This window comes from Agrobacterium sp. MCAB5 (assembly GCF_052114365.1).
Lineage (GTDB): Bacteria > Pseudomonadota > Alphaproteobacteria > Rhizobiales > Rhizobiaceae > Agrobacterium > Agrobacterium tumefaciens.
The window spans coordinates 1-57671 of sequence record NZ_JBFREP010000013.1 but is presented as its reverse complement, the minus strand read 5'-3'; the positions used below and the strand labels follow the sequence as shown (position 1 = coordinate 57671).

At 58.8% G+C, this 57671-nt stretch carries 49 protein-coding genes (1 of these 49 running past the window's edge); 25 read left to right on the top strand and 24 right to left on the bottom strand.

What is annotated here, in order from left to right; genetic code table 11:
• Positions 1 to 392, top strand: the end of a protein-coding gene (locus AB4Z23_RS23655; protein ID WP_441360847.1) for a glycerate kinase type-2 family protein. 880 nt of this gene lie to the left of the window's left edge; 392 of the gene's 1272 nt are visible here — the last part of the coding sequence; its start codon lies off the left edge, out of view; the stop codon is at positions 390 to 392.
• Positions 393 to 507: 115 nt separating this feature from the next.
• Positions 508 to 756 carry a hypothetical protein gene (locus AB4Z23_RS23650; protein WP_038493930.1) on the top strand — a complete coding sequence of 83 codons (249 nt, stop codon included), beginning with the start codon at positions 508 to 510 and terminating at the stop codon, positions 754 to 756.
• Between the two features lie 119 nt (positions 757 to 875).
• On the opposite strand, the gene AB4Z23_RS23645 is transcribed toward AB4Z23_RS23650, so the two are convergent.
• From AB4Z23_RS23645 to AB4Z23_RS23620, 6 genes are all read right to left on the bottom strand, one after another.
• A complete protein-coding gene (locus AB4Z23_RS23645) occupies positions 876 to 2063 on the bottom strand; it encodes a Gfo/Idh/MocA family protein (RefSeq protein ID WP_013761506.1) in 1188 nt (395 codons plus the stop codon).
• A gap of 71 nt (positions 2064 to 2134) precedes the next feature.
• A complete protein-coding gene (locus AB4Z23_RS23640) occupies positions 2135 to 3187 on the bottom strand; it encodes a sugar phosphate isomerase/epimerase family protein (RefSeq protein ID WP_441360846.1) in 1053 nt (350 codons plus the stop codon).
• A 146-nt stretch (positions 3188 to 3333) separates the two neighbouring features.
• The gene (locus AB4Z23_RS23635) at positions 3334 to 4407 is read right to left on the bottom strand and encodes an ABC transporter ATP-binding protein (RefSeq protein ID WP_441360845.1); all 1074 of its coding nucleotides are present in this window, start codon (positions 4405 to 4407) and stop codon (positions 3334 to 3336) included.
• A 17-nt stretch (positions 4408 to 4424) separates the two neighbouring features.
• Positions 4425 to 5273 carry a carbohydrate ABC transporter permease gene (locus AB4Z23_RS23630; RefSeq protein ID WP_003510727.1) on the bottom strand — a complete coding sequence of 283 codons (849 nt, stop codon included), beginning with the start codon at positions 5271 to 5273 and terminating at the stop codon, positions 4425 to 4427.
• Positions 5266 to 6204 (bottom strand): carbohydrate ABC transporter permease, encoded by a 939-nt coding sequence (locus AB4Z23_RS23625; protein ID WP_441360844.1) that lies wholly within the window; start codon positions 6202 to 6204, stop codon positions 5266 to 5268. The genes AB4Z23_RS23630 and AB4Z23_RS23625 overlap by 8 nt, the downstream gene beginning before the upstream one ends.
• 69 nt (positions 6205 to 6273) lie before the next feature.
• Positions 6274 to 7575 carry an ABC transporter substrate-binding protein gene (locus tag AB4Z23_RS23620; protein WP_112152928.1) on the bottom strand — a complete coding sequence of 434 codons (1302 nt, stop codon included), beginning with the start codon at positions 7573 to 7575 and terminating at the stop codon, positions 6274 to 6276.
• A 196-nt stretch (positions 7576 to 7771) separates the two neighbouring features.
• Here AB4Z23_RS23620 and AB4Z23_RS23615 point away from each other — a divergent pair, with 196 nt between their 5' ends.
• Genes AB4Z23_RS23615 through AB4Z23_RS23605 form a run of 3 tightly spaced genes read left to right on the top strand, consistent with a single transcriptional unit; the run spans position 7772 to position 10784 of the window.
• A complete protein-coding gene (locus tag AB4Z23_RS23615) occupies positions 7772 to 8971 on the top strand; it encodes an ROK family transcriptional regulator (protein ID WP_003510733.1) in 1200 nt (399 codons plus the stop codon).
• A 53-nt stretch (positions 8972 to 9024) separates the two neighbouring features.
• On the top strand, positions 9025 to 10125 hold the full coding sequence (locus AB4Z23_RS23610) for a Gfo/Idh/MocA family protein (protein ID WP_413373112.1): 1101 nt from the start codon (positions 9025 to 9027) through the stop codon (positions 10123 to 10125).
• Positions 10126 to 10142: 17 nt separating this feature from the next.
• The gene (locus AB4Z23_RS23605; protein ID WP_115062630.1) at positions 10143 to 10784 is read left to right on the top strand and encodes a ThuA domain-containing protein; all 642 of its coding nucleotides are present in this window, start codon (positions 10143 to 10145) and stop codon (positions 10782 to 10784) included.
• A 47-nt stretch (positions 10785 to 10831) separates the two neighbouring features.
• Here the strand turns inward: AB4Z23_RS23605 and AB4Z23_RS23600 are convergent, their stop codons facing one another.
• Positions 10832 to 12190 (bottom strand): amidase, encoded by a 1359-nt coding sequence (locus tag AB4Z23_RS23600; RefSeq protein ID WP_441360843.1) that lies wholly within the window; start codon positions 12188 to 12190, stop codon positions 10832 to 10834.
• A gap of 346 nt (positions 12191 to 12536) precedes the next feature.
• Between AB4Z23_RS23600 and AB4Z23_RS23595 the strand changes: the two genes are divergently transcribed.
• From AB4Z23_RS23595 to AB4Z23_RS23585, 3 genes are all read left to right on the top strand, one after another.
• Complete coding sequence (locus tag AB4Z23_RS23595) at positions 12537 to 14855, top strand: EAL domain-containing protein (protein ID WP_441360842.1); 2319 nt, start codon at positions 12537 to 12539, stop codon at positions 14853 to 14855.
• Between the two features lie 30 nt (positions 14856 to 14885).
• Entirely contained in the window at positions 14886 to 15779 is an 894-nt protein-coding gene (locus AB4Z23_RS23590) for an amino acid ABC transporter substrate-binding protein (RefSeq protein ID WP_441360841.1), read from the top strand.
• A gap of 67 nt (positions 15780 to 15846) precedes the next feature.
• On the top strand, positions 15847 to 16749 hold the full coding sequence (locus tag AB4Z23_RS23585; protein WP_097100189.1) for an amino acid ABC transporter substrate-binding protein: 903 nt from the start codon (positions 15847 to 15849) through the stop codon (positions 16747 to 16749).
• A gap of 45 nt (positions 16750 to 16794) precedes the next feature.
• On the opposite strand, the gene minE is transcribed toward AB4Z23_RS23585, so the two are convergent.
• The 3 genes from minE to minC are packed head-to-tail and all read right to left on the bottom strand — an operon-like array spanning position 16795 to position 18633.
• Positions 16795 to 17055 (bottom strand): cell division topological specificity factor MinE, encoded by a 261-nt coding sequence (gene minE / locus AB4Z23_RS23580; RefSeq protein WP_003510750.1) that lies wholly within the window; start codon positions 17053 to 17055, stop codon positions 16795 to 16797.
• Positions 17052 to 17867, bottom strand: coding sequence for a septum site-determining protein MinD (gene minD / locus AB4Z23_RS23575; RefSeq protein ID WP_003510752.1), 816 nt, complete (start codon positions 17865 to 17867; stop codon positions 17052 to 17054). The genes minE and minD overlap by 4 nt, the downstream gene beginning before the upstream one ends.
• Before the next feature lie 37 nt (positions 17868 to 17904).
• A complete protein-coding gene (gene minC / locus AB4Z23_RS23570; protein ID WP_003510754.1) occupies positions 17905 to 18633 on the bottom strand; it encodes a septum site-determining protein MinC in 729 nt (242 codons plus the stop codon).
• Positions 18634 to 19043: 410 nt separating this feature from the next.
• Here minC and AB4Z23_RS23565 point away from each other — a divergent pair, with 410 nt between their 5' ends.
• The 7 genes from AB4Z23_RS23565 (at position 19044) to uxuA (ending at position 26102) form a co-directional block, all read left to right on the top strand.
• Positions 19044 to 19730 carry an HAD family hydrolase gene (locus tag AB4Z23_RS23565; RefSeq protein WP_019564617.1) on the top strand — a complete coding sequence of 229 codons (687 nt, stop codon included), beginning with the start codon at positions 19044 to 19046 and terminating at the stop codon, positions 19728 to 19730.
• A gap of 230 nt (positions 19731 to 19960) precedes the next feature.
• A complete protein-coding gene (locus tag AB4Z23_RS23560; RefSeq protein ID WP_065661645.1) occupies positions 19961 to 20677 on the top strand; it encodes a FadR/GntR family transcriptional regulator in 717 nt (238 codons plus the stop codon).
• Positions 20678 to 20738: 61 nt separating this feature from the next.
• Positions 20739 to 21713 (top strand): sialic acid TRAP transporter substrate-binding protein SiaP, encoded by a 975-nt coding sequence (locus tag AB4Z23_RS23555; protein WP_013761518.1) that lies wholly within the window; start codon positions 20739 to 20741, stop codon positions 21711 to 21713.
• A gap of 61 nt (positions 21714 to 21774) precedes the next feature.
• Positions 21775 to 22347: a TRAP transporter small permease gene (locus tag AB4Z23_RS23550; protein ID WP_013761519.1), complete on the top strand. Its 573-nt coding sequence runs from the start codon at positions 21775 to 21777 to the stop codon at positions 22345 to 22347.
• 4 nt (positions 22348 to 22351) lie between these two features.
• The gene (locus AB4Z23_RS23545; protein ID WP_003510762.1) at positions 22352 to 23758 is read left to right on the top strand and encodes a TRAP transporter large permease; all 1407 of its coding nucleotides are present in this window, start codon (positions 22352 to 22354) and stop codon (positions 23756 to 23758) included.
• A 72-nt stretch (positions 23759 to 23830) separates the two neighbouring features.
• Complete coding sequence (locus AB4Z23_RS23540) at positions 23831 to 24877, top strand: L-idonate 5-dehydrogenase (RefSeq protein ID WP_441360857.1); 1047 nt, start codon at positions 23831 to 23833, stop codon at positions 24875 to 24877.
• 16 nt (positions 24878 to 24893) lie between these two features.
• The gene (uxuA, locus tag AB4Z23_RS23535; RefSeq protein WP_441360840.1) at positions 24894 to 26102 is read left to right on the top strand and encodes a mannonate dehydratase; all 1209 of its coding nucleotides are present in this window, start codon (positions 24894 to 24896) and stop codon (positions 26100 to 26102) included.
• Between the two features lie 28 nt (positions 26103 to 26130).
• On the opposite strand, the gene AB4Z23_RS23530 is transcribed toward uxuA, so the two are convergent.
• Positions 26131 to 26484, bottom strand: coding sequence for an antibiotic resistance protein VanZ (locus tag AB4Z23_RS23530; protein WP_034501960.1), 354 nt, complete (start codon positions 26482 to 26484; stop codon positions 26131 to 26133).
• A gap of 245 nt (positions 26485 to 26729) precedes the next feature.
• Here AB4Z23_RS23530 and AB4Z23_RS23525 point away from each other — a divergent pair, with 245 nt between their 5' ends.
• Entirely contained in the window at positions 26730 to 28241 is a 1512-nt protein-coding gene (locus tag AB4Z23_RS23525; RefSeq protein ID WP_013761523.1) for an aldehyde dehydrogenase (NADP(+)), read from the top strand.
• Between the two features lie 57 nt (positions 28242 to 28298).
• Here the strand turns inward: AB4Z23_RS23525 and AB4Z23_RS23520 are convergent, their stop codons facing one another.
• The 4 genes from AB4Z23_RS23520 to AB4Z23_RS23505 are packed head-to-tail and all read right to left on the bottom strand — an operon-like array spanning position 28299 to position 33168.
• Positions 28299 to 29297, bottom strand: coding sequence for a TRAP transporter substrate-binding protein (locus tag AB4Z23_RS23520; RefSeq protein ID WP_112152934.1), 999 nt, complete (start codon positions 29295 to 29297; stop codon positions 28299 to 28301).
• A gap of 16 nt (positions 29298 to 29313) precedes the next feature.
• Positions 29314 to 31146, bottom strand: coding sequence for a TRAP transporter large permease (locus AB4Z23_RS23515; RefSeq protein ID WP_441360839.1), 1833 nt, complete (start codon positions 31144 to 31146; stop codon positions 29314 to 29316).
• A 31-nt stretch (positions 31147 to 31177) separates the two neighbouring features.
• Positions 31178 to 32305 carry an LLM class flavin-dependent oxidoreductase gene (locus tag AB4Z23_RS23510; RefSeq protein WP_441360838.1) on the bottom strand — a complete coding sequence of 376 codons (1128 nt, stop codon included), beginning with the start codon at positions 32303 to 32305 and terminating at the stop codon, positions 31178 to 31180.
• The gene (locus AB4Z23_RS23505; protein WP_413373102.1) at positions 32302 to 33168 is read right to left on the bottom strand and encodes an ABC transporter substrate-binding protein; all 867 of its coding nucleotides are present in this window, start codon (positions 33166 to 33168) and stop codon (positions 32302 to 32304) included. The genes AB4Z23_RS23510 and AB4Z23_RS23505 overlap by 4 nt, the downstream gene beginning before the upstream one ends.
• A 212-nt stretch (positions 33169 to 33380) precedes the next feature.
• Between AB4Z23_RS23505 and AB4Z23_RS23500 the strand changes: the two genes are divergently transcribed.
• Together AB4Z23_RS23500 and AB4Z23_RS23495 are read left to right on the top strand one after the other, a co-directional pair.
• On the top strand, positions 33381 to 33746 hold the full coding sequence (locus AB4Z23_RS23500; protein WP_003510774.1) for an ArsR/SmtB family transcription factor: 366 nt from the start codon (positions 33381 to 33383) through the stop codon (positions 33744 to 33746).
• Between the two features lies 1 nt (position 33747).
• Positions 33748 to 34377, top strand: coding sequence for a glutathione S-transferase family protein (locus AB4Z23_RS23495; RefSeq protein WP_441360837.1), 630 nt, complete (start codon positions 33748 to 33750; stop codon positions 34375 to 34377).
• A gap of 6 nt (positions 34378 to 34383) precedes the next feature.
• On the opposite strand, the gene AB4Z23_RS23490 is transcribed toward AB4Z23_RS23495, so the two are convergent.
• Together AB4Z23_RS23490 and AB4Z23_RS23485 are read right to left on the bottom strand one after the other, a co-directional pair.
• Positions 34384 to 36219 carry an ABC transporter ATP-binding protein gene (locus tag AB4Z23_RS23490; RefSeq protein WP_441360836.1) on the bottom strand — a complete coding sequence of 612 codons (1836 nt, stop codon included), beginning with the start codon at positions 36217 to 36219 and terminating at the stop codon, positions 34384 to 34386.
• Between the two features lie 48 nt (positions 36220 to 36267).
• On the bottom strand, positions 36268 to 37464 hold the full coding sequence (locus AB4Z23_RS23485) for an aminotransferase class V-fold PLP-dependent enzyme (protein ID WP_441360835.1): 1197 nt from the start codon (positions 37462 to 37464) through the stop codon (positions 36268 to 36270).
• A gap of 89 nt (positions 37465 to 37553) precedes the next feature.
• Between AB4Z23_RS23485 and AB4Z23_RS23480 the strand changes: the two genes are divergently transcribed.
• Positions 37554 to 38390: an IclR family transcriptional regulator gene (locus tag AB4Z23_RS23480; RefSeq protein WP_441360834.1), complete on the top strand. Its 837-nt coding sequence runs from the start codon at positions 37554 to 37556 to the stop codon at positions 38388 to 38390.
• A gap of 6 nt (positions 38391 to 38396) precedes the next feature.
• Here the strand turns inward: AB4Z23_RS23480 and AB4Z23_RS23475 are convergent, their stop codons facing one another.
• From AB4Z23_RS23475 to AB4Z23_RS23455, 5 genes are all read right to left on the bottom strand, one after another.
• Positions 38397 to 38891 (bottom strand): RidA family protein, encoded by a 495-nt coding sequence (locus AB4Z23_RS23475; protein ID WP_019564632.1) that lies wholly within the window; start codon positions 38889 to 38891, stop codon positions 38397 to 38399.
• An 82-nt stretch (positions 38892 to 38973) separates the two neighbouring features.
• The gene (locus tag AB4Z23_RS23470) at positions 38974 to 40197 is read right to left on the bottom strand and encodes an amidohydrolase/deacetylase family metallohydrolase (protein WP_113291554.1); all 1224 of its coding nucleotides are present in this window, start codon (positions 40195 to 40197) and stop codon (positions 38974 to 38976) included.
• Between the two features lies 1 nt (position 40198).
• Positions 40199 to 41074 (bottom strand): ABC transporter permease, encoded by an 876-nt coding sequence (locus AB4Z23_RS23465; protein WP_019564634.1) that lies wholly within the window; start codon positions 41072 to 41074, stop codon positions 40199 to 40201.
• On the bottom strand, positions 41074 to 42015 hold the full coding sequence (locus tag AB4Z23_RS23460; protein WP_441360833.1) for an ABC transporter permease: 942 nt from the start codon (positions 42013 to 42015) through the stop codon (positions 41074 to 41076). The genes AB4Z23_RS23465 and AB4Z23_RS23460 overlap by 1 nt, the downstream gene beginning before the upstream one ends.
• 237 nt (positions 42016 to 42252) lie before the next feature.
• Positions 42253 to 43779, bottom strand: a complete 1527-nt coding sequence (locus AB4Z23_RS23455) for an ABC transporter substrate-binding protein (RefSeq protein ID WP_013761535.1) — start codon at positions 43777 to 43779, stop codon at positions 42253 to 42255.
• Positions 43780 to 44294: 515 nt separating this feature from the next.
• Between AB4Z23_RS23455 and AB4Z23_RS23450 the strand changes: the two genes are divergently transcribed.
• From AB4Z23_RS23450 to AB4Z23_RS23425, 6 genes are all read left to right on the top strand, one after another.
• Positions 44295 to 45419: a glycosyltransferase family 4 protein gene (locus tag AB4Z23_RS23450; RefSeq protein WP_003510798.1), complete on the top strand. Its 1125-nt coding sequence runs from the start codon at positions 44295 to 44297 to the stop codon at positions 45417 to 45419.
• A gap of 281 nt (positions 45420 to 45700) precedes the next feature.
• Complete coding sequence (locus AB4Z23_RS23445; protein ID WP_065661635.1) at positions 45701 to 46219, top strand: helix-turn-helix domain-containing protein; 519 nt, start codon at positions 45701 to 45703, stop codon at positions 46217 to 46219.
• A gap of 173 nt (positions 46220 to 46392) precedes the next feature.
• Entirely contained in the window at positions 46393 to 47415 is a 1023-nt protein-coding gene (locus AB4Z23_RS23440; RefSeq protein WP_441360832.1) for an acyltransferase family protein, read from the top strand.
• Between the two features lie 412 nt (positions 47416 to 47827).
• Positions 47828 to 49024, top strand: a complete 1197-nt coding sequence (locus AB4Z23_RS23435) for a polysaccharide biosynthesis/export family protein (protein ID WP_013761539.1) — start codon at positions 47828 to 47830, stop codon at positions 49022 to 49024.
• A 294-nt stretch (positions 49025 to 49318) separates the two neighbouring features.
• Positions 49319 to 50620 (top strand): efflux RND transporter periplasmic adaptor subunit, encoded by a 1302-nt coding sequence (locus AB4Z23_RS23430; RefSeq protein WP_025595710.1) that lies wholly within the window; start codon positions 49319 to 49321, stop codon positions 50618 to 50620.
• The gene (locus AB4Z23_RS23425) at positions 50617 to 53760 is read left to right on the top strand and encodes an efflux RND transporter permease subunit (protein WP_112674627.1); all 3144 of its coding nucleotides are present in this window, start codon (positions 50617 to 50619) and stop codon (positions 53758 to 53760) included. The genes AB4Z23_RS23430 and AB4Z23_RS23425 overlap by 4 nt, the downstream gene beginning before the upstream one ends.
• Positions 53761 to 53816: 56 nt before the next feature.
• Here the strand turns inward: AB4Z23_RS23425 and AB4Z23_RS23420 are convergent, their stop codons facing one another.
• Both AB4Z23_RS23420 and AB4Z23_RS23415 read right to left on the bottom strand, forming a co-directional pair.
• A complete protein-coding gene (locus AB4Z23_RS23420; protein WP_441360831.1) occupies positions 53817 to 54401 on the bottom strand; it encodes an invasion associated locus B family protein in 585 nt (194 codons plus the stop codon).
• Positions 54401 to 57671, bottom strand: a 3271-nt coding sequence (locus tag AB4Z23_RS23415; RefSeq protein ID WP_441360830.1) for an autotransporter domain-containing protein, incomplete at its 5' end; no start/stop codon positions are given. The genes AB4Z23_RS23415 and AB4Z23_RS23420, both read right to left, overlap by 1 nt.

Here is a 57671-nt window from a genome sequence, read left to right as displayed (position 1 = left end):
TCGCCCTCTCCGCCAGCCGCAAGGGCCTGCCAGTCAAAGGCCCGGCCGTGCTGCTTTCCGGCGGAGAAACCACGGTGACGATCGGCAAAGGGCTGGCCGGCAAGGGTGGGCGCAACACGGAATTTCTGCTGAGCCTTGCGCTGACGCTGAAGGGTGCAGGCGGTATCTGGGCCATTGCCGGCGATAGCGACGGCATAGACGGCGTTGAGGATGCGGCAGGCGCACTGGTGACGCCCGATACGCTTGCGCGTATGCGCAACGCCGGTGCCGATCCGCGCCAGTCGCTGGTGGGACACGACAGCTACACCGCCTTCAAGGCGGTTGGCGACCTTGTCGTGACCGGTCCGACGCTGACGAATGTGAATGATATCAGGGCGATTTTGATCGGGTGAAAGCAGGAGAGTTCGAGCCTGTTATGGCCTTGCGGTGCGCATCGTTGAACGTGGCTGTTTTGACTATACCGTCGGACAGGTATAATCTGGTGGCCTGTCTTTTGGAGCCTCAGCCATGCGTTTTGGAGTGCTCGTAATTGGTCTAGCCCTGGCCCTGATCCCCACCTTGGCGGACGCCCACAATTGCAAATGCCGAAATCGCGGTGTCATGTTCGAACTCGGCCAGACATCCTGCCTCAGGGTCGATGGCGGCTCCTATCTCGCGCGCTGCGAAATGAAACTTAACGTCTCATCCTGGACGAGAATACAGGACGGTTGCCCCGTGACTGAACGAATGCAGCAGCAGATGACACGCGCAAATTGATCACGTCTTCAGGTGGGTCGTGAGGGGAAAGCAGGCAGAGATATGCCGAGAGCTTGCCCCCTCATCCGGCCCTCCCCCCCCCGCAGGGAGAAGAAATACGCCGCGACGCCATATCGATCTTACAGCTTCACCCAGCCGCCATTCTTTTTACCGGATTCGATGCAGGCGGTGACAAAAGCAACGCCTTTGACACCGTCATCGACGGTCGGATAGGTGACCGCCTTGTCGAGCTCCGAACCGGTGCGGCGGGCTTCGATGGCRTGGGCCGCTTCGGTATAGATGGTCGCGAAGGCTTCGAGATATCCTTCCGGATGGCCCGAGGGAATGCGCGTGACRCGYGCGGCSGCRGCACCGGCGCCAGCACCGCCGCGGGTGATGAGCTGTTTCGGCTCGCCAAGCTTCGTGAACCAGAGATAGTTCGGATCAGCCTGCGTCCACTCGATGCCTGCCTTGTCGCCGTAAACGCGGACCTTCAGTCCGTTTTCATGCCCGACAGCCACCTGGCTGCACCAAAGCAGGCCCTTGGCTGGTTGCTTGCCGTCCTTTGGCTTGAAGCGCAGCATCACATGCGCATTGTCGTCCAGACGGCGACCCTCCACGAAGGTATGTACATCCGCTGCCAGTTCATCGGCTTCCAGACCGGAAATGAAGCAGCCGAGATTATAGGCATGGGTGCCGATGTCCCCTGTGGAGCCGCCGACACCGGATTGCGCCGGATCGGTGCGCCAGACGGCCTGTTTCGCACCGGTCTGCTCCAACGGCTCAGCCAGCCAATCCTGCGGATATTCCATCTGCACCAGACGGATGTTCCCGAGCGCACCGGTTTCCACAAGTTCACGCGCATGCCGCACCATAGGATAACCGGTGTAGTTATGGGTGAGGATGAACAGCGCGTCCGCCTTGTCCGCCACGTCCTTCAGCTTTTTGGCATCCTCCAGATTGGAGGTCAGCGGCTTGTCGCAGATGACATGGATGCCGCGTTCCAGAAACGCCTTCGCCGCAGGATAATGTACGTGGTTGGGCGTGACGATCGCTACCGCCTCGATACCATCCTCGCGAAGCGCTTCCTTCTCTGCCATTTCTTCGAATGACCCATAGCAACGCTCTGGAGCAAGCCCGAGTTCGCGGCCGGAGGCGAGGGATTTTTCCGGTGTCGAGGACAAGGCCCCGGCCACGAGATCGAAGCGGTTGTCGAGCCGCGCGGCCATGCGGTGAACGCCGCCGATAAATGCACCCGAACCGCCACCCACCATGCCCAGGCGAATCCGCGTGTTCGCCTTGTCGGTTGTCTTTCCTTCAATAGCCATAATGTCTCCTCGGCATTTTCTAAGCGCATTCCCACACGGAAAACGGCTTCACACTTTTCCTGGAAATGCTTTTAAAGCCCAAGCATGCGCCGGTTGGCCGCATCATCGGTGCCAGCAGATGCGAAATCATCAAAGGCTTTTTCCGTGACGCGGATGATATGGTGCTTGACGAACTCGGCCCCTTCCCGGGCACCGTCTTCAGGATGTTTCAGCGCGCATTCCCATTCAACCACTGCCCATCCGTCGAAATCATTGGCAGCCATTTTCGAGAAGACCGCACCGAAATCCACCTGCCCGTCACCCAGCGAGCGGAAGCGGCCCGCACGGTTGACCCAACCCTGATAACCGCCATACACGCCCTGGCGGCCGGTCGGATTGAACTCAGCGTCCTTGACATGGAACATCTTGATGCGGTCTTTGTAGATGTCGATATTGTCAAGATAATCAAGGCATTGCAGCACGTAATGCGACGGGTCGTAGAGCATGTTGGCGCGCTTGTGGTTCTTCACACGCTCCAGGAACATCTCGAAAGTCACGCCATCATGCAGATCTTCGCCGGGATGGATTTCGTAGCAGACATCCACGCCCTGCTCATCGGCGTAATCGAGGATCGGCGTCCAGCGTCTTGCCAGCTCGTCAAAGGCGGTTTCCACCAGACCGGCCGGGCGCTGCGGCCACGGATAGATGAAGGGCCAGGCAAGAGCGCCCGAAAAGGTCGCATGTGCGTTGATGCCGAGATTTCTCGAAGCCTTCAGGGCAAGCTTCACCTGTTCCACCGCCCATTGCTGGCGAGCCTTCGGATTGCCGCGCACTTCAGGTGCTGCAAAACCATCGAAGGCCTCGTCATAGGCGGGGTGAACGGCAACCAGCTGGCCCTGCAAATGGGTGGAAAGCTCGGTTACCTCGAYGCCGTTCTGGCGGGCGACACCCGCAAATTCATCGCAATAGTCCTTGGATTCGGCGGCCTTTTTCAGATCGATCAACTGCCCGGCCCAGGTGGGAACCTGCACGCCGGCATAACCCTTTTCTGCCGCCCATTTGGTAATGCCGTCCCATGTATTGAAAGGCGCAGCATCACCGGCAAACTGACCGAGAAAAAGACCCGGTCCCTTGATCGTTTTCATAAAAATCTCCTCCTGTATCGATACAGTTCAGCGGTAAAGCCGCTTTGGCTCGCAATTTGCCAAGCTAACCGCTCATTATTTTCAGACAAGCCCCAAATGCCGGGGAGCGAGAGAATTTCGTTATTCCACTAAAAAACGAAACACGTCTAAAGCGCCAGACCGCTTGCCCTGTCGAACACATGCACACGCTCGTGATGCACGGTGGCGGCAAAGGGGGTGTTGAYCTTGACCAGTTGCTCGCCATCCACCACCGCCGTAACCTRATCGCCCGCCAGTTCGAAGACCACATGCGTCTGCGCGCCTGTCGGCTCGACCAACACCGTCCTGCCGGACAGTGAAATATCGCCGCCGACGGTCGAACCGATATGTTCCGGTCTCAACCCGATCGTCACCGACTGGCCGCGCTTGACATTTCTTGAGGCGGCAATGCGGATCGCCGTCCCGTCCTTCAGCCGGGCGGCAGGTTGATCGCCCTCGCCGTCGACCACGCCTTCGATGAGGTTCATGGCCGGCGAGCCGATGAAGGCGGCAACGAAAAGATTGGCAGGTGTCTTATAAAGTTCGAGCGGCGTGCCCTGCTGCTCGATACGGCCGTGATTGAGCACCACCACCCGGTCGGCCAGCGTCATTGCCTCGATCTGGTCATGGGTGACGTAGATGGAGGTCGTACCKACTTTCTGATGCAGAGCCTTGATTTCGCTACGCATCTGCACGCGCAGCTTGGCATCCAGATTGGACAGCGGCTCATCGAACAGGAAGACGGCCGGGTTGCGCACCACGGCGCGGCCCATGGCGACGCGCTGGCGCTGGCCACCCGAAAGCTGCGAGGGCTTGCGGTCCAGAAGCTTGCCGAGATCGAGCATGCGGGCGGCTTCCGCCACGCGCTCATCGATGACGTTTTTCGGCTGCCCGGCAAGCTTCAGATTGAAGCCCATGTTTTCGGCGACCGTCATATGCGGATAAAGCGCATAGGACTGGAATACCATGGCGATATTGCGCTCGCGCGGCGTCATGGAATTGACGACGGTGCCGCCAATGAGAATATCCCCATCGGTGATTTCCTCCAGCCCGGCGATCATGCGCAGCAGGGTAGATTTGCCGCAGCCCGAAGGCCCGACCAGCGCAATGAATTCGCCATCGGTTATATCGAGCGAGATGCCGTGAATGACATCGAGCGAGGCATAGGACTTGCGGATATCCCTAAGTTCGACGGAAGCCATGTTTTGCTCCTTTCAAGTCACGATTTGACGGCACCGGCCGTCAGGCCCGCGATGATGTGTTTCTGTGCGAGGAAGAAGACGATGACGGTCGGCAGGATCGTCAGCGTGATGAAGGCGAGCACGAGCTGCCATTCCGTGCCGAATTCGCCGCGATAGACCATGATGCCGAGTGGCCAGGGATATTTCGATTCCGAGTTCAGCATGATCAGCGGCAGAATGTAGCTGTTCCAGCTGCCGACGAAGGAAACGATCCCAACCGTCGCCACGATGGGTCGTGAGAGCGGCATCGAAATGTGCCAGAAGAAGCGCAGATAGCCGCAACCATCCACGAAAGCGGCCTGAAACAACTCTTCCGGCAGATTGCGGAAGTAATTGCGAAACAGAAGGATGCTCATGCCGAGCCCAAAAGCCACCTGCGGCAGAACCACGCCCCAATAGGTATCGAGCAGACCGAGATCGCGGATGCGGATGAACAGCGGCAGGATGGCGGTCGCCGCCGGGAACATCAGTCCCAGCAGGAAGTAATTCAGCAGGAAAGACGAGCCGAAGAACTTCACATGCGCAAAGGTGAAGGCGGCCATGGCAGAGACGGTCAGCGTCAAAAAGACCGTCAACAGCGCAATCACCAGCGAATTGAATATCTGCAGCCAGTAGCGTTTGCCAAAGAGGATATCGCCGTAATTGGCCCATTGCCACTCGGCTGGCAAGCCGAACGGGTTGACGCGCAGATCCCCCAGCGTCTTGAAGCCGCCAAGCGCCGTCGTCAGAAGCGGGATGAGCACGATGGCCGCGATCAGGCTCAGCGATATATAAAGATAGAGCTTTGTTTGCAGCGGCATGCGGACGGAAGTGGATGGTTCAGTCATGGCGCATGAAAATCCTTTTGTAACCGAAGGCGAGCGTCACGCAGATAACGAAGAGAACGACACCCACCGCGCTGCCAAGCCCCACCTGCATGCGCATGACGCCGTAGGTATAGAGAAAGGCGACCATGGTTTGCGTGGAGTTGGACGGACCGCCGCCGGTGAGCGGCATGATCATGTCGAACAGCTGTAGCGAGCCGATCACCGCAAAAAAGACGGACAGGCGCACCGTTGAGCCGAGCATCGGCAAGGTGACGTATCGAAACTTCTGCCAGCCGGAGGCGCCGTCGATTTCGGCAGCTTCCAGCACGTTCTTGTCGACGGATTGAAGGCCGGCGATGAACAACATCATGTGGAAACCGAAATACTTCCAGACGATGACGCCAAGCACGGCGTAGATCGCCACATCCTTGTCGGCCAGGACGTAAGGGTTGGCGAAGCCGAAGAAATTGGAGATGGCAGCGAAAAGGCCGTAATCGCCATCATAAACGAAGCGCCAGATCAGGCCGGCCGCGACATCCGCAAGGACATAGGGCAGGAAGAAAACCAGCCGAAAGGCAACGACGCCCGGAAGGCGGTGCGCCAGCATCATGGCAAGCCAGATCGCCAGCGGGATCTGGATCAGCACGGAAATCAGGATGATGAGGCCGTTATTGAGCAGAGCCTGCGAAAAGGCGGCATTGCCGAACAGGACCTGGAAATTCTTCAAGCCCACGAAATCGGTCGGCGTGCCGTAACCGTTCCAGCGGTAAAGGCTGTACCATGCCGCCTCGCCCATGGGCAGGATGACGAACAGGGTAAAGAGCAGCAATGCGGGCGGAAGGAAGACCAGCAGGGTCAGCGCACGGTCATGCGCGACCGAGCTTTGCTTGCGCTTCGTCTTCGACGCGCCGCGCGCCGGTATGGACGCAGAAGTCATGGAAATATCCGTCATCTCTATCCGCTTTCATTCAGGCAGATACTGCGGCGCCGCGTCCCGCGCGGCGCCGTCATGGAACCGAAATCAGCGAAGCTCGAAAGCATCCTGAATTTGCTTGGCGCCCTCTTCGGCGCTCATCTGGCCGGAAACGATTTCGACGGAGACATCGTTGACCACGCGGCCAACGGCAGCGCCCAGTGTCTGGTCGAAGAAGTTCTGGTGCCAGGTAGAGCTTGCAAGCTGCTTGGCCGAATCTGCCAGCAGCGGGTTCTTGACCGCTCCATCCGCACCCGTCGCAACCGGCAGGATCATGCCCGCAGCCGCCATCTTCTCTTCACTTTCCTTGCTGGTCAGGAAGGCCGCGAAATCGATCGCTTCCTTGGAAGCGTTTTTCGTGACTGCCCAACCATTCAGACCGCCCAGCGTGTCGGTGACTTTGCCAGCACCACCTTCGACGGCGGGAAAGGCGAAGCGACCGATATTGTCTGCCGCAAGGCCTTTGCCGTCACCGGCATTCTTGCGCTGGTTGGCTTCAGTATTGTCAAAGCCGAGGATCATCGCGGCCTTGCCATCACCGAAGACGCCGAGCGCCTGGGGCCAGGTGGAGCCGAGATAGCCGGGCTGGAAGGGTTCGAGCTTGCCGAACTCGGCCAGTTGCTCGCCCGCCTTGATGATGGAGGGATCCATGAAGCCTTCACCCTCGCCCTTGCGGGCGGCGTCGAACACGGTCTGCCCGCCATTGCGCATGACGAGATAGCTCCAGTAGAAATGGATCGGCCATTTTTCACCGCCACCACCGGCAATCGGAACGATGCCCGCTGCCTTGATTTTCTTGACGGTGGCGCCGAGATCGTCCCAGGTCTTGATGTCTTCCGCCTTCACGCCCGCCTTGGCAAACAGCTCCTTGTTATAAAAGAAACTGACGAGGCTGACCTTGTAGGGCACTGCCCAGACCTTGCCGTCAAAGGAGAGGCCGTCGATTGCCGCGGCGTTATAGGCCTGCCGCAGCTTGCCGCCATCGGCGTCGAAAACCTCGCTCAAATCCTTGAGTGCGCCGGTTTTTGACTGTTCCTCAAGGACGCCGCCGCCCCAGCTATAAAAGAAATCGGGAACGTCGTTGGATTGCAGCAACGTCGGTAATTTGGCCTTGAAGGCCTCGTTTTCGAGAAACTGCAGTTGCACGTCCACGTCAGGATGTTTGGCCTCATAGTCCTTGGCAATCTCCTCCCAGACGGCCACGGCTTTGGGGTCCAACTCCACATGCATCCATTTAACGACCGTTGCGGCCGAGGCGCTTGCGGCGCCGAGCATGAGAGCAATGCTTGTCGTTGTGGCAAAGCCTATCAGCCTGCCGCTCAGGCTTGCGCCTGCGTGCCTAATCGTCATGATCGTGATCCTCCCTCGGGGATTTCCTCATTTATTCCCCAATGCGGATTAATTCACCTTAGCACTCGCTCATTGTCAAGGCGCCATGCCGATTTTTTGAGCGAACGGCTTGACACACCCCTCCCTGACACCGTTATTTAATCCGCAATCCGACATAAATTGGTTTTCGAACCGGCATTGATCGCAGCAGGAACCCATGAAGACCGCAGACCCAGAACTGATGCGCGCGATCAACCGGCTAAGCGTGCTGGACAGCATCCGCCGCCACGGACCGATCTCCCGGGTGGAAATCAGCGAAAGAACGCAGCTTTCCACCACCACCGTATCGGCCATCACCGCATCGCTGCTCGATGACGGGCTTATCCTTACCCGCCATATCGGCGATATCCGCACGGAGGGCGCACGCGGCAGGCCGCGGGTGATGCTGGAGCTGAACCCGGATGCGGCCCGCGTGGTGGGCGCCAAGATTGCGGCAAGCCGCATGGTCTTCGTCGTCACCGATTTTTGCGGCAACGTGCTGTCCACCCTCGCCCTGCCGATCCGTGTAGACCGCCAACCGATCGGCGTCATTGCCGATCTGGTGGAAGACGGGGTGCGGCGTTGCGTGGTCGATGCCGGACTGTCGCTGGAAGATGTGGACATGGTCTGCCTTGGCCTGCCAGGCGTCATCGAACATCGCACCGGCAGGATCCGCAGCAGCCCTATCCTGCGGGAAGTGAACGTCGATTTTGCCGAGGAAATGACCTCACGGCTGAATTCCCCCACCATCATCGAAAGCGACGCCCACGCCATCACGCTTGCCCATCACTGGTTCGGCCATGCGCGCGATCTGGAGGACATGGTGCTGATCTCGCTCGAGCAGACACTTGGGCTTGGCGTGATGCATCAAAACCAGCTGTTTCGTGGTGCAGGCGGCCTCAGCCACAATCTCGGCGACCTCGTGATCGGCCTTGCCAGTGAAGGAACCGTGCGGCTGGCGAGCCAGGCGGGCGAGAACGCCATTCTCGGTTCCCGCCCGGTGGACGGGCGTTTTGCAGAAGCTATCCGGCTTGGTCGCGGCATGCAGCATGCCCATGCGCTGATTGCGGCGGAAGACAACGATCTTATAGCGGCAGCCTTGCGCGCCGGTGCAGCCCTTGGCCTGACGCTTGCCAATATCGTCACGCTGTTTGCGCCGCCACGGGTCATCATCACCGGCTCCAGTCTCGAGCTCGGCGAGCCCTTCATTACCAGCATCCGCGACAGTTACAACGCCGCCGTGCCGCCATCGCTGGCAGGCGTCGCAGAGCTGGTTTTCGACGTCGCAAGCGACGAACTGTGGGCGCAAGGRGCGGCAGCCGTCGCACTTTACGAGCTTTACGAATCGCCATGGAACACCACAGGGCCGGCGCTCTAGCCGGCAAGGTTGAGAGTGGGCTTAGGCATTTCTGATTTACGGGAGGAAATCACATGAACAAGGTCGGTATCGGCATCATCGGCTGCGGCAACATCTCCAGCGCCTATCTCAAGGCGATGGCGTCGTTTCCCATTCTCGACATTCGCGGACTGGCGGATATGAACGAGGAGGCAGCAAAAGCGCGGGCAGACGAGTTCGGCCTTCAGGCAAGAAGTATCGATGAACTTCTGTCTGACCCCTCCGTGGAAATCATCGTCAACCTGACGATTCCCAAGGCGCATGTGGAGGTGGGCCTGCGCGCACTTGAGGCGGGAAAACATGCCTATTCGGAAAAGCCGCTCGGCATCAATTTCGTGGAGGGTAAACGGCTTGCGGACGCGGCAAAGGCAAAGGGCCTGCGCATCGGTTCGGCACCGGACACTTTCCTCGGCGGCGGGCACCAGACCGCGCGCCGCCTGATAGACGAAGGTGTGCTCGGCCAGCCGGTTGGCGGAACGGCTACCTTCATGTGCCCCGGCCATGAGCGCTGGCATCCCAACCCCGCCTTTTATTACGAAGTCGGCGGCGGGCCGATGCTGGATATGGGACCCTATTACATCACCGATCTCGTCAACCTGTTCGGCCCGGTCGCCAAGGTGGCAGGTTTCGCCATCGCGCCGCGCAACGAACGTCTCATCACCAGCGAACCTAAGAATGGCGAGAAAATCCCAGTCCATGTCGCCACCCATGTTTCCGGCGTGCTGGCATTCAAGAATGGCGCGGTGGTGCAGGTGGGCATGAGCTTCGATGTGGCGGGCCACAAACATGTACCGCTGGAAATCTACGGAACGGAAGGCACATTGATCGTGCCCGACCCCAATCATTTCGGCGGTGAGGTGCAATTGCTGAAAAAGGGCGGCCAGTTCGAGCCGCAGGCACTGTCTTCGCCCTATGCTGACGGCAACTACCGCTCGATCGGCGTGGCCGACATGGCCCATGCGATCCGCGAAAACCGCCCGCACCGCGCCAATGGCGATCTTGCCTTGCACGTGCTGGAGGTCATGGAGGCCTTCCAGACGGCAGCGGACAGCGGCACCACCGTTTCCATCACCACCGGGGTGGAGCGCCCTGCTCCCCTTGAAACTTCGCTGGTCGACGGCCAGCTCGGCAAATAATCCCGAGGAGGAAATAAATGCGCGAAGCACTCATCGTCTGGGGCGGCTGGAGCGGCCACGAGCCGCAGGAATGCGCCACCATCGTCAAGGACATTCTGGAAGAGGATGGTTTCAAGGTCTATGTCGAACACGGCACGGAGGCGTTCGCCGATCCTTCCGTGCATGATCTGAGCCTTGTCGTGCCGATCGTGACAATGTCGAAGATCGAGAAGGAAGAGATCAAGAATCTCACCGCCGCCGTCGAAAACGGCGTCGGCATTGCCGGCTTTCACGGTGGTGCAGGCGACAGTTTCCGCGACTGCGTCGAGTACCAGTTCATGATCGGCGGCCAGTGGGTCGCCCATCCCGGCAATATCATCGACTATCACGTCAACATCACCCGCCCCGACGACCCGTTGATGGAGGGAATTTCCGATTTCCCCTACACATCGGAGCAATACTACATGCATGTCGATCCCTCCAACGAGGTGCTGGCGACGACAAAATTCACCGGCGACCACGCCTGGTGGATCGACGGTGTAGTGATGCCGGTGGTCTGGAAACGCAAATACGGCAAGGGCCGCGTCTTCTATTCGGCGCTCGGCCATCAGGCCAAGGAGTTTTCCGTGCCGCAGATGAAAACCATGTTCCGCCGCGGCGCCAACTGGGCGGCACGTTAAAGCGTGCATTGAGAGGCGGCCAAACAAGGCCGCCTTTTTCTTTATCATCAGCCCCGAATAATCTCTTCCGCAGCCATCGCCACACCCAGAACGTGGTCATCCGTGCCGTGCAGGCCTGATAGCAGCAGGCCAACGGGCATGCCCGCCTCACCCGTGCCGCAGGGAATGGAAACGCCGCAGAGATCGAAGAAGTTGCCGATCTGGGTGTTGCGCAGGGTCTTGGCATTCATGGCAAAGAAGGTCTCATCATTCTCCACAAGCGGTGCGACCTTGGCCGCGACATGAGGCAATGTCGGCGATATCAGCAGCTCATTCTTGCCAATCATGCCCGAAAAAGCCGCCGTCATGCGTTCGCGCGCCTCGATAATGGCGATGTAATCCGGCAAGGAGATATTCGCGCCCAGTCTTGCTCGCGCAACCACGCGTGGGTCCATGCGAGCCGCATCAGCACCTTCCAGCCGCGCCTTGTGCAGGGCGAAGGCTTCCGCCGTTACCAGCGCACCCTTTTCCTTGATAAGATCGAATAATTGCGAAAAGACCGGGAATGCCTGCCGCCGTACAGAAGCGCCGGCGCGGGAAAGCCGTTCCACTGCCTGCTCAAAAGCGACCGCGACGCCCTCCTCGATGCCATCGAAAAACACTGTTTCCGGCACGACGAGCGACAAGCCGGACAGAGGCGTACGCGCCGCGTCAAAAGCCGCCTTGCCACGCATGGCGGCATCTACCCACACGGCGTCCTGCACAGTGCGAGTGAGTGGGCCGAGCGAATCGAGACTTTTAGCCAGCGGATAGACGCCGCGCATCGAGTAACGGCCGCGGCTMGCCTTGTACCCCACCACACCGTTGAAGGCGGCGGGAATGCGCACCGATCCGCCGGTATCCGTACCGATTGCCACCGGCACCAGRCCGGCCGCAACCGCGACACCCGCGCCGGAAGAAGAGCCGCCCGGCAGCCGGTGGMCATCCGTGGAAGCGGGATTGCGCGGCGTTCCGTAATGCGGGTTGATGCCAAGGCCGGAAAACGCGAACTCGCTCATATTGGTACGGCCGATGCAGACCATCCCGGCSTCCTTCAGCGCGCTCACCACATCCGCGTCACGGGACGCAGGCCCATCGTTCGAAAGCACCGTCGATCCAGCCGTGGTCACAGTGCCTTCGAGATCGAAAAGGTCCTTCCAGGCGACCGGAATGCCGTCGAGCACGCCGCAGGATCGTCCCTCGCGAATGCGTTTCAAGGCGCCTTCCGCCTCCGCCATGGCCCGCTCCGCCGTCAAGCCGACAAAGATCGCCCGGTCTTCCGATTTCCCGATTGCACCAAGGGTCTCTTCCGCCAAGGCGCGCGGATCAAGATGGCCGCTCTGGATGAGAATGGAAAGCTGCGCGATGTTTTTGCCCTTGTGAGCCATGATATGTTCCCTGAAACCGGCATGTTACGCACAACATGCCGTTTATCGGCAGCTTGGCAAGGTCAATCGCGGTACCCTTGCAACCATAAAGCGCGGTTGATGAGCGCGAAAAGGGGCCCCAATGCATCGGCGTATTTGGCGTCGATGTCCCATCACAAGCCATCGAATATTTCAACCTGAGGTACATATTTTCGGCSCCTTATATAAGCGKCGACTATAAAAAGACGGATTAATTCTTAATCGCATCTAAACTTTGTTGAATTATTTAGCAGACACCATTGAAATACATGCCCTATAAAAATTCCATAAAACAATCATAACGCGACATCGCGGGGGAATATCGCGAATGGAAGAGACTGCCTATCGGGGGATAGATAGACAGACTGAAACCGGTGACACGCTTCGCTCAACGACGCAGCCGGTACCGGGCCGCTTTTCGCGGCGGCGTTCGCTCGCCAGCAAGATAACCCTGATATTTCTCGGCGGCGTGATCTTTTCCTACAGCATCGGGGCGCTCGTCGGCTGGTACATGTTCGTTGCCGCAGCCAGCGAGCAATGGCTCAACCAGGCCCGCGTCAATTCACAGATTGCCAGCGCCACCCTGCGCAGCATCTATACCTATGTCAGCGTCACCGCCGACACGGACGGACAGGTGAACGGCATCTTGACCGACAAGCCGATTGGCGACGACGCATCCATTCTCGTTACCGGCTTCAACCCCAGCGACGTTCTCGCCCTCATCGGTGCGCAGACCAAGAATGCCGTCTGGCTTTTCCGCTACGATGAGGCCGATTCCGGATTCCGTCAAATCGCGGCGGCCTTCGACAACGCCACCGACGACGCCGAAAAACCGATTGCCACCGATCCCATCTTCTCCAGAGATGCGGTCGCCGCGCGTTTTGCCACCGGCTTTGCGACGATTGGCGATTCCAGCCATTATATCGGCCTRTTGCCGATCATCAGCACGGAAACGAAAAATCCGATTGGCGCGGTCGCCGTCAGCATCGGCGGTTCGGACGCACTTTATGGCGCGCAGCGCAAGCTCATCTACAATTCGCTCGTCGCCCTGATCGTTGTTCTGACCGTCACCGGCGTTCTCGTGACGCTGATTGCCAGGCATTTTCTRAAACCCGTTCCGGCGCTGGTGCAGGCGACACTCAGGATCGCCCGTGAGGAAACCGATGTCGTCACRCCGTTTCAGGATCGACGGGACGAGATCGGCGATATGGCCACCGCCATCGAAACCCTGCGGGAGGCCGTTCTGGAACGTGGACGGCTCAGGCAGATACGTGACATGGCGCAGCAACTGGAACATATGGCCCATCATGATGCGCTGACGGGGCTTCCCAACCGCGTGCTCTTGATGAAGACGCTGGAGAACCGTCTCGAACATCTTTCCACGTCAGGCCAGCCGTTCAACGTCATGCTGCTCGATCTCGACCGCTTCAAGGCCGTCAACGATACGTTGGGACACGCGGCAGGCGACGCCCTGCTGGTGGCCGTGGCCTCGCGGATTTCCTCCGTGCTCGGTGAAAACGACATGGTGAGCAGGCTCGGCGGCGACGAATTTGCGATCATACAAGCGGTGACCGATAATTGTCGCGAGGATGCGGGCGCGCTGGCAAAGCGCGTGGTCCATGCGGTCTCGCGCAGCTTCAGCCTCGAAGGTAGCCATATAAGCGTCGATACCAGCATCGGCATCGCCTGCGCGCCCGATCACGGCAACTCCGCCACCCAGCTTCTGCAACATGCGGACCTTGGTCTCTACCGGGCGAAATCCATGGGATGCGGCTTTTTTGTCTTTTACGAGCCTGGCATGGACATGGCGGCGCAGCACAAGCACGCGCTCGAAATAGACATGAAATCCGCGCTCGAAAACCACGAATTCGAGCTGTATTACCAGCCCGTGGTCAATCTGGAGAGCGGCCGCATTGTCGCCTACGAGGCCCTTGCCAGATGGCGGCACAGCAAGCTTGGCATCATCACGCCGGATCGCTTCATAACGCTTGCCGAAGAAAACAATTTCATCAAACCTCTGGGCGAATGGGTTTTGGCGCAGGCCTGCATGGACGCCATGACCTGGCCCAGGGATATCCGACTTGCCGTCAATCTTTCCGCCGTGCAGCTTTGCAATGACGATATTGTCCCGATCGTTGACGGCGCGCTGAAAGCCTCCGGCTTCCCGGCCGAGCGGCTCGAGCTTGAAGTGACGGAAACGGCAATGCTCGAGCGCGACAACAGCGCCAGGGCTTTAAAGCTGCTGAAGGAAATGGGCGTCCGCCTCGTGCTTGATGATTTCGGCACCGGTTATGCCGGGTTGAGCACGCTGACGCATGTTGCCTTCGACAAGATCAAGATCGACCGCGAATTCGTTTCCGGCCTGCCGGAAAATCCAATGTGCTCGGCCATCGTCAACACCATCATCGACATGGCAGAACAGATCGGCCTGAAAGTCACCGCCGAGGGCGTGGAAGACAAGAAACAGGTCGAGGCCCTCAAGCTTTCCGGATGTGACGAGGCACAGGGCTATTATTTTGCCGAGCCGGCGCCGCTTGCCCGGATACTCAAGAACCGTGCCGTCATCGCCCAAACCGGAAACGACGAATATAGCGACGTCGGRCGACCGATGCAGGAAACCTATTACCCGCCACAAAAAGCGATTTGAGAACGCGGCTGACAGCCAAAAGGACATAAAATGCGCATTTCAGTATTTTGCCTTTTCCTCACATGCTTTATCCCCACARCTCCGGTGCAGGCCGCCGGCGAAGGCGATACGCTTCGGCAGATTGCCAAGACCGCGAAAATCCGCATCGGTTATCGTGAGGCAGAACCGCCGTTTTCCTATCAGCTGCCGGACGGAGAAGTGACCGGCTTCTCGACTGATCTTTGCCGTGCGATCAGCGAGGACATCCGCACGCAACTGAAGCTGGACAAACTCGACATTGAATATGTAAAGGCCACGCCCGCAACCCGGTTCATTCTCGTCCGGAGCGGCAAGATCGATATTGAATGCGCGGCGACGACCAACAACAGCGAACGCCGGAAAATGGTGGATTTCTCCTATCCGAATTTCATGACCGCGACGCAATTTCTCTCCCGTAAACAGGACAATCTGAAGAGCCTTGCCGATCTGGCCGGACGCTCCGTCACATCCGCCTCCGGCACGGTCAACATCGAGCAGCTGAATGCGGTGAACCGCGAAAAGAACCTCAATATCTCGGTGATGCCCACAAAAACCAATGAGGAAGCCTTCGAACTCGTCGTTGCCGGCAAGGCCTCTGCTTTCGTCATGGATGGCATATTGCTGGCGGCGCTGGCGGCAACATCGGAGAATCCCGACCTCTACGCGCTCTCGGACGAAACGCTGAGCGCACCCGAACCGTACGGCCTGGTGTTTCGGCGCAACGACCCGGCCTTCAAGGCGGCGGTCAACGAAAGCCTGCGGCAGATCTTCACCGGTCCCACCATTCACGGCCTTTACGAAAAATGGTTCACCAAACCCATTCCGCCCAATGGCATGAACCTGAACCTGCCGATGACCGCCTCCTTGAAACAAGCCTATGACCATCCGAGCGAATACCGGGACTGAGGGAGTAAAAACCCCACCTCTATTTTATGAAAATGTTTTGACTGATAATTTTGGCTGGAGATGCGCGATGCAGAGATCGACATTGTGGCTCATGCTTGGGGTTTTTAGTCTTTTACCCACCATTGCAGCCGCCGACGACACCCAACCGCCTACACTCGAAACCATTGCCAGAACCGGCACCATCCGGCTCGGCTTTGCCGACAGAAATCTTCCCTTTTCCTATATGGGAATTGGTCCGGAGCCGATYGGTTACAGCATCGAACTGTGCCTGAAGGTGGCGGATTCCATCAAGAAGAAGTTGGGCCTGCCGGAATTGAAAATCGATTTCGTCAAGCGCACCCCCAGCAACCGCATCACGCTTCTCAATGATGGCACAATCGACATGGAATGCGTGGCGAGCACGAATACGGAGGAAAGACGCAAGGCCGTGTGGTTTTCCTACAGCCACTTCATCACCGGCACGCGTTATGTCGCCCTGAAATCAAGCAACATGACAAGCGTCAGCGATCTTGCCGGTCGAACCGTGGTGGTGACAACGGGAACGATCAATATCAGTCAGCTGAATGTGCTTAACCGCAAACTGGGACTGAACATCGCCGTCCTGCAAAACGACAGTACGGAAGGCAGTTTCGACATGGTGACGGAAGATCGAGCCTCGGCCTTCGTCATGGACGATATTCTTCTGAGGTCCTTCGTCGCTGAAACGGGCAAGCCCGAAGACTATTCCATCTCGAACGAATATCTTGCCCCACCACAGCCCTATGGCCTGATGCTCCGACGGGGCGACACCGCCTTCAAGAACGCCGTCAACGAAGCCCTTGGGAAAATTTATGCAAGCGGCGAAATCAACGCGATCTACGACAAGTGGTTCAACGCGCCGATCCCGCCGAACGGCATAAACCTCAAGCGCCCGCTTCCCGACGATCTGGCCGAGGCATTTAGAATGCCGGTCGATACGACGGCMGAGTAAAGAAAAACGCCGCCCTGCAAGGGGCGGCGGTATTCGGAGAAWACATCACGCSGCGCGCAGGTCGGCGCTCAACGGTATCTCGACATCGATCTCCAGTATGGAGACRTGCTCGTCACGATCCATCTTCACATGCACCCGATCGTTATCGATCTGTACATGCTTGGCGATGACGGCGAGAATTTCTTCCCGGAGGACGGCGACGAGATCGGTTCCCGACGACGCCCTTTCGTGGGCAAGCAACACCTGCAGTCGCTCGCGCGCAAGCGGTGCCGACTTTTGTTTACGGAACAGGCCGAAAATGCTCATGCAGCCCTCCTAGCAAAGATCTTGGAGAAGATACCCCGCTTTTCGCCCGGAATGACCACCGGAATGTCCTCGCCTGACAGGCGGCGGGCAGCGTCGAAGTAAGCCATCGCAGGTGCACAACGGGCATCCGCGAGCGTAACCGGTGCACCGACGTTGGAAGCACGCAGGACATCCGTGCTTTCGGGAATGATACCGAGCAGCGGAATGGAGAGGATTTCCAGAACGTCGTCGACCTTCAGCATGTCGCCACGCTCGGCACGGGCCGAATCATAGCGCGTCAGAAGCAGGTGCTTTTCCATGCGCTCGCCGCGTTCGGCCTTCAGCGTCTTGGAATCGAGCAGGCCGATGATGCGGTCACTGTCACGCACCGAGGAGACTTCCGGATTGGTGACCACGACGGCCACATCCGCATGGCGCATGGCCAACGTCGCGCCGCGTTCGATACCGGCCGGGCTGTCGCAGATGACCCAGTCGAAATGTTTCTTCAACTCGGCGATGACCCATTCCACGCCTTCCGGCGTCAGATTGTCCTTGTCGCGTGTCTGCGAGGCGGGCAGCAGGAACAGCGTCTCGAGGCGCTTGTCGCGGATCAGCGCCTGCGTCAGCTTGGCATCGCCCTGGATGACGTTGACGAGATCGTAAACCACCCGGCGTTCAGCACCCATRACGAGATCGAGGTTACGCAGTCCGACGTCAAAATCGACAACTACGACCTTCTGCTTGTTCTGCGCCAATGCGGCGCCAAGCGCTGCGGTCGAGGTGGTCTTGCCAACCCCGCCCTTGCCGGAAGTAACAACGACTACCTTCCCCATACGGCTCTCCTGTTCCTGTGTTGTTTTCTCTATGTCGTCAGCCAAGTTTTTCGGCCTTTATCGTATCGTTTTCCAGCCACAGCTGAACGGGCTGGCCGCGCAGCTTGTCGTCAATGTCCTCGGCAACCTTGTAGACACCGTCGATTGCCAGTAGCTCCGCTTCCAGCTTGCGGCAGAAGATGCGCGCCGAAACATTGCCAAGCGAACCGGCCATGGCGCGACCGCGCAACGCCCCGTAAATATGCACCGACCCGCCCGCGATGATTTCCGCACCCGAGGCGACCGAACCGATGACGGTCACATCGCCTTCGGGGAACATGATCGACTGGCCGGAGCGCACCGGCTCGTTGATGACCAGCGACTGCACCACGGCCCGAACCTCGCCCGAAGCGCGCGGCTTTTCTTCCGGCAATTCGGCGGCAATGGCGACGGGCTCGACCTCGACATCTGAAGCGGGCTTTCCGCCCTTCAGCGACGGCGGCATGCCCGGCTCGATCATCGAGGGGCGAACACCTTCGATCCCCATGATGCCGACATTACGTTCCGTCAGCGCTGCCAGCAGAGCCTTCAGCCCTGCCTTGTCCAGCGACAGTTCAGACGCATCCAGAACCACCGGACGCGACAGGAAGAACCCGGCCGAACGTGCAGCAAGATCATCCAGCCGTTCCAGCCATTGATCGAGCGGAGCTTCAGGGGACAGAACGACCGCGAGGAAGGAGCGGCCTTTGATACGGATCGAACGCTGGTCTGTTAGCACTTTGGTCATCTTGGTAAACAAATCGTTGACAATTAGGTACCTCGAATATGGTTAACAAATGGTTAACAACACCCCTTAAACGACGGTTTCGTTAAGAGAATTCCGCTGCGAAAAATCTCATGCACAACATTCATAAGCTCCGTTTAGCTTTTGATTTTGCGAACTTTGACTGCTTTCGAAAACTCACAATAGCAGTTGATCCTTGCTGCAACCTGACGCCCGCATGACCGTGTGCGGACGCCGCCTCCCCTGCCTGACCATGCCCCGAGTCGCAGTCCGTGCAAACTGTCCGATTCCGGCACGATGTTCGCCACTGGCGGATGGGTCGCCATTTGCTTGAGGAGCGGAAAAACGATTCCGTTATGCCTGCCGATGCTATAGACACGAGGCCAACCCGACACATCCAACGGAAGAATGCGATGCACAGCAAAGTCCCGGCGACCGCCCAGATCTCCTCGCGCGAATATGGCGCCTTCCTGTTCGACATGGATGGAACGCTGCTGAATTCCATTGCGGTGGTGGAGCGGGTCTGGCGCGAATGGGCCGTAGACAACGGCATAGAGCCGGAGGCTTTCCTGCAGCGCATCCATGGCATGCGCGCATCCGAGGTTGTGCGTCGCGAGGCAGTTCCCGGCCTCGATATCCAGGAACAGGCGGATATGCTTTTGCAAAAGGAAATGGACGATGTTGACGGCATCCTCCAGATTCCGCAGGCAGCCGCATTTCTTGAGAAATTGCCGGCCGGAAAATGGGCTATCGTCACCTCCGCCGCCCGCGCCCTTGCCGAACTCCGGTTGGCTGCGGCAGGCCTCACCCCGCCTCCAGTGATGATCTGTGCCGAGGACGTTGTGAACGGCAAGCCTGACCCGGAGGGTTACAGAAAGGCTGCTGCGAAGCTCGGCGTCGCACCTGAAGACTGCGTCGTCTTCGAAGATGCGCCCGCCGGCATTCTGGCGGGGGAAAGCATGGGCGCAACGGTCGTGGTCATTAACGCCACTCATTCGCATCCCATCGAAACGCCGCACCTTTCGATCGGTGGGTACGGTGAGCTGGACGTCACCATCGGCGACGACGGCGGCTTGAAGCTCACRAGTAACAAGGGCTGAAAAGCCAACCCAAACATGCGGTGTCAYCCTCGGGTCTGYCCCGAGGATCAATCACGTTCGTAAAATCCAATCCATTGCGCCGAGCCTGCCKSACCGGTCCCCRGTCTTTCGCCGTGTASTTTTCCTCTAGCGGCCAATTGACAGCACCGCATAAATCCTACCTAATAAAATTGGTAAGACCATCTTACCGCTTGCGCGAAGGGGGGAGACTTTCGCGCTGGGAGGACATCATGTTTTTGGCTCTGGAGCCGCGCCGCCTCTACAGGCTGGTCGCGGAACAAATTCGCTTGCTTATCGAGAGCGGGGAACTGACGGACGGTCAGCGCCTGCCGGCGGAGCGCGATCTGGCGGAACGTTTTGGCGTGTCCCGCCCGACGGTGCGGGAAGCACTGATCGTTCTGGAAGTGGAAGGCCATATCCATATCCGCATGGGTTCGGGCGTGTATGTGAACACGTCCCGAACGGCTAACAAGGCAAAGTCACCCGTGCCGGACGCGCACGGCCCATTCGAAATCCTGCAGGCGCGCTGCATCATTGAAAGCGCTATTGCCGAGGAGGCCGCGCGGCTTGCCACGTCTGAATGCATCGCCAGGCTGGACGACATCATCGAACGCATGGCCGGGGCGCTCGACAATTCGCCGCAGGCCCTCAACCTGGACCGCGCCTTCCACACCGCCATTGCCGACATCATCGGCAACTCGGCGCTGAACCGCTTTACCGGCCTGATCTATGACGAGCGCAGCCTTTCGCCCTATTTCGAAAAGCTCGCCAGCTATTTCGAGGGTCCTCACACATGGATTCTTGCGGTTCAGGAACACCGGGTGATCCGCGACGCGATCGCGGCGAACGATCCGGAAGGCGCACGCGAGGCGATGCGCCAGCATCTGACGCTGTCGCAAAAGAGATTTTCCGAGAGTTTCGGGGAGGAAACGATCGGAGAGGAGTGACCGCGCCGCAACCGGCGACGGGAAAAACAGAAATCTGGCTTTAATTCGGGAGGAGTTAAGAATGAAAATCAGATTGTCGACTTTGATGGGCGCAACCGCTGCCATTTTGCTTTCGGCTTTGGCGGCACAGGCGCAAACAACGCTGAAATGGGCGCATGTCTACGAGACCTCCGAACCGTTCCACACGGATTCGGTCTGGGCTGCGGAAGAAATCGCCAAGCGCACCGACGGCCGCTACAAGGTGGATGTATTCCCCGCCTCGCAGCTCGGCAAGGAAGCGGATATCAACCAGGGCCTGAAGATAGGCACGGTGGATATCATCATCTCCGGCTCCAGTTTTGCCGCACGTGACTTCAAGCCGATCGGCGTCACCTATTTCCCATATATCTTCCGCGACCCGAGCCATCTGATCGCCTATACCAAGAGTGATATCTTCAAGCGGCTTGCCAAGGGTTACGAGGACAAGACCGGCAACCACATCGCCGCCGTCAGCTATTACGGCACGCGCCACACCACGTCGAACAAGCCGATTGCCAACTGCGCCGATATGGCGGGACTGAAGATGCGTGTTCCCGACGTTCCGGCCTATCTCGCCATGCCACGCGCCTGCGGCGCCAACACGACCCCGATCGCATTCGCAGAAGTCTATCTGGCGCTTCAGAACGGCACGGTCGATGCACAGGAAAACCCGCTGACCACCATCGAGGCAAAGAAGTTCTTCGAAGTGCAGAAGAACATCGTGCTGACCGGCCACATCGTCGACCACCTCAACACGGTGATCTCGAAGAACCTGTGGTCGAAGCTTTCCGATGAAGACAAGAAAATCTTCACGGACGTCATGCAGGAAGCCGCSGTGCGGACCACGAAGACCATCGAAGGACGCGAAAAAAGCCTCGTGGAAGAGTTCAAGAAGCGTGGCCTGAACGTCGCAGAGGTGGACAAGGCGGACTTTGAGAAGAACGTCATGGAGAAGGTGAAGTTCGAGGACTTCGGTTACGACAAGGCCGACTGGGAAGCCATTCGCGCCGTCAAGTGAGCCAAGATCCGGTGCGGCCTCCGTTGCCGCACCGCCCTTTCTCTCCAGACGGGATATCTCAATGTCGCAGGAAATTCATACTCAGGTCACGCCTGAAGAACTCGCCCACACGTTTGACGAGGCGCCGCCCGAAGTYGACCTGAAGGTCTACGCCTTCGAGGACTGGGTTACGCTTGGCCTTTTCTGGCTGATGACAGGTTGCGTGTTCCTTCAATTCTTCACCCGTTACGTGCTTAACGACAGCTATGCCTGGACGGAAGAAATCGCCGTCAACTGCCTGATTGGCGTGGTGTTTCTAGGTTCGGTCATGTGCGTGCGCATGTCACGCCACATCCAGGTGGATGTGCTTTATCACTACGTTCCGCCGCAGGTTGCCCGCGTCATGTCGATCCTTGTCGACGTGCTGCGCATTGTGTTCTTCGCCTACACCTCGTGGCTGATGTGGCGGTATCTGGAAATCGTCGCSGACGAGGAAATGGTCACCGTCGCCCTGCCGCGCAACATCGTTTTCTATACGGTTCTGGCCGCTTTCGTCCTGATGTTCTTCCGTTCSGTGCAGGTCTTCATCGCCAACATGCAGCGTGGCTATTCCGTTCTGGAACGGCCGGAAGAATTCCAGAGCGCGGGGGATTGAACATATGCTTATTCTTATCGGCTCGTTTCTTCTGTTGATGCTGATCGGCCTGCCGGTYGCCATTTCAATGGCCACGGCATCGCTTCTCTACATCGTCTCGTATAATGTCGCGCCAGATATCATCGCGGCGCAGCGTCTGATTGCGGGCGTGGAAAGCTTCCCGCTTCTCGCCGTTCCCTTCTTCATCCTTGCCGGCAATCTCATGAACACGGCGGGGGTGACGGGACGCATCTATTCCTTTGCCGTGGCGTTGGTCGGCTGGATGAAAGGTGGTCTGGCACAGGTCAACATCATCGGCTCGGTAATCTTTTCCGGCATGTCCGGCACGGCCCTCGCCGACGCCGCCGGCATCGGCACCATCGAAATCAAGGCMATGAAGGATCATGGTTATCCGGTCGAAGCGGCCGTCGGCGTCACCGCCGCYTCCGCAACGCTCGGGCCGATCTTTCCGCCATCGTTGCCCTTCGTCATCTACGGCATGATGGCAAACGTCTCGATCGGCGCACTGTTCATGGCCGGCATCGTTCCAGGCGTCGTCATGACGCTTTTGATGATGATCACCGTTGCCGTTTTCGCCTACGTCAAGGGTTGGGGTTCCGATACGCCGTTCAACCTCAGAACCATCTTCGGCGCTTCGCTTGAAGTGCTCGTCGTCATGATGGTGCCGCTCGGCATCTATCTCCTGACGCTGTTTGGCCTGTCGCTCAACCTGTCGATCCTGATCGTGCTGGTGGTCTTGCTCGCCTGCGACTGGTATTTTGACTTCTCTGCCGTGATGGCCCTGATGACGCCGGTGATCCTGATCGGCGGCATGACGATGGGCTGGTTCACGCCGACGGAGGCGGCTGTCGCAGCCGTGTTGTGGTCTCTGTTCCTCGGGCTTGTCCGTTACCGGACGATGACGTTCAAGTCGCTGGCAAAATCGACCTTCGACACGATAGAGACCACGGCATCGGTTCTCTTCATCGTTGCGGCGGCATCAATCTTCGCATGGCTTCTGACGGTCAGCCAGGCAGCACAGTTGCTATCGGCGGCGATCCTGACGATCACCGACAGCAAGTGGATTTTCCTCCTGCTGGTCAACCTGCTGATGCTGTTCGTCGGCTGCTTCCTAGACACGATCGCGGCAATCACCATCCTCGTGCCGATCCTGCTGCCGCTGGTGCTGCAGTTCAATATCGATCCGGTGCATTTCGGCCTCATCATCACCCTCAACCTGATGATAGGGCTGCTGCATCCGCCGCTCGGCATGGTGTTGTTCGTGCTCTCACGCGTGGCGAAACTCTCCGTCGAGCGCACCACCGTCGCCATTCTGCCATGGCTGGTGCCGCTGTTCGTGGCGCTGCTGCTGATCACCTTCATCCCGGCAATCACCTTGTGGCTGCCGACCGAGATGGGCCTGATCCGCTAATCGACGCAYTGCCCGCGCGGCTAGCCGCGCGGGTTTCATTCATCCAATACACATACGATGAAAGGCACGGTGATGCAGACACGCGTGGCACGTCTATACGGCCGTGAAGATATCCGCGTYGAAACGCAGGACATGCAGGCGCCCGGCCCCGGTGAAGTGCTGCTGACCATGGCGGCGGGCGGCATTTGCGGTTCCGATCTACATTATTATCAGGACGGCGGCTTCGGGCCTGTGCGGGTGCGCGAGCCGATCATCTGCGGCCATGAGGCATCGGGCCGGGTGGAGGCGCTGGGCGAAGGCGTCAGCGAGCTCGCACTCGGCCAGCTCGTCGCCGTCAATCCCTCGCAGCCTTGCGGCCATTGCCATTTCTGCCTGAAAGGCCAACCGATCCATTGCCTCGATATGCGCTTCATGGGCAGCGCCATGCGCCTGCCGCATGAACAGGGCATGTTCCGTGATCGGCTCGTGGTTCCCGCAAAACAATGCGCGACATTTTCAGACACCACTTCGCCCGCTGAAGCCGCCTGCACCGAACCGCTTGCRGTCTGCCTGCATGCCGTCGCACAAGCGGGCGATCTGACCRGCGCCAAGGTGCTGGTAACGGGCGCCGGGCCGATCGGCCTCTTGACGATTGCCGCCGCCCGCCATGCCGGTGCCGGCATCATTCTCGCCACCGACCTRACCGATGCGGCGCTGGAGCGCGCGCCCGCCATGGGGGCGGACCGCACCATCAATGTCGCGAAAAACGCAGAAGCACTTTTACCCTATCAGGACAATAAGGGGTATTTCGACGTCGTTTTCGATTGCTCCGCCGCGGCACCTGCGCTTCGCGCCGCCTTCGCCTGTGTACGTCCGCGCGGTACTGTCGTGCAGGTGGGCGTCACCGGTGACATAACCATTCCGCTCAATGCGCTGGTGGGCAAGGAAATCCTCTGGCGCGGCTCGCAGCGTTTCCACGATGAATTCGCCATTGCCGCCCGCCTGATCTCCACGCGCGGGATCGATGTGAGGCCGATCATTTCCCACAGCTTCCCGCTTGAAGAGGCGAAATCCGCATTCGAGCAGGCCGGAGACCGCTCCGCCGCCTGCAAGGTGCAGCTGACATTTTCCGCAGAATGATGCTTGAGGATAAAAAATGAGACATACATGGCGCTGGTTCGGCCCGGTGGACAAGGTCACGGTTCAGGATGCGGCTCAGGCAGGGGCGGAAGGCATCGTAAGCGCGCTGCACCACATCGCCACCGGCGATGTCTGGCCKGTGGAGGARATCGCCAAACGGCATGAGGCGATCAAGGCCGGTGGGCTSTATTGGGACGTGGTGGAAAGCGTGCCGGTCTCCGAGGAGATCAAAACCCAGACGGGCGACTGGAAAAACCATATCGCCAACTGGCAGGAGACGCTGCGCCGCCTCTCCGCCACTGGCATTCGCACCGTCTGCTACAATTTCATGCCGGTGCTGGACTGGACCCGCACCGATCTGCGCTGGGAAACGAAGCACGGCGCAAAAGCCATGCGTTTTGACCTTTCCGATTTCGCCGCCTTCGACATTCACATTCTCAAACGCCCCGACGCAAAGGGCGATTATCCGGAGTGGCTGATCGAGGAAGCGGCAAAATGTTTCGCCGACATGCCGGATACGAAGATCGCCGCACTCGGACGTAATATCGGCGCGGGCCTGCCGGGTTCGGCGGATGGTTACACGCTCAGCCAGCTTCTCGAAAAGCTGCGCTCATATCACGGCATAAACCGCGAAAAACTGCAGCAGAACCTGATCAACTTTCTGTCGGAAGTGACGCCGGTCGCGGAAGAGGTCGGCATCAACATCTGCGCCCACGGCGACGATCCCCCATGGCCGCTGCTCGGCCTGCCGCGTATTCTTTCAACGGAGTCCGACTACGCCCATATGCTCTCGCAAGTCGACAGCCGGGCCAATGGTGTTACGCTCTGCACCGGCTCGCTCGGCGCGCGGGCGGATAACGACCTGCCCTTCATCGCCAGCCGTTTTGCAGACCGCATCCATTTCGTGCATCTGCGCAACGTCACGCGCGACACGGACACCGTGCCCTGCTCCTTCTTCGAGGACGAGCATCTGGAAGGTGGAACGGATATGGTCGCCGTTATCGCAGTACTTCTGTCGGAAGAATCCCGCCGTCGTGCGGAGGGCCGTGCAGACCACACCATTCCGATGCGGCCCGACCATGGCCAGGAAATCCTTGATGACCTGACGCGMGGGGCGCAGCCGGGTTATCCCGCCATCGGCCGATTGAAGGGGCTGGCAGAGCTTCGCGGCATCGAGCGCACGCTGTCGCATGGCCGTTTCGGATTGGCGAAGCAGGCGAATTAAGCCGACACGATTGGCYGCCGGCAGCCTCTTAGCTTGCGGTCAATCGCGTCCTGAATTGAAGATACGAAAAGGCGGCAAGCCCACCGGCAATGGCGCCAACGGCTTTCACAACTGCATCTGTCATATGCGGATGCCGTGTGGGCGACAGAAATTGCAGCGCCTCGATGCCGAAAGCCGCCACGACACCCGCGACAATGATGGCAAGCCAGTAACGCGGATAGGCCAGCACGAAGGCAGCCGAACAGAAGGCAAAGGCGGCGGCGCGGTCGATGCCGACGGTCGTCAGCGTATGCGGCCGAAGCCCGATCGGGCAAACTGTAACGATCACGATCAGCAGCAGAACCGACCAGGCGATGTATTTCGGAAGTCTATTTGTCATCATGACGTCACAATAGAGCGCTGCGCGCATAAACGGAAGATCGTCTTTTTCTTCCACCGCCCAATAAATCACACTTTTTGGACAGATACTGCACAATCCGGCTTTCGCTGAAGCCTTACTCGGGCTAAGGCAGAGGGCAACCGGACAAGGATCGCGGCTGATGGCCTTTCAGGCTGTCGCCCTTCGGTCCGGTTTTACGGTATCGGGTGGATTTTCCACACAGGATCAGATTTTCAGGGAAGAGCACAATGAGTTTCAAGCCGCACGGCAAACATCTGGTTGCAGGAGAATGGGTCGCCACGGAAGCGAAATTCCGCAGCGAGCCTGCACATGGCGAAGCTTTCGATTTTTCGGTCGGCACCGTCGATCTGGTGAATGCGGCCGCAGAAGCAGCCGAAGAGGCTTTCTGGAGCTACGGCTACACGACCCGCGAAGAGCGCGCCGCATTCCTCGACACCATCGCCGATGAGATCGAGGCCCGCGCCGACGCCATCACTGAAATCGGCACGTCCGAGACCGGCCTGCCCGCAGGACGCCTGCAGGGTGAACGCGGCCGCACCACCGGACAGCTTCGCCTTTTCGCATCGCATATCCGCAAGGGCGACTATCTCGACCGCCGCCACGACGAAGCGCTGCCTGACCGCCAGCCGCTGCCGCGCCCGGATATCCGTCTGATGCAGCGTCCGATCGGCCCCGTTGCGGTCTTCGGTGCGTCCAACTTCCCGCTCGCCTTCTCGACCGCCGGTGGYGATACCGCCGCCGCTCTCGCAGCCGGCTGCCCGGTTGTGGTCAAGGGYCATTCCGCCCATCCCGGCACCGGTGAAATYATTGCCGAGGCCGTTCTCGCCGCCGTCAAGAAGCACAATCTGCATCCCGGCGTCTTCTCGCTGATCCAGGGCGGCCGCCGCGATGTCGGTTCCGCGCTCGTCCAGCATCCGCGCATCAAGGCAGTCGGCTTCACCGGCTCGCTCGCCGGTGGCCGCGCACTGTTCGATCTCTGCGCCCAGCGTCCGGAACCGATCCCGTTCTTCGGCGAACTCGGTTCCGTCAACCCGATGTTCCTGCTGCCGGAAGCCGTTTCCGCGCGCGGTGAAGCCATCGCCAAGGGCTGGGCAGGTTCGCTCACCATGGGTGCTGGCCAGTTCTGCACCAATCCCGGCATTGCCGTGGTGCTTGCCTCGCAGGCGGATGCCGTGTCGGAAACCGCACGGGCGGCCCTTTCCGAAGTCGGCCCGCAGGTCATGCTGACCGACGGTATCGCCGCTGCCTATCGTGACGGTCGCGACCGCATCGCAGCCGGTAACGGCGTGCGCGACGTTTTGACCACCACCTGCGACCTGCGTAACGCAACGCCTTACCTGTTCCGCGTTTCGGGCAAGGACTGGGTTGCCAACCACGCGCTCGCCGAAGAAGTCTTCGGACCGCTCGGCCTGATCGTGACGGTCGACAGCGCTGAAGAAATGATCGAAGTGGCAAAGAGCTTCGAAGGTCAGCTGACAGCGACCATGCATCTTGACGCAGGTGACGCCGAACTCGGCCGCAAGCTGCTGCCGATCCTCGAGCGCAAGGCCGGCCGCGTTCTCGCCAACGGCTTCCCGACCGGCGTTGAAGTCTCCGAAGCCATGGTTCACGGCGGCCCCTACCCGGCTTCCACGAACTTCGGCGCGACCTCGGTCGGTACCATGTCGATCCGCCGCTTCACGCGCCCTGTTTCCTACCAGAATATTCCTTCGGACGTTCTGCCGCAGGATATCCGCTGATCAAAAAAATGGGGAGGGCGCTCCTGCGCCCTCCCCATTCACAATAGTGCTTCGGTATCAGGCCGACTGGATCGCCTGTATTTTCTCGATRCCGCCGACAGTGCCGGCRAAATCCTGCCAGACGCCCTGCGCCCCCTTGCGCCACTCATCCAAKGCTTCSGGCTGCAAGACCTTGCCGCCCTTCGAAATCGCAAGCTCCACAGACTTCGCCTCGTCCTCGACGATCAGCTGGTTGAAATAGAGCGCGCCTTCGCTTGATGCTTCGGTCAGGGCCTTCTTCTCTTCGTCATCGAGCTGGCTCCAGAAAGCCGCACCATAATAAACCACGCCCGATGCCCAGATATGGCCGGTCTCGGTCATGTAGGGCACAACCTCGTAAAGCTTGAACCCGGCATAGGCGGACTTCGTCAGATCCATGGCGTCGGCTACGCCGGTTGACAGTGCATTATAGGTCTCGGTGATGGGAATGCCGACCGGCGTGGTGCCGAAGGCGCTCCACAGCTTGGTGTGCAGCGGGCTCTGGATGACGCGGATCTTCTTGCCGTTGAGCTGCTCTGGCCGGGTTACCGGCTCCTTGGTCAGGAGATGGCGGGCGCCGTAGTTGATGAAGTCTACGGCCACGAATTGCTGCGCGCCRAGCTTGGTCTTCAGCTCGCTGCCGGTCTCGCCCGTCACCACCTTGCGMACATGGTCTGCATCGCGGAACAGGAAGGGCAGATCGAGGATTTGCAGTTCCGGCACCCAGCCGGAGAGCGAAGAGACCGTGGAAAGGCTCGCCTGAACCGATCCGAGACGGATATTTTCCGCCACTTCCTTTTCGCCGCCCAGCGCACCGCTCTTGACGATGTTGAAGCGGAAACGGCCGGGCAGCTTTGCCTCCACCAGCTCGCTGATCTTCACCCAGATTTTCGTCTCCGGCTTGTCGTCCGCGAACAGGGAGGCGACCGTAATGTTGCGGGTCCTGGCATTTGCGTTGCGCACGAAGGCGGGCGTGGCAAGTGCTGCCGCACCCGCAGCGGAGAGTTTCAGGAGATTGCGACGATCGATAATAGTCATGAATAAAACCCCGGATTTAGAAGACAATGGCCCAGGCGCACAGAATGGCGAGGGAAACGAGAAGGGATAGGAGATAGGGAACGACGGCCTGGAATAGCGCTGTCGCCGGAATGCGGGTGACACCGCTGACGACGAAGATCAGCATGCCGAGCGGTGGTGTGAGGCCATGGATCATCAGGTTGACCACGAGAATGACGCCGAAATGGATGGGATCGATGCCGGCCGCAACGGCCGCGGGCAACAGGATCGGTCCAAACAGCAGGATGGCCGCACCGATATCCAGCACCAGCCCCACCACGAGCAGGATGAGGTTGGAAAGCAGAAGCACCGCGATCTTGCTGCCGCCAAGCAATGTCACGAAATCCGTGACGAGGCCGGAGACATTATCGACCGCCAGAAGAAAGGCGAAGGGGCCTGCCGTGCCGATAAGGAGACCGATGGCCGCCGCCTCACCGGCTGATTGCCGGAAAGTTGCGAAGATACGCCCCGCGCCCAGCCGGTACCCGAAGCCGAGAAGCAGCGTGTAGAGTGCGGCAAGTGCGGCCGCCTCCGTGGTGGTGACGACGCCGATGCGGATGCCGACYACCACGATRACGCCGAGACCGAAGGCGGGTATGGCGGCGATAGCCGAGCGCCAGCGTTCCGTGCCCGTGGCGCGCGGCAGGGTATCGACGCTGCGCACGCTCCAATGGATAGCCACCGCAAGGCAGATCGCCATCAGCCCACCGGCGAAAAAGCCGCCRACCAGCAACGAGCCCACCGACAGGTTGGTAGCCGTTGCRAGGATGAGAAAGGCAATGGAGGGCGGGATGACATTGTCGAGCACCGACGTTGCAGCRATGATCGCGCCCGCCTGCGCCGGCGGATAGCCGTGTTTGACCAGTTCCGGCTGGAASGTTGAAGCGCCGAAGGCGGCGTTGGCRACAGAGGAACCGGATGCGCCGGAAAACAGCACGCTGGTCAACAGCGTCGTCTGCGCCAGCCCTGCCCGGCGGTGTCCAACCATGGAGGCGGCGAACCGAACCAGCTGGTTGGCAACCCCCGATTCCGTCAGCAGGCTTCCGGCCAGCAGGAAGAAGGGGATGGCGAGCAGCAGGAATTTCGACATGCCTGTTACCGTTGAGGAAACGATGGCCGGCTCCGGCAAGGTACTGCCGAAGGCGATCGCCACATAGGCTGCGGCGAGAAAGGCATGGGCGAGCGGTGCTGCCAGCACCAGCCCCACCGCCGCCGTCAGCGCCAGAAATAGGCTGGGCGGCAGGCTCGTATCTAYGAAGACTTCCGGCAGGCCGACATAGGCCGCAATTGCAATGGTGAGAGACRCTAGAAMGGCAAATGTCTTGCCCTCACTGACACGCTGAAGCGCCAGGTAAAGAAGGATCAAYGCGCCGCCTGCACCCAGAAAGCCAAAACGCACCCATTCCGGCAGACCGAGCGTCGGAGACGTACCRCCCAGCATCGCCGCGATTTCAACSCCACCGAAGGCGAGGATCAGTGCTGCGATGAAGGAGAAGGCATCCGCCAGAACTTCGGTGGCGGCATGRAACCGCTCAGGCAAAAACCGCACGAAAACATCGAGCCGCATGGCAAGCGCGCTTTTGAGACTGAGCGGCGCGCCGACCGCGATCATCGCCACATGCAGCCAGATGCCGAGATCTTCCGCACCGATGAAGCCGGTGTGAAACAGATAACGCAGGGTGACATTGACCAGSACCACCACGAGAAGAGTCGCAAGGATTGCGGCGGCGACCGCGCCAAGCGCCTTGTCCAGAACGGCAAGCGCCCGCTCCGCCGCACGCTGMGGGCCGATGCGCCRTTGTGCAATCGTTGTTGCCGGACCAGCCGTCATGTCTTTTTTCTCCACTCCCGGAAGGCCATGTTTACGATGCCTTTRCCGAGAGGTCGCGGTCGAACAARGTCGACCAGGTGAATTGTTTGGCTGACGAGACTTCCCGCGATACATCAAGACGCGGAAGAACCTTTTCCCCGAAACGGAAGGCCTCTTCCAGCAATGGCATGCCGGACAGAATAAAGGTATTCACGCCCGCCTTTTTATAGGCCTCCAGCGTGCGGATCACCGTATCGGGCGAGCCGACAATTGCGGTGCCCGGTCCCGGCCGAACAAGACCGATGCCGGCCCAGAGATTGGGGGCAATTTCGAGATCACGCAGGTTCTCAGGCTTCTGTCCACCATGCATCGCCGTCATGCGCTGCTGGCCGACGGAATCGGTCTTGCCGACGAAACGCTGGTTGGCTGCAATGGCACGCTCGTCCATGCGCCCGTAAAGATCGGCGGCGGCGGCCCATGCCTCTTCATCCGTATCGCGGACAATAACGTACAGGCGAATACCGTATTCCAGCTCACGGCCGAGTTTCTCCGCCCGCGCCTTGACGAGATCGACCTTCGCGCCGATCTGATCGGGCGTTTCACCCCAGGAAAGATATGTCTCGACATGTTTGGCGGCGACCTCGATCGCCTTGTCCGAAGAGCCGCCGAACCATAGCGGTGGTGGCTCTATGCCTTGCCCCACCGGCAGCGCGAGCTTCGCACCCTCGGTCTGGAAATGGCGGCCCTTGAAATCGACCGTCTCACCGGCAAAAAGACGATGCCAGATCTGCAGATATTCATCCGCCATATCGTAGCGTTCGTCATGCGGCATGGTCATGCCATATGCACCGAGCATCTTGGCATCGCCCGAGACGACGTTGATCAGCAGGCGTCCGCGCGAAAATTCCTGAAGCGTCGCCGCCATCTTGGCGAGCAGCGTTGGCGCGACAAGACCCGGATGAATCGCGACCAGAAACTTCAGCCGCTCGGTATAGGAAAGCAGCGCGCCAGCCAGAACCCAGACATCATGCGCGCCGGTGGCAAACAGGGCGCCTGTGTAACCAAGCTGATCATAAGCAAGAGCAAGCTGCTTGTAATAACCGAGATCAACCTTGCGGGATCCTTCCGGTTGCCAGGGATAGGCGCCATCGGGCGCGCACATGTACCAGAAAACGTTCATCTGTCGCCTCCCGCGCTGCCTGATTGTGGGGCCGGTCTCTGCCCGGTCAGAACCGGTAGAGAGAAATGGCCGTGCCTGTAAAGCGTATCGGCCTCCTCCTGCTGTTCGGCAAGGATATTTTCGGCGGCGGGCACCACCGAAAGATCGCGTGAGCGCAGCACCTTTGCCCAGGACTGCGCATCGCCTTCGCTGCCTGGCTCGGCGGCAAGAAGGGCCGCGGCTCTGTCTATATCCGCCATGACGGCGCGGCCAACGCGGTCCAGTTCGGCGGCAATCGCATCGCGTTGTTCCAGCGCCACAGTGTGACGCGCRAGCGTCCAGAACAGCGAACGGTTGGGAATGGTGGAGCCGCAACGGACCAGAAGACTGATCCCGTCATGGGTCAGGGCTTTTTCGAGCCGTGGCGACATCGTCACCCAGGCATCGACGCGGCCTTCCACGAGATCGCGCAGGCTATCGCTGTCACCGCTCTCGATGCGTATTACATCCGCAAGGCCAAGCCCCGCCCCTTCCAGGCTACGCGCAAGAAGATAGGTATGAAAAGACCCGTCAATCAGCGATATGCGTTTTCCCGAAAGGTCGGCCGCAGAGCGGATGGGGCTGTCGCGCCCCACGAGGATCGCGCCGTTTGCGGGGCGTGGTGCCGAGGCAGCGATATAAGCTGCGGAAAGCCCCCGCGCATCCGCCTCGATTGGCGGCGTCGAGCCCGTGCCGCCGAAATGAATTTCGCCTTTTTCCAAAAGCGCTGCGGTATCGCGCCCCTCGCGGTAGGGCACGAATTCCGGATCGAATTCATCAAACGCGCCGGGCCAGAGCCGGGCGAGCCGCAAATGCAGATTGTTGGGATGGACCCCGATTTTCATGTCGACACCTCATTTCTCAATCAATCTACTTTTTTATAGAATGTTTTCGAGGAACGTTTTGGCGATCCTCTGCGGGAAAGCGAAAGAGAAATCTATAAATCCTGTAGATTTTAAAAAATTTCCTGACACGGTCAAACTCGGCCTAATCAAACCATTGAAATTTATCGCAATACAATTTACTTTTTTATAGTTTGAAAAATGGACCTGTAGTCGTGACGAAACCGGTTTCCAATCTCATCTGCCGCAGCGTGGTGGAGGCGAGCGAGCTTTTAAAGCTTGTCGCCAACGCCAATCGCCTGGCCATCGTCTGTTATCTCATGGAAACGGAGGCTTCCGTTTCCGCACTGGAATATGAGCTCGGCATTCAGCAACCGACACTTTCCCAGCAGCTTGCCGAATTGCGCGATGCCGGTGTGATCGAGGGCTCGCGGGAAGGCAAACAGGTGATTTATCGCGTCACCGACCCGCGCATCATCCAGCTCGTTGCGACATTGCGCGGTCTTTATACTGATCTTTCTGATGTGACCGGCAAGAAAGGCAGGCGAGCTTTGCCACTAGATGAGGCGATGTTCGATTAGCATGATCGACCTCTACACCTGGATCACCCCGAACGGCCTGAAAATCTCGATTGCGCTGGAGGAACTCGGCCTGCCCTATGTCAGCCACGCCATCGACATTGAAAAAGRCGAACAATTCTCAGCCGACTATACCCGCGTCAATCCCGGCTCGAAAATCCCRGCAATCATCGACCGCGATAACGGCACARTTCTARCGGAATCGAACGCGATYCTGATCTATCTCGCCGAAAAGGYCGGGCGTCTTCTGCCTGCCTCCCCTGCTGCGCGGCTGGCAGTCACCGAATGGCTGATGTGGCAGGCCGCCAATTTTGGCCCGACACTCGGTTATGCCCATTATTTCCTGACCTACAATACCGGACAGGCACCCTTTGCCGAGGCGCGTTTCGCCTCGGATACGGAGCGCCTCTACCKCACACTGAACCAGCGCCTGACGGGCCGGGAATTCATCGCCGGTGATTTTTCCATAGCCGATATCGCCATCTGGCCATGGGTCTCGCGTTTCGCGCGCCATAAAATTGACCTCGACGATTTTCCGGCGGTACAGCAATGGTATCGCCAGCTCGGACAGCGCGAAACCTTCCGGCGCGGTTACCGCGTGCCTTTCGCAACATCMGAYGTACCKGGTCTTTAACCCGCTTTAGCAGGCGACAAGGTGACCGGGCGAGACCTCACGGTAYTCACGCGGTTTCACCACGTAATCGATCGCGCGGATCGGGCTTTTCAGCTCGTCATTCGCGGCATTTCGCCGGGTGTTTCTGCGGTCCGGGTCCGGCACCGGCACGGCGGCCATCAGCTTGCGGGTGTAATCATGCTGCGGATTGTCAAACACCGCCGCACGCGGGCCGATTTCAACGATCTCGCCGAGATACATTACCGCTACCCGGTGGCTGACGCGCTCCACCACCGCCATGTCATGGCTGATGAACAGGAAGGCGAGATCGAGGCTTTGCTGCAGATCCAGCATCAGGTTRATGACCTGCGCCTTTATCGAAACGTCCAGCGCCGARACGCTCTCATCGGCGACAATCACCTTCGGCTGGAGCGCAAGCGCGCGGGCGATACAGATACGCTGACGCTGGCCGCCGGAAAATTCATGAGGGTAGCGCGCCGCCATATCGGGCGAAAGGCCGACCTTCGCCAGCATATCGGCCACAACATCCTTTGCCTCGCGGGCGTTTCCCATGCGGTGCTCCAGAAACGGTTCGGCAATCGCCGCACCCACCGTCATGCGCGGGTTGAGCGAGGCATAGGGGTCCTGAAAGATCATCTGCACCGTTTTGCGCATCTCGCGCATGCCTGATTTGTCGAGGGCGAGAATATTCTCGCCATTAACCATCACTGAGCCGGCATCCGGCTCGATCAGCCGCATGATGGCGCGCCCGGTGGTCGATTTGCCGCAACCGCTTTCGCCGACCAACGACAATGTCTCGCCGGCCCTGAGATCAAAGGACACATTCTCCACCGCATGCACGCGGCCGCTGAGCCGCCCCAAAAGGCCGGAGTGAATATCGAAGCGCTTGGTCAGCCCTTCTACCTTGAGCACCGGCTGGGCACTCGCGTCAACGGTATCGCCTGGCCGCGCCGGCTGCTGCGTTTCGCCTGTGGTGGTGTTGACGATGGGAAACCTGAGCGGTCTTTCCTCACCCGTCATGGAACCCAGAACCGGAACGGCGGACAAAAGCGCGCGGGTATAGGGATGCTTGCCGCGATGAAAGATATCAGCGGTCGCGCCAACTTCCACCTGCTCGCCGCGATACATGACAACGGTACGATCGGCGATCTCAGCCACCACGCCCATGTCATGGGTGATGAACAGAACCGACGTGCCTTCCTCCTCCTGAAGCGWCTTGATGAGGTCAAGGATCTGGCCCTGAATGGTCACGTCGAGTGCGGTCGTCGGCTCATCGGCGATCAGCAGCTTCGGCCGGGATGCAAGCGCCATGGCGATCATCACGCGCTGGCGCATGCCGCCGGAAAAGCGATGCGGATATTCATCGAAACGCGATGCGGCTGAAGGAATACGGACCTTTTCGAGCAGCCGAACCGTCTCCGCCCTCGCTTCGGTTTTCGACATCGGCTGGTGGCATAACAAGGCCTCGGAAATCTGGTCRCCGATGGTGAACAGCGGATTGAGGCTGGTCATCGGCTCCTGAAAGATCATGGCGACCTCGTTTCCCCTCACCTGCCGCATGGCATCTTCGGAGAGGGACAGCAGGTTGCGTCCTCCAAGCAGGATTTCACCCTCCACCCTGCTGCTTTCACGATCCAGCAGCCGCATGATGGAGAGGGAGGTAACGCTTTTACCCGAACCGCTTTCACCGACGATCGCGACCGTTTCACCCGGCCCGACATCAAAGGAAATATCACGAACCACGGGTTTCCAGCCGCCATCCACGTGAAAGGACGTGGTGAGATTGCGGACGGAAAGCACGGCATCTTCGGCACCAACGGGTGCGGCCTGCGGCATGGTCATGATCGTTCCCTTCTTGTCGTTAGGTTTTGGCGGCGCAAGCGGTCAAGCCTAGTCCGGCCAGCGCAGCATGCCGTCGAAGCGGTGKCGGCTCCGGTCTTCGAAAGGTGTTGCAATCACCTCGTTGGAGGCACGCGCCTTGTCCAGTTCCTCGGCCAGACGAGACGCCACGATGGTTTCCTGTCCGGGATGCAGATTGCATGGGTCGAGATAGAAATAGCGATGCTCTACCTCGTGGTCGCGGGTGATGATGGGAGGATTGCCCCTGGCCAACGCCGTCGTCAGGTCCCAGGCAGTGATATGCGCTTCTTCGGCATCGATGATCACGCGCAGCCTGTCGAGCGGGTTATTGGTCGGATCCGGCTCGATGAGCGCGGTCACGCCCGGGCGGCCATCCAGCGTTTCCTTCCAGAGATTGAGATATCCGGTCTCGCGCTCACGGATGCCGGCATGGTCGCGCTTTTCCCAGGCTTCCAGTGCCGCCATAACGCCATAGATGCTTTCCTTGCCGACCTTCATGCCGCGGCCAATGCCCATATTTTGCAGGAAGGCGTGGCGCACCAGTTCCTTACTTCCGGCCACGATGCCGGAGGTGGGGCCGCCGAGAAACTTGTGGCCGGAATAGAGTACAATATCTGCGCCGGTGGCCAGAAACAGCTCCAGATCATATTCGGACGCCGCATCCACGATAACCGGAACACCCTTGGCATGGGCGATCTCTACGAATTCGGAAAGATGCAGCAGGCCGTAATTCACGACATGGTGCGAGATGACATAGACCGCCGCCGCCGTCTTTTCGGTGATGGCGTTTTCCATGTGGAAGCGATGGGTCGATGTGGCCTGCCCGACCAGCACCACCTTGCCGCCGCCAAGCCGGATCGCCTGATCCACCGGCGCGCCGTAGCTCACCACATGCCCCATCTGCACCAGCACTTCGTTCTTTTCCGGTGCGATATCAGGCAGCTTTTCGATGGCCAGGAGATTGTTGCCGGTGATGGCGCCGGCAACAGCAAGGCTGATGCCGGAAGAGCAGGAAGCAGTGACGAAACCAGCCTCGCCGCCCGTCAGTCTCGCGATGATCGCGCTTGCCTTGCGCTGCAGATCGTTGATCTCTACGAATTGCGGCAGGATCGCCGCCATGGCCTSMACCGCCTCTGGAACGACGAYGGAAGCACCGAGCGACGTCATGGTGCCCGAGACGTTGATGACCGGGCGAAGGCCGATCCTGCTTCTGATATCCTCGGTCATGTCTTTCTCCTGTCTTTGCGATGCGATAGGCATCGACATATATGCCATAATAATGTAATAGCTTCTCAAAATTCATGAGGAGCCCGAAATTGGACGCCCATAAACTGGACGAATTGTCTTCACACGCCTTGTCCGCGASCRAGGAAAACMCGGACGCGAAGGTGGCCAAGCGCTCGCGTGTCAGCGGCATTGATCGCGCTCTTCAGGTGATTGATTACCTTTACGAAACCGGATCGCCAGCTGGCGCTTACGCCATTGCCAAGGCGATCAAGGCGCCACTTTCCACCGTCTATGTGATCGTTGACGATCTGGTCGAAAAGAACATGTTGGCGCGCAACGCCGAAGGTAACATATGGCTCGGCGCACGGCTTTATCACTACGGCCTTGCCTATGCCCGCTCGCTGGATTTCATGGGTGTCGCMACCCACGAAATGCATGATCTGTGCCGCCATGCGGGTGAGACGGTGCAGCTTTGCGGTCGCGACGGTGACCATATGCTGGTGCTCGCCATGGCGGATGGCCCCAGCCATTTCCAGGTTGCCTCGCGCGTCGGCACCCGTGTTCCATTGAACTGGACGGCATCCGGCCGCCTGCTCGTTGGCCATCTGCCGGAAGAGGAGCGCGTCGAGCTTTTCAAACGCTGCGCCCGCACGTCGCCCACCGGCCGTGCGGAAATCAATCCGGAAGCGCTTTCTCAATCGGCAGGCACGGCGTTCCGTGACCGGCTGTCGATACAGGTTGCGGAATCCGACTACGCTGTTGCCTGCATCGCCTCGCCGATCTGCGACACCAATGGAGAATGCGTGGCGACGATCTCCATCGTGCTGCCGGAACAGAAGGTGCTGGCGGACGAAAACCACTATACCGAACAGGTCAGGGTTTCGGCCGAAAGGATCGAGAAGCTGATGGGCTGGCGCAACCATTGAACGGCCTCAATCCCTAAGGGCGATGATGGCTTCTATCTCGACGGTGATGTTGCCCGGCAGCGAACCGAACCCCACGGCGGAGCGGGCGTGCTGCCCCGCATCGCCGAACACATCGATGAAGAGATCCGAACAACCGTTGATGACGCTTGGATGATCGCGGAAATCGCTGACGGCATTGACCATGCCCAGCAGCTTGACCACCTTCTTCACCCGCGACAGATCCCCAAGCGCCTCATGCATGACGGCAAGAAGATTGATGCCGGTTAAACGCGCATGCTGGTACGCCTCGTCCAGCCCGATCTCGGCTCCGACCTTGCCGGCGTACAGGTGTCCGTTCTCCTCCCTCGGGCCCTGCCCCGAAAGATAGAGCATGTTGCCTTCCACCACATGCGTGACGAAATTGGCGATCGGCGGCGGTGGCGGCGGCAGCGAGATGCCGAGCGCGGCAAGCCGGTCGTAGGGCGAATGACGCCCATCTGCCTCAAGCGAAGACTGTTTCACGCGAATTCCTCATAATACCGGGACGGGTATCCCTATTCTTTGCGGAAGACGGAGAGCATCCCTCCCCGCCGCTCCAGTCGGTTCAGCGCCAGGAATAGCCATGGCTGTGGCGCACGAGCTTGCGCGCTCTTGGGACATAACGGCTGGCGGCAATGGCCTCCGCACCGATCACCGCATAGCGTGGCTCGAACAGCCGCTTGAGACGCGAAACGTCGCCATTGGAATCGGTCGCCTCCAGATCGGCATCGACAAGATCGAAAACCGTGAAATCCGCACGCTGGCCAACATCGAGGCGGTTTTCCATGTCGAGGCGGATGATGGAGGCCGGATTGCGGGTGACGGCCTCGACGACATTTTCGAAAGGCATATCGACCGAAAGCAGCTTCGACATGGTCGTCGCCAGATCCCAGACGGGGAAATTCATCGAATGGCCATGCAAATCCGTGGAGATCGAGAAGGGCAAAAGGCCGCGCGCGATCGCCGCTTCCGCCACCTTGAAGGAGAAGGATGCACCGCCGTGGCCGATATCCAGCCGGATGCCTTCCCCGGCGCAGCGCTCCGCAAGGTTGAACAGGTCCTCGTCTTCCATGATGCTGGAGCCGGACTTGCCGTTGAAGCAATGGGTCACGACATCGCCGGGACCGAGAATTTCCAGCACCTCATCGTAGAGCGCAGGCGGTTCACCCACATGCACCATCATCGGCACTTTCAGGATCTTGGCGATCTTCTTGCCGAGTTTGACCGGCGTAACWCCCCARGAACCCGTAATGACATGGCTCGCCCGCACCTTGAGGCCAACGATATGTTCGCTGTTCTCTGCATAACATTCAAGGATGCGGTCGAGGTCGATATCCTTGATATCGCGCAGTTCCGGCACCCGGTTGCAGGCGACAAGCCCGATGGAGCCGAGATTGAGGAAGGCCTTGATGCGTTCCTTCGATGGTTCGATGATATATTCGCGAAAACCGTGGAAATTTGCTTCCCCCGCCGAACCGGCATCCACCAGCGTCGTCACGCCGCGCTCGGCCCCGCATTCTGASGGGCGGATGGAGATATCGGTGCCGCCATGCCAGATATGCACGTGCAGATCCACCCAGCCGGGCGAGACGAATGCGCCCTTTGCGTCGATGCGCTGCGCATCCGCCGGCGCCTGAAGGGCAGGCCCAACCGCCACGACCTTGCCATCGCCGCCGATCAGGATATCGGTCTGGGCCTGTGCCCCCCCCTTTTCGAAGCCGACGGGTTTCACATTGGAGAGAAGAATGGGAGCTTGAAGAGGCGTTTTTGCCTGTTCACCGGACGTCATATTACAAATCCCTTCGCAGTCTTGGGTCGAGCATGTCCCGCAGCCCGTCGCCGACCATTTGCAGCGAGAGCACGGAAAGAATGATGGCAAAGCCGGGGAAATAGGTCATCCAGTCCGCCTGGCCGATATATTGGCGGCCGGCRGAGATCATGGTTCCCCAGGTYGGAATTTCGGGGCTGACACCCAGCCCCAGRAATGAAAGGCCGGCCTCGGCCAACATGGCGCTGGCGAAAAGGAAGGTGCACTGCACGAGGATCGGCGAGATCAGATTGCGCAGCACATGCCGCGTCATGATGTGGAAGGTGGAGATGCCGAGCGCCTTGGCCGCCTCCACATAGGGCARTTCMCGGATMACCAGCGTCGARGCRCGCACGATGCGGGCAAGRCGCGGCGAATAAACGACGGCAAGTGCRATGATKACMGTCGTCAGCGACGGCCCGAGTGCGGCCACTAGCGCGATGGCCAGCAAAATATCCGGAAACGCCATCATGGCATCGATCAGTCGCGCGATCGGCGTATCCAGCTTCTGGAAGAAACCGGCAAGCAGGCCGAGCGTGATGCCGATCAACGCCGACAGCGCCACCACGGCGGCCCCGACCAGAAGCGACAGCCTTCCCGCAAAGATGGTACGGGAAAAAACGTCACGGCCGAACTCGTCGGTGCCGAACCAGTAGAGTTCGCTCGGCGGTTTCAGACGGTTGACGATCGACAGTTTCGACGGCGAATAAGGCGCGATCATCGGCGCGAAAACGGCGAGCAGCACGAAGACGAGCAGCACGATCAGACCGGCTGCGACCGTCTTGCGCTTCAACAGACGCCGAATGAACAGGATGGTCGGGTTGCGCGCCGGCTGGGCGGTGGAGGTGATATCGGCCATCAGTAACGAACCCTCGGATCGACCAGCAGATACAGCATGTCGATGGCAAAATTGATGAGCACGTAAAGCCCGGCGATGACGAGAAGCGCGCCCTGAATGACCGGATAATCGCGCCTCAAGACGGCTGACACGACGAGATTGCCTACGCCCGGCAGGCCAAACACGGTTTCCGTAACGACCGCGCCGGAAATCAGCACGGCGGCGGTGAGACCAAGCACGGTGAGGATGGGGATGAGTGCGTTCTTCAGCGCGTGTTTCATCACCACCCGGCGTTCCTTGACGCCCTTGGCTCTGGCGGTGCGGACGTAGTCGTCGCCGAGAACGTCCAGCATCGAGGCGCGGGTAAAGCGCAGAATGAGGGCGGAAGAAACGAGGCCGAGTGCGATGGCCGGCAAGGTTAGGTGATACATGCGCTCGAGGAAGCTTGCGCCCGGACCGCCATATCCCGACACCGGCAACATATCGAGCCGGACGGCGAAGAACTGCATGAGGATCAGGCCAAGCCAGAAGCTCGGAATGCTCGCCGCCAGCATCGCAATGGTTGTCGCTGCCTGATCCACGAAGGAACCGCGCCGGTAAGCGGCATAGATGCCGATGGGAAGCGCGATGGCACTGGCGATCAACAGCGAAAAGATCGTCAGGAAGAAGGTCGGTTCCGCCCGATCCAGAAGCGCCGATCCAACCGGCATGTTGAGGAAGATCGACTGGCCGAGATCGCCGCGCAGCAATTGCCCGATATAGTAGACATATTGCACGCCAAGCGACTGATCTAGGCCAAGTCTGGTGCGCAACTCCGCGATGTCCTGTGCCGARGCGTCCGGCCCGAGCATCACCGCCGCCGGATCCCCGGGCGTGACGCGCAGGATGATGAAAACGATGGTGACGACGAGAAACATCACCACGATCATTCCGGCAAGTCTCTGGAAAATATACCGTATCACGTATGAATGCTCCGAAGCGCGTGATGGGCCGCTCTCAGGCGACGGTTGAACAGAGTTGTCGACGAGTGCCGGTAAACCCGGCGCTCATGGCTGGAAGACTCCCGCCTCCGTCATGCCGGATCTGATCCGGCATCCAGCCACCGCGCGTCTGCGTGGTGAAGGCGTCCTCTTKCGGTCAAAGACTTRATCGCGCTGGACCCCGGATTTAGTCCGGGGGTCACGGAGTGCGGAGCGGTCTTACTTCGTAACCGAAGCATTCCAGAAATAGGGCCAGGGAGCCGGATCGACGCCATCAAGCTTGTTGGACTTCGCCGCCACGGCGTTGAAGTCGCCGATCTTGATGAGCGGCAGCTCGTCATAGATCGTCTTCTGCACCTTGGCCCAGAGAGCAATGCGCTTCTCCGGATCAGCCTCCGAGGTGAAAGCGTCCACCGCCGCCTTGCGCGTCGGCGTGTCCCACCAGCCCGGCGAACCTGTGGAAAGCGCGCCAATCAGCGCCGGCTCCGGCAGGAAGGGGCTGTGGCTGATGTAGATATCCCAGAGCTTCGGGTCGGCACGGCGCTGTGTCAGCGTCGCCCAGTCCACCACCTGCATATCCACCTTGAAACCGGCAAGCTTCAGATACTCCGCTGCCACCTGCGCCATTTTGTAGTGGAACTCATACTGACGGCTGGTGAGGATGCGCAACGGCTCGCCATTATATCCGGCGGCCTTCAGCTTTTCGGCTGCGGCCTCCGGGTTGCCGACATTATAATTGCCTTCGACGCCCTCTTCCGAATGCCAGGAGAAATTGGACGGATAGTAGGCGCCATCAAGCGCATAGAAATCCGTGCTGCCGAACGCCGCCGCCAGCATGTCCTCCATGTTCAACGCTTCGGTCACCGCCTTGCGGACCTCCAGCTTGGAAGACAAACCTTCCTTGGTATTGAATACAAAGACCGGATAACCGAAGGGCTTCAGCATCAACGGCTGCGAGGCCGAGGAGGACTTCACCTTGGCGAAGGATTCCACCGGAATGGAATCGACGTAGTCATACTGGCCGGAAACAGCGGCCTCGACACGGGTATTCGGATCGGGAACCGGAACGAAACGGATTTCATCGAGATACTGATGGCGCGCACCGCCATAKCCGTCACTTTCACCGTCACGAGACTTGTAGCCGTCGAAACGGACGAGCTGGATATATTGGTCCGCCTTGCGTTCCTTCAACATATAAGGGCCKGTGCCGACAAATTCTGTCATCGGCTCAGCCTGCTTTTCAGCGGGCAGAATGATGGCTGCGGAGTTGTTGAAAGCAAGCAGCGAGGTTAGCGGCGCATAGGGCTGCTTGAGGGTGATTGTCACCGTCTCGGCATCAGGCGCGGAGATATTGTCGATGAAACCGGCGACCTGTTTTCCGCGTGATGCGATCTTCATCCAGCGGCCAAGCGAGGCGACGACATCTTCCGAGGTCATATCGCTGCCGTCATGGAACTTGATGCCCTTCCGCAGCTTGATTGTGTAGGTTTTGCCGTCCGCACTGATGTCAGGCAGGCTTTCCGCCAGAAGCGGCGTCACCTTCCACCCCTTGTCGAAGGTATAGAGCGTTTCGAAAATATGTTGCGTGACAATACCGACGAGATCGGCCGTCGAGGCCATGGGATCGAGTGTCGGCGGCTCGCCGATCGTGGCGACATTGATGACACCGCCCTTTTCCGCAGCCATCATCACGCCCGGCGCTAGCATCAAAGCGGCAGTGGCGAGAAATGCAAGTTTACGTCTCATTGTTAAGCTCCCAGCTCTTGGTTCCGACCTTATGAGTTCCATTATTATGTTATACCAATCTTTATAACAGAATAACTCGATAGGGCGCCTTGTCAATGACAATGCGGCGCGAGGAACGGTTTCCAAGACAGCCGAAATGGAAGACGGGCCTTCGCAAGAGGCGGAAACGGAACGTAAGTCGATGGAAAAAAGGCTATTTCGCCCGAAACACGGCGCGCGGAAAACACCGCTGCTGCCAGCCGRAACTGCGGAAACTAAGGCTGGCTTTCAACTGGAAAAGGAAGGGGAGGAATTAAGAGGCTTTGATATTTCGCATTTGCGAACAAAGTGCTATTGAGGATCAGACCAAAACCAGATTACGACAGACATAATCTCGCATTCTTATTAATCGTTACGTTATTCGCCTTCCCAGCCGTGTTTTTAAGGGCTGCAGACAGACCAGATATTCTAAACCGCCGAGCTTTATTCCAAGGCGGGTTATAAATTTTTATTACGTTGAAATTATTGAGGAAATCATGAAGACGGCAATCGTGCATGACTGGCTCACCGACAGAGGTGGGGCCGAAAAAGTGCTTCACAACCTTCTTGAGATCTATCCTGACGCGGATCTCTATTGCCTTGTCGATTTCATGAGCGATCGAGACCGGGGCTTTCTCGGTGGCAGGCCGGTCAACACCTCCTTCATCCAGAAACTGCCTTTCGCTCGTAAAAAATATCGCTCCTATCTGCCGCTGATGCCGCTGGCCGTCGAACAATTTGATCTCAGCGGCTACGATCTGGTGATTTCCTCAAGCTACGCCGTCGCCAAGGGCGTTATCACCGGACCCGGCCAGTTTCACGTCTCCTATATTCACAGCCCCATCCGTTACGCCTGGGATCTCCAGCACCAGTACCTGAAAGAATCGAAGCTTAGTCGCGGTTTCGCCTCGTGGATCGCCCGTGCCGTTCTTCACTATATTCGCATGTGGGACATCCGCACCGCCAATGGCGTCGATCTCATGACGGTCAATTCCAAATTCATTCGCAGCCGGGTTCGCAAATGCTACGGACGCGACTCTACGGTTATTTATCCGCCCGTGGATACTTCCCATCTCTCCCCTTCCGACCTGAAAGGCGATTATTTCGTCACTGCTTCGCGGCTGGTGCCTTACAAGAAGGTCCACCTCATCGTAGAAGCCTTTGCAAAAATGCCCGACAGACGACTGGTCGTCATCGGCGACGGCCCGGACATGAAACGCATCAAGGAGATCGCCACTCCCAATGTCGAGATCCTCGGCTTCGTCGGCAATGACGAGCTTCACAAATACATGGCGGAAGCCAAGGCATTCGTCTTTGCTGCCGAAGACGATTTCGGCATCGTCCCGGTTGAATCGCAAGCGCTTGGAACACCCGTCATCGCCTATGGAAAAGGCGGTGTACTAGAGACCGTTGTTCCTCTCGGCGCCTCCAATCAGCCAACCGGGCTTTATTTCCGCGAGCAAACGCCTGAAGCCATCTGCGCTGCGGTGCAGGAGTTTGTCGATAACTCCGACAGTTTCGACAAGAACGCCTGTGTCGACAACGCCGCCCGCTTTTCAAGTGAACGCTTCCTGCGAGAATTTGCCGATACCGTGAATTTCGCGCTGGCTGAACGGGCCTGACATGCAATTTTCAAGGTCGAATATATCCATATTGGATATACTCTGTTGTCTTCGACAGAGACACTCATAGGTMAAGCAAGTGGCGTCACCGGCATTCTCTTATCCAGCGCAGGCTCGCCGTCGCCTTGTCCGCAATGCAGTCGCCGTGCATAATGATTCCTCGTTGTGAGCGAGGCGGCCCTGACCGGCCTACCTCATGAGTGATTTGGTCTTTGTACAAACAGAGGAATATCACAAATTGGTATCTAGTAAATACCAAATCGTGATATTTATGCGGAATTATGAGCAGGAAACGCGTCGAGCCAAAGACGCCGTTGGGAAAACGGCTGACCGAGGTCCGCGAAGCACTGAAATTTGACGAGCGTGAGCCATTTGCTGAGGCACTAGGCCTGACAGTTGCAATGCTTGGTTACTATGAACGGGGCGACCGTATTCCCGACGCTGGCGTTTTGGCTCTCTATCGTGAGCGGTTCGGCATCAATATAAGTTGGCTCGTGGCCGGTATGGGCGACATGTTTGACACAGCGCCAGCGGCACCTACTCTTGCCTACGACGTTGCCCTGCTGCAAAAAATCAGCGACCGGGTCGAGACGATCTTCGCGGAGTGTCGCCAAAAGTCGCCTACACGGTCTACAATAACGGAGGCCGCGCTTATTTATAACGAACTGGCCAAAACCATATCGGACATTCGCGACGTCCAGATGGTAGAAGCAATTTTACCCGTACTTCTGCTACGCTTCAGGGAGCGTATAACAACACCAGGATCGGGACTCGGCAAATGCGAATCTTCAAGTTTTTAATATTAAGCATATTTATACAGCTGCCACAATAGACAGATTTTTAAYCTCATTCAATACTTCCGATACAYGATTAGTAYTTCATAATAAATTTTGTATCCAYATCAAMTAAATAKYTCACTRAATTMTAAATAATTTTAAAATTTACATTAGGTGTTTTCATGGRAGATRMGGCGTTGCGTGATCACAGCTATGATATAGCCAAGGGTCTCGGCATAATTATGGTTGTCTTTGGTCACGCGGAAAGAGGTTTGAGTATTTCCGGTATGCCGACGCACTTCAGCCTTATGGGCTTTATTGACTATACGATTTACACCTTCCATATGCCGTTTTTTTTCTTCGTTTCTGGACTTTTTTTCTCCGAAAAAAATTTCGGCCCGACGGATTTTCTTACCAAACTCGGAAAGAATATCGCTTACCCTTATCTGTTCTGGTCAATTCTGCATGGCAGTCTGATGGTGGCTATGGGTCGTTTTGGTCTCACTAACACGACCATAGATTTCACCCGTGTCCTCGAAATCCTGTGGAACCCGATCAGCCCCTTCTGGTTTCTCTACGCATTGTTTTTCTGCCAACTTGCATCATATATTTTCGTTCAGGTGCCTCCGATTGTCCGCATGGCATTTGCGCTTGCCCTCTTCACACTTTTTTATCTGCACAGCCAGTCTGTTCCCTTGGATATCGCATATGGGCTCGTCTATTTCACACTTGGCACTGTTGCCAAGCAATATGGTTTTCGGCAGAGGCGATACACGGTACACTCATTTCTCGCGCTTCTCGTCGCCTTTGCGATTTCCACCTATTTCTCGTGGCAAACCGAAATTCCCGAACGGCTTCCTTTCCCATCCGCAATTCTCGGCATATTCCTGATTATCGCAATTTCGCAGGCGCTTGTTATTCGCGAAAGCGCGATTTCGTCGATGCTCAAGACACTCGGCCAGTTATCTGTCGGCGTGTATGTCATGCACATCATCGCTATAGGCTTTGGCCGAGCTGTCGCGGTGAATCTTTTCCACGTCACGGATATGGCGAGCTTGCTAGCGATCACGACCGTTATCGGCGTTGCCATACCGGCCATCGTACAGATGGCCGCTATCCGCTTAGGGATCCAAGAGTGGCTGGCGCTGCCGGCCTCCGCCCACCGCAAGCGTGAAACCAGCGCCGCAGGCCAGCCGGGGAGACTGAGGATCGGCCGCTGATGCGGGGAAAAGATACTTTAAAACAACCAATTATCATGTTTTTAAGTCAAACATGAAAGAAACTGGACAAGCGTGACAAAACTGCACTAGCGCTATGCGGTAATCGCAGTGATTATGCCGTCCGATTGAATATTGAAGAACGATGATACTGACGCCATTCGGGTTCGTGAATATTGTGCATGTTACGGATTTTCCGGCGCAATCGAGCGACGACTTAACTTGAAGCATCGCCTTAAGTTAGGCAATAAGCCTGATGCCAGCGTAGACATTTCGTGACACGATTCTGCTGAACGGATGTAATGCCCGGTTGAGATTTGATTTACCGGTGTCAAATATGAAGTGCCGATTTTTATAAAACTATACGATGTCCGGTTTGTTTCTTTTTTCGGACGAAATTTATTTTGAGGACCAAATGCGTTTATTGAATGTTTCGATTCTGCTTGCCTCCGCAGCACTTGCGGGGTGCACCGTGACCGCGGCATCAGGCCCCGATGCGGCAACAATCGAATCCAACGCTTCAGTGAAATTCAGTTCCAAGGACAAAAAGAAAACTGCGGGCGTTGACTACGCTCTTATCGATATCAACAGTTCCGTCCTGAACTATGTCGGCGATACCACCACCGCTACCCTGCTCGGCAGTTTCGGCGGCGGCAAGGGTGGTGTTCCGGCGTTGCCGATGGGCGTTGGTGACGTGGTGCAGGTCGCGATCTTCGAAAGCCAGGCGGGCGGACTTTTCATTCCAAACGATGCGGGCAGCCGTCCCGGCAACTTCATCAGCCTGCCGAACCAGACGGTAGACCGGGAAGGCAATATCAGCGTTCCCTATGCCGGCAAGATCCGCGCAACAGGCCGCAATGTCGAGGATGTTCAGAGCGAGATCGAGGAGCGTCTGGCCAACCGGGCCATCGAACCGCAGGTCCTCATCACCAAGATTTCCAGCCGCTCCGCACAGGCATCGGTGCTTGGCGACGTCAAGGAGCCGACGAAGGTCCAGCTTTCAGAAGCGGGTGACCGCGTTCTCGACGTCATCTCCTATGCAAAAGGCCTCAGCGCCCCAAATATCGAATCCTATGTCACGCTGATCCGTCGCGGCAAGACCGCGCGCGTCAACTACAATCACCTTGTCAGCACGCCTTCCGAGAACATCTATGTGGTTCCGGGCGACACGGTCATGGTGGAGCGTGAACGYCGCACCTATCTCGCTTTCGGCGCCTCCGGCCTCAATGGTCGTTTCGAATTTGAGGACGCCGCGCTGAAGCTCTCGGATGCATTGGGCAAGGCGGGCGGATTGCTYGAYTCCCGTGCCGACCCTGCGCAGGTCTATGTCTATCGTACCGTCAAACGCGATCTTCTYGTGAAGCTTGGCATCGACATGTCCAAGTTCCCGGGACAGGAAGTTCCGGTCATCTTCCGCGCCAACCTGCGSGATCCTTCAACCTTCTTTGCCACCACGAAATTCCCGATGCAGGATCGCGATATCATCTACGTCACCAACTCGCAGGCAACCGAACTTTACAAGTTCCTGGACCTCGTCGGCTCCGTTCCCGCAACGGCCGGCAACGTCTCCGAGGATGTGCTTGCGACGCGCAACGCCATCCGGGCGTTCTGAYCCTCGGCAACTCGCCGCTCCTGTTCAAAGCCGCCCCGGAAACGAGGCGGCTTTTTATTTTGGTCACGAKTGGGGTCAASTKYCRYGCRTCGAACCCGGCGACKGKCATATGCCCAAAAGCGCCACAACCCTTGTTTCGCAAGGCAACATGACGGCAGAYATCGTCGCCGCCATTACAAAAGTTTAAGGTGATTTTGCAGCGCATTGGGTGTCTTGTGGGAGCTAAAGCTGCTCCCAGGGCTTGCCGAACATGTTCGGGAAACATGTATTGCTCTCACTTTGCGGAACCGTCAGATGAAACGTTTCTGGACCGCCCTCAGCGTTCTCGCCATCGCAGCCGCCGGCGCGTGGTATTTTAAAGATCGCCTGCCCCTTGATCAAATTCCCTACCTCAAACAATTCGCCAGCGTTTCCCCACATGCAGAAACGGCAACGGCCGATGGATCTGCCGGCAAGAAGGGCCAGACGTCGCAGAACGGTCAAGCCGGCCAGCAGACAGGCCAGAGGCAAGGTGGCGGGCGGCGCAATGGCGGGCCGCCTACCGTCAGCACCATCGCCGTCAACAAGGCGACGTTGCCAATGGATGCTACTGCGACGGGATGGGCGGTTGCCGCCGACATCACCAATATAGCGCCGCTTCAGGCCGGTCTCGTTACGGAAATCTCCGCGAAGGACGGCCAGCATATCAAGGCGGGTGATCTGATCCTCAAGATGGATGACCGTATAGCCCGCGCAGCCGTCGACAAGGACAAGGCCAATATCGCTGCCGATCAGGCAACGCTGGAACAGACGGAAGCCGCCTTCCAGCGCGCCGCCAATCTGGTCAAGCAGAGCGCAGAGTCCCAGCAGGTGCTGGATCAGGCAAGGGCAGCCCGGGACAGCGCCGCCGCAAAGATCGATGCCGACAAGGCGACGCTTGCTTCCGACCAGGTAACGCTCGAACATATGGAGATCCGTGCGCCCTTCGATGGGCGACTCGGCGATGTTACCGTCAGCCCCGGTGCCTATCTCAGCGCTGGCATCAATATTGTGACGATCACGAAATACGATCCCATCTCTGTCAGTTTTCGCCTGTCGCAGCGCTACCTGCCGCAATTGCGCGAAGGCGTTCAGAAGGACACGGCGGTCGATGTAGACCCGGCGGCAACCGGCGGCGAGCCCATGAGCGGCATGCTGCGTTTTTACGACAACGTCGTAGACCAAACGTCCGGTACCGTACTTGCCAAAGCGGAATTCAAGAACGATCGCGGGCTGTTGTGGCCCGGCCAGTCCGTCAACGTCACGGCTCATTTCGTCTCCGACGCGGAGATGATCGTCGTGCCGACGGTTGCCGTGCGGCCGGGGCCGAAGGGTAATTTCGTCTACACCGTCGATGACAACCACCGTGTTCATATGACGACCGTGGAAGTTGCCCGCTCCAACGGCGATATGACAGCCATTGCCAGCGGCCTCACCGGCGGCGAGCATGTGATCATCGAAGGCCAGTCGGGACTTGCCGACGGTCAACAGGTGGTCGAGCAATTCTCGGACAAGGGCGGCGCGGCCGCCAATCTGGCCGCCAATATTTCGCAGCAGGAACAGGTGGGTAACCCATGATCCCGAATTTCTGCATCAACCGACCCGTCGCAACCACCCTTCTCGCCATCGGCCTCGTGCTCGCCGGGCTTGCCGGTTTCCGCCTGTTGCCCGTCGCTGCGCTGCCGAAAGTCGATTTTCCGACGATCAGCGTTTCGTCGTCGCTGTCGGGCGCCTCGCCGCAAACCATGGCCACCTCAGTCACCACGCCGCTGGTGAAGCAGTTCGAGACCATTCCGGGTGTCAGCGAAATCAGCGCCACCAACACKYTGGGCAACAGCTCCATCGTGCTGCAATTCGATCTCAACCGTGACATCGACGCAGCGGCAGCAGATGTTCAGGCGGCGATTTCGCGCGCACAGCGGCAGTTGCCAAGCAACATGACGACAACGCCGAGTTACCGCAAGACCAACCCGGCCGATGCGCCGGTACTGCTGCTTGCCATCAACAGCAAGGAGATGCCGACCAGCAAGGTGGACGAAATCGCCGAGAACATCATCTCGCCGCTGCTTTCAACCATCTCCGGCGTCGCGCAGGTGAGTATCTACGGCGCGCAGACCTATGCCGTGCGCATTGGCCTCGATCCCTCGCAGCTTCAGGCAAGAGGGCTTGGCGTCGATACCGTCACAACCGCCATCGCGCAGGCGAACAATCAGGTGCCCGTGGGCGCGTTGCAGAATGACAACCAGCGCCTGACGATAGAGGCAGACACCCAGCGCACCGATGCAGCGGCCTTCCGCTCGCTGGTGGTGGCGACAAGCAACGGTGCTTCCATCCATCTCGGCGATATCGCCAATGTCACCGACAGTATCGACAACCCCAATGCCGGCAGTTGGTTCGATGGCGAACAGGCGATCGTTCTTGCCGTGCAGCGCCAGCCGGACGCCAACACCGTTGATGTGGTGGATGCCATCCGGGCCAAGTTACCGGCGCTGCGTCAGCAATTGCCGCCATCGGTCAATATCAACGTCATGAAYGACGCCTCGACTGCAATCAAGGACGCGATTGCCGACGTACAGTTCACGCTGCTCCTCACCATCGGGCTGGTGGTYGCGGTTATCTATCTCTTCACCGGGCATCTGACGGCGACCATTATTCCGGGCCTTGCAGTGCCGCTATCACTGATTACCGCCTTCGGCGCCATGTATGTTCTGGGGTACAGTATCGACAATATCTCGCTACTYGGGCTGACATTGTCGGTCGGACTTGTGGTGGACGATGCGATCGTCATGCTGGAAAACATCCTGCGACTGCACGAGGAAAAAGGCCTGACGATGCGCGAGGCGGCCCTTCAGGGCGCCGCGGAAGTCAGCGGCACCATTCTGTCCATGTCCATCTCACTGGTCGCAGTGTTCATTCCCATTCTGCTGATGGGCGGAGTGATCGGCAGGCTGTTTAACGAATTCGGCATGGTGGTCACGCTGGCGATCATGGCGTCGGCGCTGGTTTCGCTGACTGTCACGCCGATGCTCGCCTCACGGCTTTCGGGTCATTCCTCCAGACCGCCGGCCATCATCCGTTGGTTCGACGCCGGCTTCGAGCGCACGCTTCGCCTCTATGGCAAGGCCGTCGGCTGGTGCCTTTCCCATCGCCGCGTGGTTCTGGGCGCATTCCTGGCATCGGTTGCAGCATCGCTTTATCTGTTCGAGACTTTGCCTTCCAGCTTCTTCCCGCAGGAAGATATCGGTCGCCTTTCCGTGTCGACGCAGGCGCGTGAGGACATTTCCTATACCGCGATGCGCGATCTTCAGGCGCAGGTGGCCGATCAGATCCGCAAGAACCCGGCCGTGGTGCATGTGACCTCTACAGTCGGCGGCAACTCCCGCAACCCGCTGAATAACGGCTCGATGTTCGTGGAGCTGAAACCGAAGGAAGAGCGTGCACCGCTAAGCCAGGTATTGGCGGAACTTGGCCAGGCGACATCGAAGGTGGCGGGCATCCGCACCTATATCAATCCCCAGCAAAGCTTGCGTTTGGGCGGGCGCAGCTCCGCCAGCCAATACCAGCTCGTCATTCAGGGCCTGAATGCCGACGCGACCAATGAATGGTCGAACAAGCTGATGGAGGCGATGCGCCGCGACCGCACATTCGCCGCCGTCAATTCCGACGCTCAGAACGGCGCAATTGCGGCGACKATTTCGGTCGACCCGGAAAAGGCAGCCGCCTTCGGCATTACCAACGACCAATTGCGCAAGACGCTGGAAATGTCGTTCGGCGGTTATACGGCGGCGCAAATCCAGTCGACCGGTGATAGCTATGATGTGATCGTCGAATTCGACAGCTCGAAACAGTGGAATGACGATTTCCTGAGCGACATCAACATTCTCTCGGCAAAATCGGGTGTTCTGGTTCCGCTTTCCAACTTCGCCACCCTCACCCGCACGCAGGCGCCGGTGACCATCAACCAGACGGGCCAGCTCGTTTCTACGACCATCTCCTTCAACCTGCCGGATGGCGTGGCGCTTTCGGATGCGACGAGCCGTATTGACCAGATCAAAACCACCATCGGCCTGCCGCAGGACGTGTTCACCAGCTATGGCGGCACGGCGGCGATATTCCAGCAGAGCCAGGGCAATACCGGCATCCTCATTCTTGCGGCGGTGTTGACCATCTATGTGGTGCTGGGTGTGCTTTACGAAAGCTTCATCCACCCGCTGACCATCCTTTCCGGTCTGCCGGCGGCGGCTTTTGGCGCGTTGGTGGCGCTGAAGGTGATGGGCATGGATTTCTCGATCATTGCGCTGATCGGGCTGTTGATGCTGATCGGCATCGTCAAGAAAAACGCGATCATGATGATCGACGTGGCGGTGGAACTGATCCGCGAAAAGGCCGAACCGCCCACCAGCGCCATCCACGAAGCCTGCGTGCGCCGTTTCCGGCCGATCATGATGACGACCTTCTGCGCGCTGCTGGGCGCCCTGCCCATCGCCCTCGGCTCAGGCGCCAGCTCGGAACTGCGCCAGCCACTTGGTGTTGCCGTGGTCGGTGGTCTCATCGTCTCGCAATTGCTGACGCTGTTCATCACCCCGGTCATCTTCGTGGAAATGGACAGGTTGGGTACCTACCTCACCGGGCTGTTTTCGCGCAAGAAATCGGCCGAAAAACACGCGGAACCGCAAAAGCCGGAAGGTTCCAGCGAACCCGATTCCGTCGCGGCATAGATCGTAGATACGCATTTCCGGACACAAACCGCGATGCGGTTTCTACCGGAAATGCTCTAATGCAAGCTTCCGAGGCGCTCCAGTGCCTCGGAAAATCCCTGTCCCTGCAACTGGAACGAAACCGTTCGGCCCTGCAGATCGGGGGCCTCTATYGTCAGGGTTTGTCCGGCCTTCAGCGCGGTTACAAGTTCGACGAACGGCGTGAAGGAAACGATGCAGCCCACGGGCAGACACGTGCTGACCTGAACTTCCTGCAACCGCACATTTCCGGATTTTACCGAAAACAGCTTTGTGACGGCAAGGCCGAAAGGCATGACCATGGTGCCGGAAAGCTTACCCGGCGTCCCGACATCATCCAGSCGGAACTCGACGGAGACGACCARTTTGCGTGTCTTCTCCTCAAGCTGGACCTGAGCGATGGCGCARAGMGGTTTTGCCGTCTCCGCMACCGGCKTACTGGCGTCATTATCATCTTTTTTCGCAGGCGCGACGCAAGCAAGCTGCCAACTCCCGTGAACCTCACGCAACGGCGCSKCCGCCTTTTTTTCTGCATCTTGCGCGGGAGCAYCGCCTGCCACCAAACCGGCGGACAGGAACACCGTGAGAGCCGTTTTCCAAAGCGTGTTTTGACTGCGCTTCATCAGAAACGAACTCCAAGTTGGGCTGAAGCAGATTGATCCAGCAGACCCGCGCCAAAAACCGCGCCGTAACGGAATGTCAAGGTGGCGGATGGGTTGAGATTGTAGCTAAGTCCCAGATTGATCAATGCCACGTCGCGCGCCATGGCAGCACTTGTCACAGAAAACGCACTGCCACCATCGTAGAACAGTGCGCTCTCCATCATCGGATCGCCATAGGCATGACGCCACCCGATATCGAGTATCGCGCGTCCAAGCATCCCCTCCAACGCAATGTCACGGCTGATGCGCGCCCCGAGCGTCGAATAAAACTCGTCGTGGCTGACGGCACCCGAAGAGACGGCGGCGATACCGCCCATCTCCCGGAAAGCATCCGTCCGCGTATTCACGTAAGCGATATTGGCGTAAGGCTCGATATGGGTGAGATCAAAATCGAACCGCCAGGCGGCTTCGGCAAAGACCTGCGTGGTGGAAGCGTCGTAACCAGCGGTTAGGTCCTCCTTCAATGTTGAAAAAGAAACCGCCCGGCGGGTTTCGACATCCTGAAAGGCGTGGGTTGCACCAAGACGCAGGGATGCAGGGCCAATTGTTTTGCCCGCATAACCCGCCACATAGTAGCTGTCYACGTCAGCAGATGCMGCRGGAGAACCCTGGCTGATCACATCGCGGCCGTAACCGGCCGCCACCCCGGCACGCCAGCCATCAGCCAGATCTCCGTCAACACCAAAGAGGACGCCGCCGCCCTTCATCTCGGCCGATGCGCCGTTTCCATCGCCATCGATGCGGCCGCGAGAGCCGAAACCACTGGACCAGAACGTGAGTGAACCCTCGTCAATGTCAAACGGGTTTGATCCGCCTTCAGCATAGGCGACCGGCAGGATCGGGCGCGCATCGACACCTTCGAAAGCACTGCGCAGCCGGTTGAAAATGACATCGCGGGTGAGTTGGCTGCGGTTGATCAAAGCCATGGCAAGCGAGGGATGAATTTCCCCGGCAAGCTGCGCGAAGGCGGATTGGGTTTCGCCCTGCTGCAGAAACACTGCCGCCTCGTAGAGCGGCGAGCTTTCCCCAAGCGCCTCTATGGCGTTGGCGGCCCCGCGCGCATTGGCCGTCGATGTTTCAGCGGCCAGAAAGCCGGCATCCGGTGATGCMCGGGCGAAGGAAAGATARGTGSTGCCGTCGTCGGCACTCCGGGCTAMCCTTGCGGTCAGATAGGCGAAATTTTCGCCGACACTTGAAAACGTACCGGTAATTCCACCCGTTGCCGTCAGGATCGTGTAGCGGGTGCTGAGGCTATAGGCAGTTTGGTTCGCCAGCGACGTAACGACAAGACTGACATCATTGTCGATAGTGATGGTTCCGGTCACGGCAAGCCTGTCGGAATTGCCGGCGGCGTCGATTTCAACCTCATAGCGAGAGCCACTAGCAAATGTTGCGCTGCCCGTGGAAGCCAGCGTGCCGATCGAATTGCCGGGCGCGAGCGTGCCACCCGAGCCGACAGTCAGGCCGCCGATGGTGCCGGAGCCCCCGAGTGTGGCACCGGTACCGACCGAAACAGCGCTTGCAAGCGAGCCATTGACGCTGAGCTTTCCAGAGGAAACCGCAGTGGTGCCCGTATAGGTACTATTTCCGGCCAAGACCAGATTACCATCGCCGGTCTTTTCAAAGGTGCCAGTACCGCTGATGGCATTGGAAAGCGTGCCGGCACCATCGACAACGAGTTGCGCATCRTTGGCGATGCCGCCCGAGCCGAAACTTTTTGAGKTGCCTTTCAGCGTGCCGGAGGAAATCGTGGTGCCGCCGGAATAGCTGTTATTGCCGCCAAGCGTTGTGACGCCAGCTTCGGCAACGACTTTGCCCGCACCTGAAATATCGGCGGAGAGTATATAGCCGGTCTCGGAATGGTTGAAGACGATGCTGCCGTTGCCTGCACCGAAAGCAATCGTGCGCGCTTCCAACGCACCGGCTGAGCGGGCGGTTTGGCCCGCGGCAGCTCCGATGTTGAGCACCCCTGTGGAACCCGCCGATGCGGCAATGAGAATAGTGGGCGCAGCCAGCGAGGCTCCGCCGGTTATCTCCACGGAACCGTTTCCGGCATAGCCGACGACCATGAGATTGCCAACCGCAACGCGCGATCCCACACCGCTGACCAGAACGTTTCCATTCGATCCCGCCGCACTGCCCGCATAGAGATCATAGGCATCAAGCGATCCGCCATTCGTAACGGTCAAGCTTCCGGAACCTTCAAAACCCACATCAACGGAGCCGGAGTTCACAACGCCGTTGTCGATATAAGCGGTGACGTTCGAACCCGCTCCTGTGATCGTCATCGTGCCGGAGGAACCGGCAAGATCACCGAGCATCACCTTGGCAGCTTTGATACCGCCGCCAGCGCTGACCGACACATTTCCTGTAGCCCCGCCTCCGTATCCGACAAAAAACGTTCCGGTCATCGCCCAGCTCGATCCGTCGCCCGCCACCGTTACGGTGGAAGTGGAACCGCCATGGGCCGCAACATAGCCGTCGCGGCTTTCCACCGTGCCACCGGCCTCGACGGTCATGGAACCGTTGCCGTCAAGGCCGACATTGAGATCGGCGCGGCTTTGCAATTTGCTGCCGGCACCGGATACCCGGGCGGAACCGGTACCACCGGCATTTGCTCCGATGATAATATTCGCTGCATCGACAAGGCCGCCGCCCGTGACCGCCAGCGAACCCGTGCCATTCACCCCCACCTCGAGATCACCACGGTTGACTGTCCAGACCGACCGCTGCCCGTCCACAACGGCAGCGCCGGTCGCGCCCGCCACAACGCCGAGCTGCGCCGCCGTGCTATCCACGGAGCCACCTGCCAGGACGTTGAGCTTGCCGTTGCCAGCGGCACCGCCCGGATCGGCGGTGTCGCCGCCGATCTGCAGATTGCCGGTCCTCCAGTTGGAGCCGTCGCCGGTCACGGTCGCCTCACTCACCGAGTGGCGACCGATAATGGCTTCGCCACTGGTGACGGTCCCCGCAGCCTCGACCAGAAGCTTCGCAGCGCCCGAATTGCCGACGACAAGTGCGCCGCCGCTTCGCAGTGAAGAGTTGAGGCGGCTGACCGTGACAGAACTTCCGTCCGCAGAAGCCAGATTGGCAATCACCGTCGTTGTCTGACTGATGACCGTGCCGCCACCRGTTACGGTGAGCTTACCAACGCCTGCTTCGCCAACGACCATATCCCCGGACATGGTCCAGTGGCTGTCTTCACCGGAAACGGCTGTCTTCACCGGAAAC

What these genes read in the sequence shown, in the direction of transcription:
- AB4Z23_RS23650 (WP_038493930.1), top strand. Translation starts at nt 508, where the DNA reads ATGCGTTTTGGAGTGCTCGTAATTGGTCTAGCCCTGGCCCTGATCCCC.
- AB4Z23_RS23630 (WP_003510727.1), bottom strand. Translation starts at nt 5,273, where the DNA reads ATGACTGAACCATCCACTTCCGTCCGCATGCCGCTGCAAACAAAGCTC.
- AB4Z23_RS23625 (WP_441360844.1), bottom strand. Translation starts at nt 6,204, where the DNA reads ATGACGGATATTTCCATGACTTCTGCGTCCATACCGGCGCGCGGCGCG.
- AB4Z23_RS23620 (WP_112152928.1), bottom strand. Translation starts at nt 7,575, where the DNA reads ATGACGATTAGGCACGCAGGCGCAAGCCTGAGCGGCAGGCTGATAGGC.
- AB4Z23_RS23610 (WP_413373112.1), top strand. Translation starts at nt 9,025, where the DNA reads ATGAACAAGGTCGGTATCGGCATCATCGGCTGCGGCAACATCTCCAGC.
- AB4Z23_RS23605 (WP_115062630.1), top strand. Translation starts at nt 10,143, where the DNA reads ATGCGCGAAGCACTCATCGTCTGGGGCGGCTGGAGCGGCCACGAGCCG.
- minC (WP_003510754.1), bottom strand. Translation starts at nt 18,633, where the DNA reads ATGACCAAAGTGCTAACAGACCAGCGTTCGATCCGTATCAAAGGCCGC.
- AB4Z23_RS23560 (WP_065661645.1), top strand. Translation starts at nt 19,961, where the DNA reads ATGTTTTTGGCTCTGGAGCCGCGCCGCCTCTACAGGCTGGTCGCGGAA.
- AB4Z23_RS23530 (WP_034501960.1), bottom strand. Translation starts at nt 26,484, where the DNA reads ATGATGACAAATAGACTTCCGAAATACATCGCCTGGTCGGTTCTGCTG.
- AB4Z23_RS23450 (WP_003510798.1), top strand. Translation starts at nt 44,295, where the DNA reads ATGAAGACGGCAATCGTGCATGACTGGCTCACCGACAGAGGTGGGGCC.
- AB4Z23_RS23445 (WP_065661635.1), top strand. Translation starts at nt 45,701, where the DNA reads ATGAGCAGGAAACGCGTCGAGCCAAAGACGCCGTTGGGAAAACGGCTG.
- AB4Z23_RS23430 (WP_025595710.1), top strand. Translation starts at nt 49,319, where the DNA reads ATGAAACGTTTCTGGACCGCCCTCAGCGTTCTCGCCATCGCAGCCGCC.